This is a genomic window from Streptococcus sp. HF-100, assembly GCF_015594635.1.
In the GTDB taxonomy this organism is placed as follows: Bacteria; Bacillota; Bacilli; order Lactobacillales; family Streptococcaceae; genus Streptococcus; species Streptococcus vaginalis.
Genome location: NZ_JADNQV010000011.1, coordinates 1 through 41,157, shown reverse-complemented (window position 1 = coordinate 41,157; position 41,157 = coordinate 1). Strand labels below are relative to the sequence as shown.

Genomic DNA, 41,157 nt, shown 5'->3' with positions numbered 1-41,157 from the left:
TGTACTGCCCCCAAAAAGTTAGACAAAAAATATTAGTGAAAGGATTTAGTTCTGTACTGCACAGGACTAAGTCCTTTTAGTTTTGTTTTAATCCGTTTATTGTTGTAATAAACAATATAAGTTGCAATAGCTTTCTCCAGCTCATCAAGCGATTGATAACTCTTCTCATAACCGTAGAACATCTCCGATTTGAGGATGCCAAAGAAGGACTCCATCATCCCATTGTCTGGACTATTGCCCTTGCGAGACATAGATGGGACAATTCCTTTCGCTTCTAAGAATTGATGATAAGACTGGTGCTGATACTGCCAGCCTTGGTCACTGTGGAGAATGGTTCCCTTGTAGGTTTCAGCAGGAAAATCCTTGGCTAACATTGTTCTGACCTGGTTCAAGTCAGGTGAACGTGACAAGGTAAAGGCAATGATTTCACTATTATACCCATCTAAAATAGGAGACAGGTAGAGCTTTCCATTGACGTTTGGTAAGGCAAATTCGGTTACATCTGTATAGCACTTTTCGTAAGGCCTAGAGCCTTCAAACTGACGCTGAATGAGATTCTCTGCTTTCTTACCAATCTCTCCTTGGTAGGAAGAATATTTCCGTTGACGGCGAATTCGAGCTTGTAGCCCCATCACTTGCATCAATCGCTGAACTTTCTTGTGATTGATATGAAAACCACGATTTTTCAGTTCAAGATGAATTCGACGATAACCATAGTTTCCCTTGTGCTCATCATAAATCAATTGAATTTCAGCTTTTAACTCTTGATCCTTGTCTGGTTTATCTAGCTGTTTTAGCTGGTAATAGTAAGTTGCACGAGAGAGTTTAGCGGTAGCTAGTAGGAAACTTAAGAATCCTTCCTTGACCATCTCTCTAATTGTCTCTGCTTTTCGCGCTCTAAGGCTTCGTCCCTTAAGCGTAACTCCCTCAACTTTTTTAGATAGGCATTCTCCGTTCTAAGACGCTCGTTCTCTTCTTGAAGTCGCTCTAGTTCCGTCATTTCTTCCCAAGTTTTCTTTTTCTTACGTCCCATCTTTGGTGGTCTCCCTCTTTGTTTCTCAACAATAGTATAGCCGTTTTTCTTATATTGTGCCAGCCAATTTGGGAGAGTCCCCCTGTTAGGAAGGGCAAAATCGAGAGAGACTGACAATTGAGAACGCCCTTCAAGAAGAACTTGATGAAGGATTTTTTGCTTTAGTTCAGGAGAATAATAAGTCTTCTTACCTCTCTTGACAATGTCTACTCCATGCCTATCAATTAGTCGAATCAGATATTCGATCCCTGACTGATTGAGGTTAAACTGTTTTGATAATGACTTGAGAGTTGCGCCGCTTTTTCGCAAGTAATAGATTTGAACCTTGTCTTCATAACTTAATTTCATAAAAATAACATCCCAAAAGTTAGAGTTTTCTTGTCTAACTTTTGGGGTGCAGTTCATCATTCCAGCTTTTTGCTTGCCATTCAATCAGAAAAGCATCTTACTATTATGAAATAGCACTCTACCTATCCAATCCTCCACCTGAATAAATAGAATGCCCTCATTTAAACATAAAATTACCAAAATTCGCGAACAAAATCATTTTCTAAGCGTTCACTATAAAACAATTCTGACAACGATTTGTCATCAAAAATACGTAGCAAATTTTTTAAATCATAAGCCAATTCGAGAGTGTCCAACTCTTCACGTGCCACCCACCTAACTTCACCTTCTTCTGATGAGCGGAGATGTCCTGAAAATTCATTTGTACGATAAAGAAAGACCAGATAACGAATGCCTTCTGCTGTGTACCAATGTTTCATACCAACCAGTTTAGGATGATGGATTGTTAGTCCCGTTTCTTCATAAATTTCACGCACAACTGCTTGGTGGAGGCTCTCCTTTTCTTCTATATGTCCACCAGGTAAAGCTGCTCCTGACCAAGAATACATCTTGGGGTCACGAATCTGCATGACAATGCGATTCTGATCGTCTTCAATCAGACACATATTAGTTAAAATTACTTGAGATTTACGAGCCATATTTTTCTCCTCTAAACTTTGTATCGAATAGATAAGAATTTGGGACAGGTTTCATAGTTGCTATCGCAGCCATCAACCTATCCCAATCCTTTATTTTTTAAGCTGTTTTTTCGACTTTTAGGATTTTTACATCATAACTGCCCACAGGTGTTTCAACTGTAGCAGTATCGCCTGTTTTCTTGCCAATTAGAGCTTGTCCAATAGGACTTTCATTAGAAACCTTTCCAGCAAAAGCATCTGCTCCTGCTGCACCCACAATCATATAGACTTCTTCATCCGTTTCACCAACTTCTTGAATCGTAACGGTCTTACCGATAGCAACTTCATCTTGTGCTACTGCATCACTATCTACAATTTCAGCATAGCGAATCTTGGTTTCCAGACTTGAGATTTGTCCTTCAACAAAAGCCTGTTCATCTTTGGCCGCTTCATATTCACTATTTTCTGATAAGTCACCATAAGAACGAGCAATTTTAATACGTTCTACCACTTCTGGACGGCGAACTAATTTAAGTTCTTCTAATTCTTTTTCAAGTTTTTCCTTTTCTTCAAGGGTCATGGGATAAGTTTTTTCTGCCATTATTTTTTCTTCTTTCTATTTTTAAAATAAAGAGGGAGTGGGACAGAACTTATCTTGAAAATTTTAGTTCCTAGTCTCACCCCCGCAGGATTGCTCAACAGTCTGGGAGACTGTTGAGCAATCAGTAGCTGCGTCGTTGGTTTATTATAACTATATACTTTATACTTTGAAGCTGGAAACTTTCGTCCCAGCTTCTTTTTAATATTCGCTTGCTTTGCAAGGTGCATTCTTCATCTAGTCTAAAATACACTTGTAGCAATCTTTTTAGACTTATACATCATTGCTCAGAAGTAGAACAAAATCAAGTTTTAAAAGTTACAATTTTGTCCCGCTTTTTTAATTTGAACTACTTGATTGTGTCAATTTACTATTAACATGTTCTTGAACATTTTTTTCATGTTCTTCATAGGTATTTGCGAAATAAACATTTCCTGTTTCTGTATTGGCTACGAAGTAAAGATAATCCGTTTTGGCTGGATTAACAGTCGCTTCAATAGCAGAAAGACTAGGATTGTCTACAGGACCAGGCATTAAACCGGTATTTTTATAAACATTGTAAGGCGAATCAATATTAGTATCAATCGCAGCGTCTTCTGCTAAGGTTGTCTTTTGACCAAGCTTTCCTTGAGCATACAAAATTGCAATATTGCTTTGCAAAGGCATGTTTTGATTTAAACGATTGTAAAAGACACTTGCGATGTTTTTTCGGTCTTGATCTGTTGAACCTTCTTTTTCAACCAAGGACGCAATTGTCAAAACATCGTGCACAGTCAAGTTCTTTGAGGCTAAAACATCATAATATTGCGACATGGTTTTATCCATTGCTGCTAACATTTGGTCAATGAGCGTTTCAGCAGTTATGCTGTCGGTCACATTGTAAGTAGCAGGGAAAAGATAGCCTTCTAAGCGATACTTAACACCGCTCTCTTTTTTAGCTAAATTGCCTAATAAGTTTGGATATTTTGTAGCTTCCTGAGTGATAAAATTATCATCTTGCACTTTCTTTAAAAACGTATCCGAAGACAATTTATTTTTCTTCAACTTCGCAATCGCTTTTGCAATTTGGTCAATCGTATATCCTTCTGGAATGGTCAATTTTTCCATTGAGGGATCCTGCGGAGTGTCCGTTCCACCTTGCTGTAGCTTTTTAGCAATCGTATCCAAACTCATGCTCTTTTGCAGATTGTAATAACCCGATTGGAAATCTGCATAGTTTTTAAACTTAGCATAATAGCTAAAAATCTGAGCATTTTTGATCAAACCAGCTTTTTCCAAGACCGTTCCAATTGCTTTGGTGCTCGATCCAGTCGGAATCTTAACCGTCACATACTTTGTATTTTTCGCATCAACTGGTTGTAAAGCTGATGTAACATAGCGATAAGCAAAGAAACCAGTTAAACCAATCCCTAAAAGCAGCAAAATTAAGACCGTTTTGACGATTTTTCCGGCGATTTTGTTTTGACGCTTCTTCGTGTTAATCGTTTGAGCAGTCCTATTTGAACGAGAAAGTTTCTTTGTGTCTTGCTCCGTTCCGTAAACTGCAGGTTGAACTAATTCTTTTGGAACCTTGGTTTCTTCAACAGCCTGATTGGTTGGGTAAGAAACAGGGACTTTCGTCGTATGAGTATTAAACTCTTTTTCTTCTTCCCTAGCTACTGCTTCGGCTTCTATTTGCTCAATGGTTGGAAGGGGACTTTCTAAAGGAGCTGGCTCTGGTTCGCCACTTTCTTCTTTTTGAACTTTTGGTATATCCTTTTCAGAAGCAGTTGCTTTCTCTTCTTCCTGTGCAGAAGGAAGCACAGATTGACCCAAACCTAACTTTTCCTGCAAATCATTAGATTCTTCTACAGGTTTTGGTTGTTCAGTTCCCTTTGCTTTAGCCAAGTCGCGCAGAATCTGCTCTTTAAAACTCAGCCCTTCTTTTTCTTGTGAATCTTCAGCCAAATAGTTGACCTCCTTGTTCAATATCCCTACTATTATATCTTAAAAGGTAAATAAAAGCAATAAGAGAATGCCTTTCTTTCAAGCATTCTACAGAATAATCAATTCTTTTCTCCACTATTTGGGAGTTTTCCAAAGCATATCATACCAAACTTCACCTGCATAGGTAGATTGGGATACGCCCTCGTTGATAAAACCATGTTTTTCATAGTAAGCGACCAAATAATCATGACAAGTTAAGTTGATTCCCAAACGCTGGTCGCGAATAGCAATATCCTTCATTGCATTCAACAAACTGCGACCTAATCCCATATTTTGAGCATTTTTATCAATAGATAAACTGGTCAACGAAATATAATGGTCTGTCAAATGACTATAATCTTCTACCTCAGAAGTAAAGGATTGATCTACTAAATGGCGTTCTGGACGAACAGGCCCTTCAAGGTAGCCTAAAATCTGACCGTCTCGTTCAGCTACTAAGAAACTGGTTGTTAATTTTTGGATATGGGCTTCCAAAATCTCTCGACTCAGAGCTTCTTCTGGTCCAAAGTTTTCCCATTCAATAGTCGTAATAGCATCCAAATCTGCTAAATTTGCCTGTCTAATCTTCATTTTCCCTCCTTAAAATATGGATTATCCCAAACGAATTCATGTAAAATAGCATGGCTATCTCCCCTTTCAGAAATTCCTTCATTTATGAAAGCATTCATTTCGTAGTAAGAAATCAAATCATCTGAACAAACCAGCTGAAGACCTTTCTGATTTTGTGCAACAGCTATTTCTTTGCAAGCAGCTAAAAGCAAAGTTCCCAGTCCCTGCTCTTTAAAATCTGGATGAATGGATAAGCGCTGAATCGTCATAAAATCAGAATCTTGCTGCCACTTTGACGAATTGTCTATCATTTCCTTTGTCAAATGACGTGAAAAAACGGCTGACCCTACAAGGTAGCCAGCTATTTTCTCATTTAATTCCGCTATTAAAAAGTTCGTTTGACCCTGTTCAATCCATTTTTGGATTGTTTCTGCACCAGCTGCTTCTGTGGAAAAATTCGCCTCCTCAATCGCAACGATTGCCTTCCAATCTTCCAAAGAAGCTTCTCGAAGGGTGACTTGTGGTATTAGATTACTGGACATTGCTTGTCAAATTGGATAGCAAACGTTCAAAAGAATATTCATAAGTCTGAATATCCCCAGCTCCCATGAAAACATAAACAGCATTTGGGTGTTCTAACAATGGCGAAACATTGTCAACAGTAATAATTTCTGCCTTTTTGATAATTTTTTCAGCTAAATCTTCTACTTTGACATCTCCGTGATCCACCTCACGCGCAGAACCATAGATTTGCGCCAAATAAACAGCATCGGCTTGGTTCAAGGCTTCGGCAAATTCGTCCAAAAGTGCAATGGTTCTGGTAAAAGTATGTGGTTGGAAAATCGCAACAATTTCTTTACTTGGATATTTCTGGCGAGCTGCATCCAAAGTCGCAATAATTTCAGTTGGATGATGCGCAAAATCATCAATTATTGTTGTCCCATTAACCACTTTTTCAGTAAAACGACGTTTCACACCACCAAAAGTGACTAAATGCTCCCGAACTAAATTTAAGTCAAATCCAGCTGTGTATAAGAGCCCAATGACTGCTGTTGCATTCATGATATTGTGACGACCAAAGCTAGGAATCTTAAATTCTCCTAATTCTTGCCCACGGAAAGAAACTTTAAAGCTAGAGCCTGTCGTAGAACGGAGTAAGTCATGAGCGATAAAGTCATTACCTTCCTTAAAGCCATAGTAATAAATAGGAGCGTTAGCTGTGACCCGGCGCAATTCTTTGTCTTCACCGTAAACAAATAACCCTTTGCTAACTTGCTTAGCATAATCATTAAAAGCATTGAAAACATCTTCTAAGCTGGTGAAATAATCTGGGTGGTCGAAGTCAATATTCGTGATAATTGAATATTCAGGATGATAAGGCATAAAATGACGTTCGTATTCATCTGCTTCAAATGCAAAGTATTTCGCATTTGCAGAGCCGCGCCCCGTCCCGTCACCAATCAGGTAACTGGTATCCGTAATGTTTGACAAAACGTGTGCCAACATACCCGTCGTTGATGTCTTTCCATGTGCCCCTGCCACTCCCATGCTGACAAAATCACGCATGAAAGTTCCCAGAAATTCATGGTAGCGCTTATAAGCAATTCCATTTGCATCAGCATAGGCAATTTCAATATTATTATCCGGACGAAAAGCATTTCCTGCAATGACTTCTACATCTGCTTGAAGGTTTTTTTCGTCAAAAGGCAGGATTTTAATTCCTGCTTGCTCTAAGCCACGTTGTGTAAAATAATATTTCTCCACATCGCTTCCCTGAACGTGATGTCCCATTTGATGCAGCATCAATGCTAAAGCACTCATTCCAGAGCCTTTAATCCCGATAAAATGATAGGTTTTTGTCATAATTTCTCCTTAAATGCTAAGAGCGTTAAATTGGGTGAAACCAAGTTCACACAAAAATATTTGGCTCTTGTCAACGTTCGATTATTTTTCTTCCAGCCGTGTTAAATTTAGCTCTTGCGCTATCCGACGCTCTCTTTGGCTTTGCAATTCTTTTTTGTTGTAAATTTGACTTGTCTTTAAAAAGTCATAATTATTTTTAGCTTTTTGGGGCAATTCATTTGGTTGATGTACAGAAGGCTCCGTCTTGATATCTGCCAAAATATATTGGTCCTGTTTCAAATTCCGACTGTATTTTGCCAATTCACTACCATTTTCCTTTTGGAAAAATGCTGTTGGTTGATGTGAAATAGCTGTGTTACCATTCGTAACAGCAAGATAGGAGCGCTTTTTAGCTGTAAAATCCGATGTCAAATAAGCTGCCGAACGTTTCTTTTTTAAATCCGCTCTGGCTTCTTCTCTAGCCAATTCTGCATAACTTTTTGAAGCAGACTTTTTGGCTTTGACAGATTGAACAGCTGAAGTCGCTTGGTAAGACTTTGCCTGTCCTTCTTTTACTTGACTGTCTGCAATTTTTTTTACAATTGGTTCCCATTCTAAATAATTTTTATCGACATAGTCACCATTTATATTACTGATAAAATCGCTTTCATCGTAAAGATTCATACGCGGCATTTCTGATAGCATGACTTCATCATCAGAAATCAACGGAAAAGTTTTTTCTTTCATGAGCACATTTCCTTTCAACACTTCATTATAACCTATTGGTGCTATTTTTCAAGTGTTTCTGTAGAAATTCCTAGAATTTCTCGTATTTCAGCAACGGTTAGGCTGCTACGGGATTCTGTTCCATCTAGGATAGTTGATACGAGATGACGCTTGCTTTCCTGCAACTCTTGAATTTTTTCTTCAATCGTTCCTCGCGTAATCAATCGATATACTTCTACATTTCTTTCTTGACCCATACGGTGAGCTCGACCAATTGCCTGAGACTCTACTGCTGGGTTCCACCAAAGGTCTACTAAGATAACAGTATCAGCACCAGTTAGATTCAAGCCAACACCACCAGCTTTTAAAGAGATTAAAAAAGCGTCTCCTTCCCCATTATTAAAAGCATTTGTCATTTCTTGCCGCTCTTTTGCTGGTGTAGAACCTGTAATTTTAAATGTCTCCATTTTCATCTTTTTCAATTCTTTTTCGATAATGTCTAGCATTCCTCGGAATTGAGAAAAGATTAACACACGGTGGCTTCCTGTCTGAATCTGCTCTAATAGTTCTAGCAGGCTTTCTAGTTTGCCACTATCTCCATGATAGTCCTCCATAAAGAGCGCAGGAGTATCGCAGATTTGACGTAATCGCATCAAGCCAGATAAGATTTCCATTTTGCTGCGATTAAGTTCTTCCTCTGTAGAAGTAAGCACACGCTCCTGCATTTGTTTTAGTTGCGCTAGGTAGATAGCCTTTTGACTATCTGCAAGCTCATTGCGATAAGAAACTTCGATGAGTTCTGGCAATTCTTGCAAGACATCTTCTTTCTTCCGCCGCATGACAAATGGTTTGATAAAACGAGCAACAGTTTCTGCAGGCAGTTTCAAAAAGTTCTTTTTGCTAGGTAATAATCCTGGTAAAACAATTTGAAAAATAGACCATAATTCTCCAAGATTATTTTCAATCGGTGTTCCAGAAAGAGCAAAGGTATTTTTGACCTCAAAATTTCGTAAATGATGAGCAATCTTGGTCTGTGCATTTTTCATGACCTGCGCTTCATCTAAAAAGAGATAATCGAAGTTCAATTGACTATATTCTTCAACATCTTGACGGAAAGAAGCATAGCTTGTAATCATCACCTGATGACCTTCTGCAATCAAGTTATCTCTGACTGGTTTTAATCCATAAATGACCGCTACATCCATTTCTGGTGCAAATTTCGCAAACTCATCCAGCCAATTGTAAATCAAACTAGATGGAGCCAAAATCAAAACATTGGTCTCTTTTTTTAGCTGACTACTTAAAAAGGCAATGGTTTGAAGGGTTTTTCCCAACCCCATATCATCTGCTAAAATACCACCAAATCCGTAACGATGAAGCATAGACATCCATTTGACACCCGTTTCTTGGTAATCACGCAAAGTTGCTTCCACTTTTAATGTAGGTAGCGCAAACTCCTCTGGATGCGTCAAGTCAAAGGCTAAATGGCGGAACTCCTCTGAAAAGCTAACTTTTTCTTGGTCTTTAAACAATTCAGATAGCTGATAAGCAGCAATCTTCTGCGTTTGGAAAATGCCGTCTTTTCCTTTTTTAGCTCGTAAATCCTGTAAGGTTTTGCTGACTCTTTTTGTTTCTTCGTCAAAAACGAGCACCTTGCCAGAGCGACTAATGAAATAATCATTAGCCGAAAAAAGAGCTTCTAAAGCATCATCCACTTCCACTTGGTCAATACTTGTAAAATCAAACCCGATGTCCAACAAGCCACCATTTGTCTGAACAGAAACTGCCGGTCTTTCCACTTGGTACAAGGCTGTCAGGTTTTCTGCCACAGATACCCTTCCCAAGCGTCTAAAATGAGGCAGAGTCGCCGTGAAAAAGGAGTAGATTTCTTGTGGTTGCAATGGTGGACGAGTGCTTGTGAAATCTGCTTCAAAACCAGCAGACAGAGCTTGTTGAAAAACCCTTTGTTCTAACTGAAAATCGCTGGCAAATGGCAGTTCTTCCAACTTAAAACGAGTATCCACAACACGATTTCCATAATCAAACTGGATTTTGAGATGAATTTCCTGAGTATCCAATAACTCGAAATCAAACAGCGGAGTGAACGTATGAATCACCAGACTTTCCGGTGCGTGAATAGAGCCGACTTTGCCAAATTCTAATAGTCCTGAAGCTAGTTTTGCTTGATCGCTTGTATCAAATTGAAGGCGTTTTTTGCGATCGGTATCCACAGGCAATTCTCGAATCACCTGAATCATCCGCTTTTGTTGCTCCGTCAGTTGATAGAAATGATCCCCATAAAAAATAAAGTCACCACCATACAAGATTTTATAATTTTGCTCTGTAATGGTGAGTTCAAAATAATCCAAATTTTCCTCTACTGTAAAATCATAGATGCCTACTTCAGCATGCAAATCTTGGAAAAAGATTTTGTCATAGTCATAAAGACTGTATTCTAAGCGAAAATGTGGTAAATTCATGAGTCGATTTACGCCTTCTTCAAACAGACTAGACGGAAAATAAAGATGTCTAGCTGCATTTGGAAAGATAAAAGAAGTATCTTGATCTTGCTGATAAGAAACAAGTCCTCGTAAAAACTGGATCACCTCTTGACTAGCTTCATCAAAAGCAGCCAATTGCATTTTTTCATAATAGTGCTTACCGATTTGATAATAATCGCTTTTTTCAACAATCTTTAAAAAAGCACGAATATCTCGAATAACATAGGAGCGTTCATCTGGCAAACGACTGATGCGCAAGGTCCACAAAAATTGTCCTGTATAATCATCTTCTTGCCCAACAGCAGCCAGTTCATAGCGAACGGCTACATCTTCTGTCTGGAGGATTTTATCCAAGAAGAGACTGCCAAATGAGACCTTCGTTTGAGTTTCTTCTGAAGTTGTCTGCTCCTCTTCTAGATTTGCCAAAACGACTTTCCCTTCAGGATCATTTTTTAGAAAATATTCTAAGCCTGCTAGATGAGCACAGTATTTCTTTTTTTGAAAAAAATCACAGGCGCAAAAAATGGCTTCATCATCCAAGCTATATCGCAGATTGTGATTTTCCACTCGGCTGTAAATCATCTGATCTTTCACTTTGAGAATTTCAATTTTCCCTGCTTCGTAAAGAGCAATTCCTTCCGTCCGAATCTTCCCAGGAATCAATTTTGCCATAAGTACCACCTTTATTTTATCTATTCATTATACCATATTTTCAGCATAAAGAAAAAAAGCAAGGTTCTCCTCGCTTTCTTTTAGAAAATGTCCTCGTTGAGCTTTTTATAGCATTTAGTGCGTGCAATCAACACTTTCATAAAACCGACTAGCAATATTGTATTTCCTATTACTAAGAATACTAAAAGGAGCCAAATTCCCAGTAAAAGTATAGAGAATTTTGTTATCATCAACCAAATGACGCCCAATGTTATAGCAGCCAAGAAAAGATGTGCAATTCCTACAACTATCAAACTAAAAAGTGATAACCAATAGCGAAAACCAAACGGTTTGTACTTTCTATCATCATAATGAATATTCACATAAGCTGCACTTGCAATTCCAATGAGCATCACTTTAGCAATATTTATCCAATTCATATTTCTTTCTCACATAAGTACGTTAGACTAGTTATCTTGTACTGTACCACTTCTACTATTTTTATGTTCAGCCTTGTTTAGTTAGTTCCGCCCTACTTCCGCTTTCTGGCAATGAGATGAATTGGTGTTCCTTCAAATACGAAAGCTTTGCGGATTTGGTTTTCTAGGAAGCGCATATAAGAAAAGTGCATGAGCTCTTCTTCATTGACGAAAATAACAAAGGTTGGCGGTTTGGTCGCAACTTGTGTCGCATAGAAGATTTTCAGCCGTTTACCTTTGTCGGTCGGTGTCGGATTAATCGCAATGGCATCCATGATGACGTCGTTGAGAACAGCTGACGGAATGCGAGTATTTTGACTTTGACTAATTCTCTTAATCATGCCTGGCAATTGATGCAAACGTTGCTTAGTCAGAGCTGATACAAAGACAATCGGTGCATAAGAGAGATACTGAAATTGGTCGCGAATATCGGCTTCCCAATTTTGCATGGTCTTGTTATCTTTTTCCAGCGTATCCCACTTGTTAACAACGATAACAATTCCTTTACCTGCTTCATGAGCAAAACCAGCAATCCGCTTATCATACTCGCGAATGCCCTCTTCAGCATTGAGCACCATAAGCACCACATCAGATCGGTCAATCGCTCGCATAGCTCGCATAACAGAATACTTCTCTGTATTTTCATAGACCTTGCCTGACTTGCGCATACCTGCTGTATCAATCATGGTAAATTCTTGTCCCTCATTGTCCGTAAAGACCGTGTCAATCGCATCACGAGTAGTTCCAGCCACAGGACTAGCAATCACACGGTCTTCTCCTAAAATCGCATTGATTAAGCTAGACTTGCCGACATTGGGACGACCGATGAGGCTGAATTTAATCATGTCTGGATTTTCAACGGCTTCTTCATTAGGGAGATTTTCAACAATGGCATCTAAAATATCCCCCGTTCCAATCCCATGAACAGAAGAAACGGGATAAGGGTCACCCAAACCAAGCGCATAAAAATCAAAAATTTCACTACGCATCTCTGGGTTATCTACTTTATTAACCGCTAGAATAATCGGCTTGTGGGTCTTGTAGAGCATACGAGCCACATATTCATCCGCATCTGTAATACCTTCTTTTCCAGACACCACAAAAACGATGACATCCGCTTCCTCCATAGCAATCTCTGCTTGGTGCTTGATTTGCTCCATAAAAGGCGCATCTACATCATCAATCCCGCCTGTATCAATCATGCTAAACTTGCGATTCAGCCACTCAGCCGTTGCATAAATACGGTCTCTGGTCACTCCTTCAACATCCTCAACAATCGAAATCCGCTCCCCGGCAATCCGGTTAAAAAGTGTTGATTTGCCGACATTAGGACGGCCGACAATGGCAATAGTTGGTAGAGCCATAGTGTTCCTCTTTCTGTTCTAAGAAGCTGGGGCAAAAGCGCTCAGCTTCACTTGTTTATGTAGTTATAATTACAGGGCGCAGCGGTTTGGAGAAACTCTATTGACTTTAGGCAATTTAGAATTTCCCATGTACAATTGACTAGGCAATTAGTGCCAATCAAACACTGCTAAGTGGGGTCTAATGCGCTGATAAATCAGCTTTTATATCCCTTTTGACGTCAAGTTTTACTTGACTTTATTTCCAACCTCGGAAGGTTTCCCAAACCTTTCGAGCTGTGCGGGCAAGCCAACAAAATCGAATTGTTTCGAAATGACCGATTTTGTCTCACTCTCTTTATTTTACAATAATTTCTTGTCTTGTAATAGATTTTGACTAGCAAGATTGGGCTTTTGAGCAAATTGCTTCGCTAGTCGCTCGCTCCATGTATCAGTTGCTCGATCTCCAGCATAGTCTGCTTGAATCTGATCATAGTTCTGAATAACAGATGTGTCCTGTTCTTGATAGTTTTCTTCAAAAACGACTGTTTCATACGGCAAACGTGGTTTAACAGCATGGTGCTGATCCGGCTTTCCCAAAGCCATTCCAAAAATAGGATGCGTATAATCTGGTAAGTTAAACAGCTCTGCTATTTCCCTAGAAGCATAGCGAATCAAGCCAATGATGACCCCGCCATATCCCAGACTTTCAGCCGCCAAAAGAGTATTCTGCGCGACCAGACTAGCGTCAACAGAACTAATCAGAAGATTCTCCACTCCTTGTGAGTAAAAGGTATCCGTATGAAGTCGCACACCTTTCTCAGCTCGATTGAGGTCTCCGATAAAAAGAAGAAAAACAGATGACTGACGAATAGCCTCCTGAGGCACCAAATCAAACAAGGCTGCTTTCTTTTCTTGATTGCGAACAACAATAATCGAATAAGATTGGAAATTCTTCCAGCTAGAGGCTGCTCGACCAGCATCAATAATCGCCTTCAAATCCTCATCTGAAATCTGCTCATCTGTAAAACGACGAACAGAAGTATGCTTTTTCATCAAATCAATCGTTTCATTCATCGGCGATTTTCTCCTTCCAGACGAACTTCCTCTGCTAAGAATTTTATTCTTTCCATGACCCGACGAGCCTGCCAAGTTTCATCTCCGTTTTTGGATGTCGCAAAATGCCGTTCCAAATCCGCAAAATTAAAATTCGATGTAAAGAAAGTTGGCAAATTTTCCTGCATCCGGTGCTGTAAAATAACCTGCAAAATCTCATCTCGCATCCACGGACTTGATTGCTCCGCACCGATATCATCCAAAATCAAGACTTGCGCTACTTTTACTTCATCAATCTTTTCCTTAACCAGACCAGAAGAAATAGCATTCTTTACATCCAAAACAAAACTAGGATAATGAAGCAAGGTCGTGGAAACACTGCGTTTTTCCGACAAATCATGTGCTAAGGCTGCCATCATGTAACTTTTTCCCACGCCAAAATCACCATAAAGGTAAATCGCTTTTTTGTAGTTTGGATAATCTGCCACAAAATTCGTCAGCAACTCAAAAGCCTTATAACGACCAACATCGTCCAAATCCACTTTTGCCAAACTAGCTTCCTTGAGACTAGCCGGAAGACTAATTAAATTTAACCGTGCATTGATAGTTGCTTGTTTCTGCGCTTCGACTAGTTCTGGAGTTTCTTCATAAGAAACGTCTGCATACCCCTCATTCTTCACCAATATCGGCTTATAGCCTTTGGCAATATACGCTTTATCACCTAGCAAGAAACGGTTTCGCTCAGAAATATACTGATTAAACTTAGAAATGCTTCGTTTGATTTCAGCAGGTGTCAATCGCTCAGACTGGATAAAAGCCGCCACATCTGGATCGGCAACGATTTGTTTCACCAACTCTTCATAGTCAAATTGACGAGCTTGTTTCCTATGCGCCATCGTTTGTCCAACACTCTCCATCTAGTCACCTCCTTGGTCTAATTTCGCTAAAAGTTTTCTCTTTTGCTCCTCTAGCTCAGCCTGCTTTTCAGCACTTGTTTCATTCTTATAGTCAGGATTGCTCCAGTCGGGAACATTGCTCTTTGAAGTAGCCGTTTGATTTGCTTTTTTGCTTGGTTGTTGATTTCGTTCACGAATCCGCAAAACTGCTTCTTCTGCCGATGACACTTCCTGATATGAAAAGTCATTTGCTACTTTCAAAGCGTATTTTTCATTGAGATTAGCCGAATCCACTTTGTTAAAAGTCAACAGCAAAATCACATTGATCACTTCATCTAACAGTCCCAAATTAGCCAGTTCTTGCAAACACTGACGTTCTCCTCGTGTGATTGTCGCATGCTTGGTTTTTTTGATTTCTGCCAAAAACTGCATGGCTGACTTACTCTTAGCCTCTCGGATAATCGTTTGTTCAGCATTAGAAAATCCGCTTACAGCAGGTTTTTGATTTAATTTTTGTTTCATTCGCTTGGTCGAAATCACATGACCGACAGCCGTTTCCTTAGCCAACAAATAGGTCTCATACCAAGTCCAATTTTGTTGCTCTGAAATAGCAAAGAGTACCAGCAAATCTTCTTTTTCATTTTCAAAACGTAGGTTTTCTCGCGCCATCAATTGTTTGAAGTAATCCAATTCAAAATGATTCTGTTTTGATTGCATCTCTGCCTTTGCATCTTCCACTTGAAAAATCTCTGACAGCTTCACACCTTGCTTCTCACCCTTTGGTTGACTAGGCAACAAAGCCTCTACCGCAGCTTCACCAATCTTCTTTTCTAACAGGCGCTTGTAAACAGGATTGCTTAAAAACTCACCAGACGATAATGTGGGCTGCAAATAGACCTGAAAATGATTCTCTGCATGATAAAGCTCTACTAACTGCATAGCAGACAACATTTCTAAACTTTTTTGCAAGTCATTCATCCCCAGATTGAGATGATTCAAAATGTGCCCAAAAGTATAAGATGATTTTCCATCGTCCCAAAAAGCAAGAAAATATTGATAGATAGAAGTCGCATCAAACCCTAGAATTGGCAAATACAGACGAATCAAATTGGTACTATCCTGACTAATCAGATTATTCTTCACAAAAGAAAATTGATCATTCGGTTTCATCTATTGTTCCTTTTTCTTTTTAGCTGTTTTTGTAATCTGTTTCAAGAGGTTTTCCAGCTCGCTCACATCTTTAAAGCTACGATAAACACTAGCAAAACGAACATAAGTAATTTCATCTAAATCCGCCAACTCTTCCATAACCAAACCACCGATATACTCGCTTGCGATCTCATTTTCATTACTACTGCGCACTTTTTGCTCAATTCGGCTAACAATTGCTTCAATCTCATCACTAGAAACAGGACGTTTTTGCGCCGAACGAATGATTCCATTAAAGATCTTATCTCTTGAAAATTGTTCCCGCGTGCCATCCTTTTTAACGACAACGAGCGTCCGTTCTTCTACACGTTCATAAGTCGTAAAGCGATACTGACATTCATCACACTCACGCCGACGACGGATTGTGTTGCCATCTTCTGCTTGCCGACTGTCAATAACACTTGATTTACTACCACCACACTTAGGACAACGCATCTGCTTCCCTCCTGAATTCTTAATACTTCATTATACCATGTTTTAAGAAATAACAAAAGATAGGAACTTCCTCACGAAAACATATAATAATCCGTTATCCTATTTACTTCTCTCAAGAAATTTTATATAATAATTGTAAACGTTATCACTTTAAGGAGAATTATGATGAAAAGATTTTTTTCTGTTGCCTTTTTTAAAGACAAAAAGAATATTGCTATTCTAGCTTTAATTGTTCTTTTGTTGGTTTCCTTTTTTACCAAAGGAAACCAGCGCGAAAATGGGGAAGAATATAAAGTACAGATTCAAAAATTAACAAAAAGCAAAGAAGGAAAAAGCAGCAGAGGAAAAGAAGAAAAAGGAAGAAGAGGCGAGAAAGAAAGCGGAAAAAGCTAAGCAAGAAAAAGCAGCAAAAGAACAAGAAATAGCTAGACAAGCAGAAGAAAAACGAAAACAAGAAGAAGCTGCGGCTGCTCAAGCGCAGCAACAACAAGAGGCTGCTACAGTACAAGAAGCTCAACAGCAGGAACGAACCGTTTATGTAGCTCGTAATGGAACTGCTGAGGTTTATTGGTACAGTATAGATAATATGCCACGCAATACACGGTTTGACAGAGTAGTCACCATGACTGAAGCCGATGCTATCAATGCTGGAAAACGCCACACCTCTAAAGAATGACAATCAAAAACGGGAAGTTTTATCTTGAACTTCCCGTTTTTGATTGTTAAAATGCAACTTCTGCTTCTAACCCAAAATGGTCACTAACGACAGGTGTTGCTTTGCCGTCAAAAACAACAGCAGATTTTTTAACGTTAAAATCTTTACTCGTAAAGATATAATCAATTTTTAGAGCATCCTTGTTTCCAGCCCAGCCGGCAATATCGCCTTCAACTGTTGCTGTACCAATGACTGTAGCCGCAACAACATGACTGTCTTGCAGAGCAAGCGGACTTTTTAGAATGTGCCGATAACCCTCATAACCGACGGGATTGTTAAAATCTCCCATCAATACTAGAGGCATATCGCGCTGCAACAATTCTTTTTCTACTTGTACCCATTCTTCTTGGAAGCCTTTGTCCCACCAAGAAAGATGACAGGAAGCCACCGTTACAAGCCGTCCATCTACTTCTGTTTCCGCCAAAAGTACTTTTCTAGTGTGATAATCCGTTGGATCGTTGGCATCTGAAACCAATAACTCACTTGGTTTCAACGGCTTTAAGGATAAAATAGCGACTCCCTCATGAAACCGATCAAAACCAATATGATTATAAGCCCAAGACCAATGATAAATAAGACCTTTCTCTATCAATCTCTCCACGAGACAATGCGCAAAGTGGTCTTTATGAATCGCAATGGCGCCATCTACCGCATGATAAAATGGAGCCTGAACAACCTGTTCAGACTCCATTTCTTGATTGACTTCCTGCAGGCAAATGACATCATATTTTTCTTGAAGAATCCGCTCAGCTAGTTGATCTAGCTTTTTTTCTTGCTCATCTTCCATCCAACTATGAGTATTTAAAGTCAGGAATTTTGCCATGATTTCTCTTTTCTATTTACAATCCTACTTTAGCAACCACTGTTTTCGCTGCTACTTTGCCAAATGTTTCAACAGTGACAGATTTAATAGCTTGTGCATTTGTGAAGACAACAACTGTTGAAGTTTCACGACCTGCCGCTTTGATAGCTTCTAAATCAGCTGTCACAAGAAGATCACCTGCTGCAACTTTTTGCCCTTCTGCAACATGCACTTCAAATGGTTTACCTTCAAGACTGACCGTATCAAGTCCGATATGAACAAGCACTTCAAGACCATTATCAGTCAAGAGACCAAGAGCATGTTTTGTAGGGAAAATGCTTGTAATCGTACCTGCTACTGGTGAGTAGATATTTCCATTTTCAGGTTCAACAGCAAATCCGTCACCCATCATTTTTTGTGAAAAGACAGGATCTTTAACATCAGAGATAGCAATAACTTCACCATCAGCAACCGTTTCAATTTCTTCTGTTACACCTTTGTAGCTCACTTCTGCTGCTTGTGAAGCTGTCATTTGACTCGGAAGAGTTTCGGGAATCACTTCACCTGAGTCAAGTAAGTCTTGAATATCAGATTTCAGAACGTCCGCTTTCGGACCATAAATGGCTTGAACACCTTGGCCTTTCATCACCAAGCCCATTGCTCCTTCAGCTTTCCATTGTTCTTCTGTACCAACTTTTTCAGCATCTTTGACAGTCACACGGAGACGTGTCATACAGGCATCTACATCAACGATATTTGCGCGTCCGCCAAGAAGGTTGATAATATTTACTGCTTGAGAAGCTTCAGCTACTTTGCCACCAGCTTGAGCAGATGAATCACCATCTTCTCCATCAGCTGTTTCATAGTTACCATTACGTCCTGGAGTTGCGTAGTTAAATTTCTTAATCATGAAGTTTGCAATGAAGTACATTATCACTGCAAAGAGCACTGTTACCCAAACAAAATTAATAATATCCATACCCAAACCAGCATTGATGGCTAGTGGAGTACGAGTCAGAAATTCGATTGAACCAAATGAGTGCATACGCAAGTGAACAACGTCAGCCATTGCAAAGGCTAACCCTTGCACAACAGCATACACCAAATAAAGAGGTGTTGCAACAAACATAAACATGTATTCAATTGGTTCTGTAACACCTGTTAAGAAAGTTGCAAGTCCTGTTGCAATCATCATCCCTTTGTATTTATGTTTCTTATCATCATCTACATTTCGATAAATTGCAAAGGCAACCCCCATCAAAATACCAAATGAACCAATCATTTGCCCAACTTTAAAACGAGCTGGAGTAATACTATTTAGAAGATGTTGATATTGGTCAGCGTGTGAACCTTTTAAATTAACAAGGTCTGTTACCCAAGCCAACCATAATGGATCTTGACCAAATACAGTCGTTCCTTTAGCAGCCCCTGTCAACACTTCATATGTCCCACCTAATTGAGTATAGTTGATTGGAATTGTCAACATATGGTGAAGTCCAAATGGTAAAAGAAGACGTTCTAAAGTACCAAACAAGAATGGTGCGAGAATTGGAGCTGTCTTTTGAGAGTTAGCAATCCAAATACCAAAATTGTTGATTCCAGTTTGAACAACTGGCCAAAATACTGCAAGAATCAAAGCCACAATTGTAGAACGCAAAATAACAACGAATGGCACAAACCGTTTACCATTAAAGAATGAAAGCGCATCTGGTAATTTACGGTAATTATAATATTTGTTGTAAGCAGTTGCTCCAACAAAACCGGCAATGATACCAACAAACACCCCCATATTAAGAGCAGGAGCTTCAAGTACACTTACAAAATAATCAGCCACCTTAATGGTTCCACCAAAGACAGTTTTTACAGTAGCTCCTTGTTTTGTAAGAAGGTCTGAAGTTACTCCAAAAAAGACCCCTGTAATACGGTTAATTAAAATAAATGAAAGTCCGGCCGCAAATGCACCACCAGCACGTTCCTTTGCCCAGCTACCTCCAATAGCTAATGCAAACAAAATGTGAAGGTTTCCGATAACTCCCCAACCAATTTGCTCAAGAATACCGCCTGTTGTAACAAGAGCAGCTACGTTTGGATTGATCATTGGAATTGACTTACCAATACTGATCATCAAACCAGCCGCGGGCATTACTGCGATAACGACCATCAGAGCTTTTCCGAATTTTTGCCAAAATTCGAAACTGAATATGTTTTTGAATGTCTCTTTCATCATTCATATCTCCTTATAAAATTTTCCGCAAGCGCTTTCCGCAAACGTTTGCATTTATTTGACTCTTTAATTATATCATATATTTCTATTTTGTAAAGCGTTTTTATATAATATTTTAAAAATTTTTCCTATTTCTTGCTTACAAATTGTAATAGACTAGGGAAATACGCCCATTAGAAAAGTGCAGAAAAACGATATTTCCTGCACCTCAGAGTTATTCTTGCATAGCATAACCAACACCACGCACGGTTTTTATATAACTTTTTTGCCCCGCTATATCAATTTTACTACGAAGATAGCGAATATAAACATCGACAACATTTGTTTCAACAGCTCCTTCGTATTTCCACACGCGTTCTAACAACTGTTCACGGCTTAAAGCCTGATGACTTCCCATCAATGTTGCTAATAAATCATACTCTCTTCGAGTCAAAGCAATCACTTCTTCACCTCGATAAACTGTATGATTTTGCACATCAATCCGAAGATTCCGATAAGATGTTGGAACTTTCATCTGACTACAATGCTGGTCAATAAAATCACGCCCACGAAAAATGGCAGAAATTTTTTCAACTAAGTCCGTCACAATGAATGGTTCTACCATGTAAGCAACAGCAAAGCGTTGGATTTCCTCAGTATATTGAAGAATATTATCACGATTATCCAATACAATGATGACCGAAGCAGGCTTTATCACACTTAATTGTACGGCAAATTCTGTTCCTGTCATATCGTCAAGCATAAAATTCAACAGGAATAAATCGTATTGATTAGCTCTCGCAGACGCCAAAGCATCTTTTCCTGTTTCAAAAAGATCAACTCGATAACCTTCTTTTTGTAGCTCTAAGCCAATAAATTGCGCTAATTTTTTTTCTTTCTCAACTAATAAAATCCGCTTCGCCATAGCCTATCCTATTTTTCATCATACCAAGAATAGTGGTAAATTCCTTCTTTGTCCTTGCGCTCATACGTATGCGCACCAAAGTAATCGCGTTGCGCTTGAATTAAATTGGCTGGCAAGTTTTCTGCACGATAGCTATCAAAGTAAGCAATCGCACTAGAGAACGTTGGTACCGGCACACCTGCTTGAACAGCCAACGCCACTACATCACGAACAGCTTGTTGGTATTTGGCAGTGACGTCCATAAAATATTCGTCAAGCAGTAAGTTTGCAAGATTTGCATTGCGACTGTATGCATCTGTAATTTTTTGCAAGAAACGAGCACGAATGATACAACCAGCACGCCAAATAGAAGCAATTTCACCAAACGGAAGATTCCAATCCTGTTCTTTAGATGCTACACGCAATTGTGAGAAACCTTGTGCATAAGACATAATTTTCGAGAAGTAGAGGGCTTGACGAATTTTTTCAATCAATTCAGCCTTGTCTCCTTCAAATTTAAATGCAGCTGGTTTTGGAAGAACCTTGCTTGCAGCCACACGTTCATCTTTATAAGCAGAAATATAGCGTGCAAAGACAGACTCTGTAATGAGCGGAAGCGGCACACCAAAGTCAAGAGCTGATTGGCTCGTCCATTTACCAGTTCCTTTATTTCCAGCCGCATCCAAAATGTAATCGACAATCGGCCCATCTTGACCTTCATCATCTTTACGAGTCAAAATATCAGCAGTGATTTCAATCAGATAGCTATCCAACTCACCTTTATTCCATTCTGTAAAGATGTCAGCCATTTCTGCTGCTGAAAATCCAAGTAAGTGTTGCATTAAATCATAGCTTTCCGCAATCAATTGCATATCACCATATTCAATCCCATTGTGAACCATTTTTACATAATGACCTGCACCGTTTGGACCGATGTAAGTCACACATGGCGCACCGTCTTCTGGTGCTTTCGCTGAAATTTCTTCCAATACATCTGCTACTAATTCATAGGCTTCTTTTTGCCCACCAGGCATGATAGACGGTCCTTCAAGCGCACCTTTTTCACCACCGGATACACCTGTTCCGATGAAATTGATTCCTGAATTTGCCAATTCTTCTGAACGACGAATGGTGTCTTTATAAAAAGTATTTCCACCGTCAATCAAGATATCTCCCTTATCAAGGAAAGGTAAAAGTGCCTGAATCGTTGCATCAGTTCCTGGACCAGCTTTGACCATGAGCATAATCCGACGTGGTTTTTCAATAGAATTTACAAAACTTTCCACATCATAACTTGGAACAAAGTTTTTTTCAGGGTGAGATGCAATCACATCTTCTGTTTTATTCGCTGAACGGTTGTAAATTGCTACTGTATAGCCACGAGATTCAATATTAAGGGCAAGGTTACGACCCATGACGGCCATACCAACAACACCAAAATTCGCTTTTGTCATTTTGTACTCCTCTTTTTAGTTTGTTTTATTTTATCATTTTTATGCGTGAAAATAAAGGATTTGTTGTTTTACATGAAACTATTTGCTAGCATAAATAGAAAAACATATAAGTAAAATAATTCTTAGAACCTGTCCCCGCAAAGATAGTTTTGTCAGACGAAGATTCACTTCTCAGTTAATCTAGATAAAAATTTGCAAGAATACTGAATATATGTCAAAAAACTTTAATAATGGACGAGTGACGGAGAATAGTCTTTTATATATGAAAAAGTTGTCTATAAAATACAAGCCCCTATATTTATATATGTGTGCCAATGAATTTACTAGCTAATTGATAAACCTGTCGCTCTGCTTTATTGGTTCCCCACGTCTTGAGTTCCGATTTTACAAGTTCTGGAAATTTTTTACTAATATCTTTTAAAGCATTCCCTACGGACTTTCTTACGTATTCACTAGAGTCTAATCTTAAGTTCGACAATCTTTTTATCGCTTCCTGAGGATTCTCATTAAAATAAGGTCTGCTAGTCCATATTCGTAAACCTTCTGTTACTGCTCTTCTTGTATTTGGCTGTTCTGCATGTAGCCACTCATCAATTATATCTAGAGATTGCTCATATCCAACTCTTTTGCAATACTCATCAAAGGATTTTGCTAGAATTTCCTGAACTCTCCAATTCTTATCTTTCGACACTTCTTCTTTCATAAAATGCAAAACTGCCTTATCATCAGACAAATATCCGAATAAAAAGACAGCATACATCCGAACTTGATATACCTCTGATTGATAAGCTAATTTAGCTAATGCATACACTTCTTTTTCTTCATAGCTTTCAAAATCTAACTGCGCTCTTTTCTCAAATTCTTTAAAACCATTTTTTATTTCAGAAAAATCATGCTCTAATCTTTTTATGTATTTTTGCATATTCTGCTCCTTTTTCCAATAAAAAATATGGCAAACAAAAATTAGATTTCTCACTCCTCATCAAATAGACCTTGCAGGCTTGCAAAAGGACTGTTCTTCTCTTTTTGCTCTTGTTTACTTTGCTGATACTCTTCTTCGGTCATGACCTGCCAATCATTTCCTGAAGGCATGCTATCACTCGCTTCCTCCTCGGCTGTCAGCACTTTAAGAGGGATATGCAATAAAATATTATCTGCCACACTTTCAGCTAGATTGATTTCTTCATTTTCAATCGGCAACACCAAGTCATCCGCTATCAAATCCTGATCTACTTTTCCACTATGCGCATCAGCAAAAACTTCATTTACCAAGTAGCTCTCTTTTTGCTCTACCGGCTCCATGCTGCGACTTGATGCCAGTGTAATGGTATAAGACAAATCATAATCTAAAAAGTAAAGACCGTCCTCATATTGCACTCTTCCACTTGCAAAAATATCTTGGACATTTAAAATTTCAGGATTGCGCACTTGCAATTCTTGTGTCAAATCAAATCCTTGCTCAAAAGCAAGACCATCTGGATTTTTACGAATTTCTTGAATATGTAACATCATTTCCTCATTTGTATTTAAATTTCTAGATTTATTATACCATTTTTGAGATGAGAAATAGGAGAGAAACCATTATTTTGTTATAATAACAATCAAAAGGAGGATTGTGATGGATAATTTAGGTCGTATATTTAAATCTTTCCTAGAAGCTAGACATATTTCCTTGACAGAAGCAACCGGAGGAGAATTTTCAAAGTCTATGCTGTCACGTTTTGAAAATGGTCAGAGTGAGCTTTCTGCTCAAAAATTATTTACAGCTCTTGAAAATATCCACACAGATGTGAAAGAATTTACTCTAGCAGCTCATGAACATCAAAAAAATTCCGAACAACAACTAATTGATACCCTTCAAGAACAGTCTGATAATCCAGATTTTATCGAAGCTTTTTACTTAGAAAAACAAGCTCTATATCAAAAATTCAGAAAAAAAGAAGATATGATTGAAGCTATTATTGTCAAAGGTTTTCTTTGCGCTCTAAAAGATGGAATTACAGCTTCCACAGAGGAAAGTAACTTTCTTCATAATTATCTCTTTTCTGTGGATATTTGGGGGTTGTACGAACTTAAACTTTTCGCCTTTTGTACGACTATTCTCTCCTCAAAACTTTATACACAATATACAAAAGAAATGGTCAACAGAAAAGATTTTTTAGGCTTATTTGAGAGCAATCGTTATACTATTCATACCATTTTTATAAATGGCTTCTTTCTAGCTATTGAATCAAGACACTTTGCAGAAGCTACTTTCTTCGAAAACTGGATTAAAGCTCATTTTTATAAGGAAAATGAAGCCTATCTACGAATCGTTTTTAAATTTGCTCAAGGAGAGCTCCTATTCCTTCAAGGAAATAAAGAAAACGGATTGAAACAAATGAAGCAAGCTGTCCATATCTTGCAACTATTAGATTGCCAGACTAGTGCCGAATACTATCAAAATGGAATCGAAAAGCTTCTCAAAGAAAATTAACTTTTGTTGAATATGTGCAACGTTTTGCTGACGTTGCCTTTTTTCATTTATACTAAAATATATAAAGTTTGCTTGCAAGTTACTTTTCCATATCGTTCACTTACTTAGGATTTATTCCCACTTGCGAAAAGGCTATTGAATTTACTTTTTTGCTTGTTATAATCATTGCAACACATATAGGAGGTTATCATGAGACTTATTTTGAGAAATAAAGTATTTGCTTTTATTAGTCTGTCACGCATATTCAATATTTTGGGCTCTTCCATTTATAATATTGTTTTTGTAGTCTTTGCATCCAGTTTACCAAATCCTAAATTTGCTGTTGGAATTGCTAATTTTATCGTTCTCGTTCCAGTATTTTTCACTATCTTTGTGGGAATGAAAGCTGATCAAACAACCCATAAAGCTCGTTGGCTCATTCACATGGGCTATCTCCAAGCTCTGCTTTTTGTCTTTGTAGCATTTCTAACTCGCTCAACTTCTTATCTAGCTTTTTCTGTCGTTTGTTTGCTAAATATCGTATCAGATATGATTAGTGATTATCGTAGTGGTCTGCAAATGCCTATTTTGAAAAAGAATCTAGTAGAGGAAGAGATGATGCCGGCTTTCTCCCTTATGCAACTAATTGCTTATCTATGCAATCTAGCCGGACAAGCATTAGGAATTTGGCTCTTGGCTGTCAGCAATCAACATTTTGCGCTGGTCGCCTTCATCAATGCCTTAGCTTTCCTACTTTCTTCCACTACTCTTTATTTTGTTCGTCATAAACTCACCCATGACCCAGTCAAAGAAAATGAAAATCCTCTTCCTCTCAAACAACAATTCCTAGAAATGTATCACAGCTCCAAACTAATTTTTGAACAAAACGGAGACAGCCATTTTTTGACTTTACTCTTTCAGATACTAATACTCAATGCACTCGGCGGCTCTATTATGGCCATTTACAATCTTTATTTATTGGATCATCCTTTATTTGGACTTCCTTTCAGTCAATCTCTTCTTATTTTTGAAACAACGATTATTTTAGGAGTTATCTCTGCCAGCCTGACTCCCAATGATTATTTTAGCAAACTTTCCGTCAATAAAATTGCTTTTTGGGCTACTTTATCCATTGCTCTAATTGGCTTCATAAATCTTCTCCAGCTACCTGTTTTCCTTACTATTTTTGCTGTTTTCTTTATCATGTATCTTTCCGGAAAAGTCAATCCCAAAATCAACAGCATGCTTCTTAGCAAACTTCCCTCAGATATCTTAGCACAGACTTCTAACTTTCTGAGTTTGCTGTTTAGTTTTTCTATCCCATTTGGTACCATGATATTTACCAGTCTCGCTATTTGGAATATGAAAGTCACTTGGATTGTGTTTACAATCTGTAGCGTGCTGTCTCTCTTACTCTCATTCCAAAAACAACATAGATAAAGCTATCGTAACTAAAATTTATATGGTGAAATACAAAAAAAGATTGGGACAGACAGTCATGATTGCGGCACAATCATAGTAGTCTATCTCAACCTTTTTACATTTTTCTTAAGCGCTCCACTCGCTCTGAAATCGGCGGATGAGTGTAAAATAGCTTTTGAAGTCCACCTTCTTTTTTCGGATCATTGATATAGAGAGCTGCACTAGCGTCATCAACTTTGTGGTGCATAGGATCGCTATTTTCTAATTTCAAGAGAGCGTTAATCATCCCTTGTGGATTGCGCGTTAATTCCACACTGGAAGCGTCTGCCAAAAATTCACGTTGACGAGAAATCGCCAACTGAACCAAAGTGGCTGCTAAAGGAGCCAAGATAATCGCAACAAGTGACAAAATCAGCATCAGAATTTCCAAACCACTATCATTATCTCGACTATTACGTCTGCGACTGCCACCTCCAAACCACATCATTCGTCCAGCTAGGCTGGATAGCATGGTCACTGCACTAGCAAGTGCTACCGCAATTGTTGAAATTCGAATATCATAATTACGGATATGGCTCACTTCATGTCCAATAACCGCTTCCAGCTCTTCACGATTCATTAGATTTAACAGACCCGTTGTCGCAGCAACTGCTGCATTTTCGGGGTTTGAACCAGTTGCAAAAGCATTGGGCGATGAATCCTCTACAATATACACCCGTGGCATCGGAACTTGTGCTACCATTGCCATATCCTCTACCACATGATAAAGGTCAGGAGCTTCAGCTTCAGTGACTTGTCGCGCACCATTCATAGACATGACAACCTCAGTAGATTGGAAAATCATGCTAAAAGCATAAATACCACCAATGATAAAGGCAATCATCACTCCGCCGAGAGTTGAATCTAGCCATAAATAGCCGACTGCTGCTCCAATAATCGCTAACAAAGCAAAAAAAGCAATTAAGAGAACCCACGTTCGTCTTTTATTACTAGCAATTTGATCAAAGAGCATATTAGTCACCTAGACCGCTAAAATCAACTTTTGGTACAGATTTTTCTTCTTCTGGGACAGCTAAGAAATCTGCCGGCTTAAAGCTAAACATTCCGGCAATAATATTACTTGGAAATGTTTCCAGCTTCACATTGTAATTGCTTGTTACACTATTATAAAGTTGACGAGAATACGAAATTTTATTTTCAGTATTAGTCAATTCTTCTTGCAATTTTACAAAGTTCGCGCTTGCTTTTAACTCTGGGTAATTTTCTGCAACTGCAAAAATACCAGAAATCTGACGCGTCAAGGCATCACTTGCTTTCATAGCCTCTGCTGGCGTTGTAGCAGCTGCAACTTGACGACGAAGCTCTGTTACCTTTTCAAGCGTTGATGCTTCATATTTAGCATACCCTTTGACCGTTTCAATCAAATTTGGCAGCAAATCATTTCGACGTTTTAACTGAACATCAATTTGACTCCACGCTTCTTTGGTTTGCATCCGACTTTTCACTAGACTGTTGTAACTAGCAATCACAAACAATATCAGTACCACAACAATGGCTAAAATAATTATCCACATAGTCATTCTCCTTTAAATTTATTATAGACATTATACCAGAAAAATGAAAAGAATAAAAATTTAGACTTCTTCAAAAGAGAAATTTTACAGATTCTCTTCTGATTATCTGGTATAATAGAAGCAAGAAGATACAAGTAAGGACAAATGATGATACCCGAAGAATTTTATGAACTCTTAAAACAACAGCAGATTGAACTTACAGACCAACAAAAAATGCAATTTGAACACTATTTCGAACTTCTCGTTGAATGGAATGAAAAAATCAATCTGACAGCTATTACTGACAAAAAAGAAGTCTATCTCAAGCATTTCTATGATTCCATTGCGCCAATTTTGCAGGGACGGATTAAAAACCAAAATATCAAACTATTGGATATTGGAGCTGGAGCAGGTTTTCCGAGTCTTCCGATGAAAATCCTCTATCCAGCATTAGATGTAACGATTATTGACTCTCTAAACAAGCGTATTCTGTTTTTAAATCACTTGGCTGATGAGTTAGGTTTGGAAAACGTTCATTTTTATCATGGTCGGGCAGAAGATTTTGCTCAAGATAAAGACTTCCGCGCCCAGTTTGATATTGTCACTGCACGCGCTGTTGCTCGTATGCAGGTCTTAGCCGAGCTGACCATTCCCTTTCTTAAAGTTGGCGGGCGTCTTTTAGCACTCAAAGCCAGCAATGCTCCTGAGGAATTAACAGAAGCAAAAACCGCGCTTAGCCTTCTTTTCAGCAAAGTCGAAGAAAACAGCAGCTATCAACTTCCCAACGGCGACCCACGCTATATCACTATTATTGATAAGAAAAAAGAAACTCCCAATAAATACCCACGCAAAGCAGGAATTCCTAATAAACGGCCGTTATAAAAAGAAAATCCAACCATTTTAATTGGTTGGTTTCGTTTTTATCTGCCAACTTTTCGGCTGCGATGTTGGTAATGCTTATAAAGCGCGGCATAGCGTCCGTGGTATTCTTTCAGCCAAGGCTTATCTCGACCGCAAAAGTGAAGAAAAACGGTATTCTCAATCACCCAATCCAAGTCCCACTCACCTTTACTCCGAGCATAATACAGCACATTGTAGCGTGCATCGTAGTTATACAATTCATCTGGAATCTGAATTGTCAAATGTCCATACAAAGCATTCAGCACATCTTGATCCGGTAAAAAGAGTTTAAAACTGTTTTGAGCAATGTAATCTAAAATAGCTTCACGCTTCACTTCTTTTCGAATAGCGGTCAAATTCATAAGTAAAACTCCTGAATTATAGTAACTTTCTGCCTCAAAATTCTGTAAACGCATCTTATTGACTAAATCTGTCATATTGGCATCTGATCCATGACTAGCCGCAGCGTATAAGGCATTCCCCATCTCTAGTTTGTAAAGAGGACAAATATCATTCAGACATAAAATATCTGCGTCTAGGTAAAGAATTCTGTCTAAGTTTTTAGGAAGGTATTCATGTGCCAGCAAGCGATAGTAGATTGTTTCTGGATACCGATCAGTGCTGGGGGCGTCCTCAAATGCTTTTTCCCCAATCACGACTGGTTCATAGATGATCCCTAGTGCCTCACAAAATTCCTCAATCTCCACATTCCTTTTTAACAATTTTTTTTGCAAAACAAACAAATGCAGCAAAGCTGACGGTGAATTTAGGTAAACGGAATACAAGGTTGTTTTAAATTGCTCGACATAGCGATCATCGATTGAAAACAAAAGGTTTATTTCTGTCATATTCTCCCCATTCTATCTCATCTATTCTTCTCGAAAAACAGGCTGCGCTCCAAACGTTTGTGAAACAGGCATGATTTCAATCCGGTTAATATTAACATGAGGAGGCTGTCCAACAATCCAAGCAACAGTATTGGCAATATCAACTGGCTGAATAGCATGAGCTCCCTCATACAATTTTCCAGCTCGTTGATCGTCCCCTTTAAATCGAACAGTTGAAAATTCTGTTCCCTCACAAAGACCGGGTTCAATGTTAGTAACACGAATATGATGCCCTGCCAAATCAGCACGTAAATTCAAAGAAAATTGCTTCACGAATGCTTTACTAGCTCCGTAGACGTTGGCACCTGGATAAGGAACCGTTCCAGCAGTCGAACCTAGATTGATAATCAATCCACTATCTCGCTCTACCATTTGCGGTAGGATCTGACGTGTTAGATAAACCAAACCAACAATATTGGTCTGAATCATCGTCAGCCAATCTTGCATATCTGCCTCATAAGCCTTGTCTAAGCCCAATGCCAGACCTGCATTATTGACCAAAATATCAATCGTTCGCCAATCCTCCGGCAAACTTTCTAAAGTCTGATCCACACTTTTTGTATCTGACACATCCATTTGAAGCGGATAAAAATTTTCAAAACCCAACTCCTCTTGAAGTTGTGTCAGCTTTTCCAATCTTCTCGCTGCTCCAATCACTCGGTGACCTTCTGCCACCAAGCGACGACAAATAGCTTCACCAAAACCAGCTGAAGCTCCTGTTACCAATGCAATCATTTTCTTCCTCCTATGTACATTTCAATTTTCGTTTATAGCCAAGGATTGTAAAAGCGACCGTGATTAACAAAAAAGAGTAAAAAACTGAGTAGTAAAAATAAAATAGCCAGCAAAATCACTTCAATATCCAATCTCTGAAAAGCCTGATAAGTGTACCAAGTCCGCTTCTTATTTTTACCAAAACGGCGCAATTCCATGGCTGTCGCAATCGTATCAATCCGCTCCAGCGAGCTAAAAATCAATGGAATAATGATTTGCAGGTTCCCTTTGATACGCTGGCTTAATTTTGCTTTTTTGGACAATTCCAAGCCACGCGCTTCTTGCGACATTCTGATCAGGTAAAATTCCTCCTGCAGGTCAGGAATATAGCGCAGCGTCAAACTGACAGAATAGGCAATTTTATAAGGAATTCCGATTTGATTCAAACTGGATGCAAACTGACTGGGATGAGTGGTCATCAGAAAAATAACCGCCAAAGGAATGGTGCAGAGATATTTTAAGAACAAATTAAACAAATAAAAGATTTCCTGCGCAGTCACGGTATAACTGCCTAATCCGCTGAACCAGACCGTCTGTTGGCCATAAATCTCCACTCCGTACTGAGGAGCAAACAGATAAACCATGATAAGATTCAAAGCGGCAAAAATACCTGCAAAAGCCAAAACAAACGATACATCTTTAAAATGAATGTTCGAAACTCTAAAAAGAAAGAGTGAGCCAATCGCAATGACCAACAGCAAGCGAGTATCGTAACTAATCATCGCTGCAGTTGATACCAAAATGAAAAACAGTAATTTACTCGCTCCAGATAAGCGATGCAAAAAGGTTGTTCCCGCATGGTAACCAATAAGTTTTTGCTGATTAAGCATGGCTTTCCCTCCTTTCTTGCATGTAAAATTCTGTTAAAGCGAGTGGATCAACGTTTAATTTCTCAGCCAAGGAAAAGATAGACGTTTCCTTAAGATTCGCCACATGAATCAAAGTCTTATCTGTCAAAACTTCGGCCGGTGTTTTGTCTGCCAAGATCTTTCCGTCTAACATCACAACCGCACGGTCAGAATAATCCAGCATCAGCTGCATATCATGCGTAATCATGATAATCGTATGCCCTTTTTGGTTCAACTCATCTAAGAAATTCATGATTTCTGTATAATTGCGTTGATCTTGGCCAGCCGTTGGCTCATCTAAAAGGATAATCTCTGGATTTAACACTAAAATCGAAGCAATGGTCACCCGCTTCTTTTGCCCAAAAGACAGAGCAGAAATGGGCCAATGCCGAAATTCATATAAACCACAGGTTTTCAGCACAGCCAATACACGCTCTTTTATCTCATCTTCTGCAATCCCACGCAACTTCAAGCCCAAGGCAACCTCATCAAAAATCATGGTCGTAGAAATCATCTGATTTGGGTTTTGCAAAACGTAACCAATCCGTTCTGCCCGCTCCTTAATGGAATCGCCTTTGATGTCTCTTCCCTGCCAAGTATAGCTTCCTTCTGTTGCGATAAACTGGCAGAGCGCTTTAGCTAACGTGGATTTTCCAGCACCGTTTTTACCAACAATGGCAATTTTTTCTCCTTTAGAGATTGTAAAATCAATATCTTGTAAAACCTTTTTCTCACCGTACGCAAAGTGGACATTTTTCAACTCCAGCAAATCATCCTGGGCTTGTGATTTTTGAATAGAAACTTTTTCACCTGAAAACTGAACAGCGGAGACATCTATCTGAGCTAAATTTGCCAACTGTGCAGAATTTTCTAGCTGAAAACCAAGCTGACGCAAGGTGGTCAGATAAAGCGGCTCTCGAATCCCATTTTCGGCTAATAACTGCGTATGTAGCAGGTCATCAGGACTGCCGTTAAAGAGAATTTGCCCGTCATTAATGAGGACAATCCGATCAATAGACCGATACAGCACATCTTCCAGACGGTGCTCGATAACAATCGTTGTCGTTCCTGCTTCCGCATGGATCTGATCAATCAGCTCAATCGTATCCTGTCCCGACTTCGGATCTAAATTTGCCAAAGGCTCATCAAAGAGCAAAATCGGACTTTCATCAATCAGCACCCCAGCCAAACTGACCCGCTGCTTCTGCCCACCAGATAAGTCTTGAGGACGTTGGTGTAACAGCGATAACAAATCCAATTTCTCTGCCCACAAATGAACCTTTTCTCTCATCGTTGGCAAATTAACCATGTCATTTTCCAAAGCAAAAGCCAAATCTTCCGCGACACTCAGCCCGATAAATTGACCGTCTGTATCTTGCAAGACGGTACTGACAAGGTTGGACAGGTCATAAATACTGCTGCCAAACGCAGACTTCCCTTGAATCCACAGATTCCCAGTCATTTCTCCATGATAAATAGTTGGAATAATGCCGTTTAAGCATTGCCCAAGAGTGGACTTTCCCGAACCAGAAGGGCCGACTATCAAGACCTTTTCGCCCTCATAAATCGTCAAATCAACATTTTTCAAGGTTGGTTCTGTCTGCGCTTGATACTGAAAACTAAAGTTTTCAAATTGAATAATTGGTTTTTTCATAGCATGTTCTCTATAAAGCAAGGGCAATTTGCATTGCCAAGTTAGCCACTTTGTCTTTTTCATCTAGGTCTGCATGATTGGCTAAATTGCGCATATCCCAGGCTTCTTCTGACAAGTGATCCGCCGCATAAAAGAAATGGCAAACGGAAATCTCACGAAAAGCTGCCAAAGCTGCAACTGCTGAACATTCCATGTCTACACAAACAGCACCCATTTCTTTTCGCTTACGGAGTTTCGCAGCCGTTTCCCGATAAATGCCGTCTGTCGTCCAAACTTTTCCAACTGTATGAGAAATTCCTTTAGCAGCTAAAAATGACCGTAAAAAATCCCGCAAACCGACATTTACTTCTATCTCATCAGAAGCCGGCAGGTAATGATAACTGGTCCCTTCATCACGAATAGCCGCATGAGGAACAATGATAGACGTTTCCCTAATCGTTTCATCTAAAACACCACATGTTCCAAAAAGAACCAGCTTCTTCATTCCAAAGGCAATCAAATCTTCCAAAATAGCGATACAGGCAGCCGCCCCTACTGGTGAATTAAACACGGCGATTGCCTTACCTTTTATAACAACCTTGTAAATGGGAATCTCAATATTTGCCATGGAAGTGGAGGTCAATAACTCATGCTGAAAATCAGCCAGCATGCGCTTAAAGGTCTCACGGGCAAAGCAAGACACCACTATTTCTGGAAAATCTGGCAACGCCTCAACCAAATCTTCTGGATTGATAATCGCCTGACGGTTTTCATCAAATTCCTCTAAAATCATCCACTTCTCCTCTTGTACTTACTCATTCTATTGTAGCATAAAAGAAAATAAGATGAAAATCAATTTTGAAGTCCGCGAACACTGTCGCAAAATTAAACCTTGAACGTGAAAAAATCTGACCAAACAAGAAGCGTTCAGCTTCTTGCCGACCCTACACGGTTACTGAGAAAGTGCGGCAATGGTTAAAATAGTCGACCCGGTCGACGGAGTAAACCAAAACTCATTGAAACTATCAACTTGGTCGACGGGACAAACAAGAACTCGTTTCTTCTGTCCGACCCTCGGACGATATGAACCAAAACCAGTTTGCTCCGTCTGAGCCTCGGATGACATGAACCAAAACTAGTTTACCCCGTCTGACCCTCGGACGATATGAACCAAAATCAGTTTGCTCCGTCTGACCCTCGGACGACATGCACCAAAACCAGTTCGCTCCATCTGAGCCTCAGAAAGCTTACCCAGACAATATTTTCCGTATTAGGTGCTTTCTTAAGCCTAAAAGCAAATGAAAAGCTCCATCATAGGGCATTTTGCCATTATAAAGTAAGGCAGGGAGCATATTGTCCCTGCCTCTGTATCCTAATAATGAACTGTTTCTCTCCCAAAGGAGTTCCACCCTCTTTTATTCAGAATCTTCCATTTCCATATCAATCTTATCTCGTCGGTGTTGATTGTATTTATTTAAAAACCAATTGAACACACCCAGCACTAACAGATAGGTTATAAAACTTCCAAATAGAAATAGGATAAAATCACTCGTCGGACGATTTTTATAATGCAATTCACCAAAATGGTAATGATAATACCCACTGAGAATTGTCAGCAAGAATGATTGGAATAATGTCGTCAAAATTCCCAAGCTCTTTTCAACAATTCTTTCTCTCCACAATACAAAGTAACAAATACTCCCAGCAATCAAAACCGCTGCTAATTCATCAACATAACCTTCTATTGGAGAATTCAGAAAGAAAAATTTGATACTGATTGCAATTATCAAAAATACAAGTAAAAATCGAAACGCATAGGCTTCAGCCTTGTATGTCCCTTGCCGAATACGCTCGTCCTTTTCGCCACCAAAATAATCCTTTATTTTGCTCATGATACATCTCCTTTCAGGATTCATCTTCTAAGTCCGCTAAATATTTCTCAAATCGCACCTTCTGCCATTTTCCAACAACTTCTAGTATCAGATTGAACACTATCATAATCGGAAGGTAAATCAGAAACGTAATCGGAATCACAACTAAAAACTTGGCATGTAATGGATTATTCTGATAAATAGCATGATTGACTTGAAAATTCTGCACCAAAATCACAACCGTTACCAAAGCCGTCATTGCCATAACACCCCAAATAGTGAAGGTAAAACTATTGAAATAATTGGCTCCTAGCCGCCGGCAACGCTCTAAAAAGTATAGGAATGCAATGAGACTTGAGAACAGGAATAGCTGTGTATAGACCTTGCCCGAATGGATAAAAATACTTCCAATATAAAAGATAAGATTACTAGTTATCAGAAAACTAAAAGCTTCCATTCCAGCTTTATTGACCAATTGCTCTTCTCGCTCATCTAAAATCTGACGTTTAATGAAGTTCATGATTACTCCTCCCAAAATAATTGATCTAATGTTTTATCCAATCGTTTACAAATTGCAATACAGAGACCGAGACTAGGATTGTATTTCCCCGCTTCAATCAAACCAATCGTTTGTCGCGTGACACCAATCGCATCTGCCAAATCCCCCTGAGTCAAATCATGCTCAACCCGAGCCATTTTTAGTCTAAGATTTTTTGCCATTCTCTTTATCCTCTGAGTCAGAATCATTTTTCTTTGTAGCGTGCAGAATGAAATCATGGGTTAAGCAACTAAAACCGAGACTCCTGAAAATAAAAATCTCTTGCTTTTTGAATCATTTTCATGATCCACTCTCTTTCTTCACTACTATTATACACTATATTATATAAAATGCAATATATAAATTACATTTTGTTTGATATTTTATTAAAATTAAAAATAAAAAAGCTGGAACAAACATCTCCAGCTTCAAAGCATACTGTGCAATAAACCAACAACGCAGTGGTAAGAGTAGGAAGAAACATTTTCAAACCTTCACTCCGTCTCACTCCCGCTTCATGTCACTAATCTTTTTTCAAACTTCCTGATTTGGTTTGCGTGCGGGCATAAGCTAGCAAAAGCACTGTTCCTGCAATAGCAACCGTCAAACCATTAGAAATCGTTGCAACAACGCCCTGTACAAACACCTTGTTTGCAGGCTCATTGTAAATCAAAATATCACCTAGCGGCGCAATGACAATCCACACCACAGCATTGGCCAACAGTTGAATTACATTGAACGATACAATATCTTTTGCTTCAAAAATACCTTGCGTAACACGGAGTCTTTTCCGAAACAGCCCAATAATCAAACCAAACAAACCGCTGGCAATGACCCATGACCACCAAGGATTTCCATATTGCAAAGAGTCTTTTAGGGCATGCCCGATGAAGCCCGTTAAAAATCCAACAACCGGACCAAAAATCACACTAAACAAGGCCTGCAAAGCATACTGCAATTGAATGCTGGTATTTGGCACAGGAGTTGGAATACTAATCATTCCGATAACGACGAAGAGGGCTGCTCCAATCCCCGTTGCGACAACACTTCTTATTGAATTATTTTTCATAATAATCTCCTTTATTATTTATTTTTCAATCCGCTTGATTTCAATACTCCATTGCGCTCCGACTCCTACATTATAGGCCTTCGCAAAAGACCCCTGATTGATAGCCAGACCAACACGATAAAGAGAATTGATATACAAAATCGGCTGACCAATCCGTACATCCGCAAAAGATTTCCCATAAGTCACCTGATTCTGATAGACCAGCATATCGTTATTATAAATCGTGACCTCAAACCGATTACCAAATTCAGGACTAAGAGTATAAAATTCCTCACGTGTAATAGACGTCCATAGCGAACCAAAACGAACATCTAAAATATCAATAGCCCCACTAACAAAATCATTCCCAATTGTCGTTTCCACAACAGGAATTTCTACAATTTCATCTATACTTAATTCTGGGCCCACTTCTTCAAAAGTAATGTGTCCGCTTGCTAACTTCGCACCAGTATAAGCATAAACATCACGACCATGAAACGTATAAGAATGCTCCGTATTTTTTCGGCGATTTTCCACCTCCGAAATCTCACGAATCGCTAGAATTCCCACATGTTTCTTGATAAAAGAAAGTGTCCCGTTATTTGGCGTGACAATATACTGATTTTGTACAGTTTTGGCAACCACGCTTTTCCGCTTCGAACCAACGCCTGGATCCACAACGGAGACAAACGTTGTCCCTTCCGGCCAATAATTCACCGTTTGAAACAAACGATAGCTTCCCTCAAAAATATTATAAGGCGTAATATCATGAGTCAAATGATGTATTTTTAACGTTGGGGATTCCTCTAAGGCCACACCGACCATTGCCGATACAGCCCCATCTACCAAACCAAAATCTGACTGTAATACCAGTAAATTATTCTGCATTTTCTCTCCTTTATTACACCTATATCATAACATAAATTAAATTTCTTATCCATATCTATTTTTTATCACGTTGATAAATACTCTCTATAGCTATTTGCCCATATCCCCCAATAACTAAATACCGAATAGCTACTTTAACAAAAAATGTCATTCTAATTCAAAGTTGGAACAAATCTCTAATATTAAAAAATAACATTAACCCGTGGTGCTAGTTAACCTCAAAACAACAATAAAAAGCCCAAAAGGACTATACTGTAAGTGACGAAACAAACAGGAGGTTATCCAAATGAGCCACTTACAGTATACCGCTAAATCCCATCATTTACAATGGAATATGAAGCAATTATCAAAAATTTGTCATCAGCTTTATCGGGATTATTGCCCTGATTCATTGAAACATCGTCATAATGTCAGCCTGTCAAAAGTTTCGGATGAATCTCTATTAGTCTTACTGCTCTTGCAAGCTGAACTAGGAATCAAATCTCAACGTCATTTTCACCGAATCTGCCAACTATTTCCCTGTGGCCGACTGCTGGAAAGAAGTCGCTTCAATCGTCGTTCAAGGCAGTTGATTTGGTTGCTACAACTCATTCGACAGGCGATGAATAACCAAATCTCCTCCGATACGATTGCCATCGTAGACAGTTTTCCCCTACCACTTTGTCAGTCTGTTCGTAACCATAGAGCAAGTATTTTCGAAGGATTGGCAGACATTGGCTACAATGCGTCAAAACACTTATGGTTCTATGGTTTCAAAGTTCACATACTCGTTACCTTATCTGGTCATATTCTGAACTATATTGTCACGTCAGCTTCTGTTCATGATATCAAAGTGGTGGAGGATTTATTGGAAGGCTGCCAACAATCTGTGATTTTAGCAGATTTAGGGTATCTCAGCCAGGCTCTTAAAGATCGGTTGAAACAGAGAGGGTATCATTTATGGACGCCCTTACGTCAGAATATGGGAAGCGCGAGCCAGCATAACAACTGGAGATTATTGGCTATGCGGCGAACCATTAAAACGCGCTTTTCTGAGTTATGTGCTCTCTTTGATATGGAACACACCTTTGCCAGAGGAGTAGCTGGACTACAGTTGAGGATTGAACAAATCCTATTGACTTATAATTTGAGCTATTTTGAACTTAACTAGCACCACGGGTAACATTACTATTAAAATATAATAATTTCTAACATAATATTTATAAAATTTCAGATCTCTCCAGAATGTAACATATGATTCAAGAAATTGATAACAAATCAGCCAGCGACATTTGAATATAAAAAAGAAAAGCAAATTGTTTCACCTCTATTTCAATATTCGCTGGCATCTCCCCGCTACAATTATATTGAACAAAAAGAAAAATAGCCTGAGACAAAAGTGTTTTAACTTACTCTAACAATCAGAGTTCCGTTCGCTAATAGTCTCTGCTTTTTAGTTTTAAGGGCTTCGTTTGTTATATTTCAGTAGGTTATTGGCCATGAGAACCAAGCCCATGTCAATTTTAACCTGACGTCTGCCTCTGAGATTACATCGTTTGTACCCCAAACAAGCCTTTATCTGACCAAAGACAGGTTCCACATCAACTTTACGTTGGGCAAACATCCGACTGCCTTCGTCAGATAAAAGCGCTTGGCTTTCTTTTCGTTTTAAGACTTGATATCGCTCATTGACGTAAAGTCCCTTTTGCGGAGTCAAGTCAGGTTGTTCTGCCTTATAAACCCTAATTTCCTGCTTGAAACCTGTCGTGGTATGGCTGTGTTTGAGGTGGTCAAATTGGTATACCCAACCCTCTGGATGGGTGTAGGAATCAGCTGTTCCATCGTAAGTCTAGTTAGCCAAATTCCTATCAGATTCTTTGTGTCTTTTCTTCTGTTCCTTGTCAAAAAGACCATATTTAATCAAATGGTCAACGCCCATCCTATCCAAGGTGAGAAGATTCTCCTCGCCGCCGTATCCCGCATCGGCGACAACCCTTTTTAACTCATGTGGATATGTTTCTAAAAAAGGCAAGAGCGTTCTGGTATCTGTTGGATTTGGATAGATGTCATAGTGAAGGACGAACTAATTTTCAGTGGCGATTTGTAGGTTGTAGCCAGGTTTGAGTTGTCCATTTCTCATAGGATCTTCTTTCATTCTCATGAAAGTCGCATCATGATCCGTCTTAGAAAAACTCTTTCGACCTTGGAAGGTCTCTTGATAAATCTCACATTTTTCGGCCCGCACTGAAAAGTCATCCTTGACTTTACGCAGGACTTTCTTGAGCTTGCGGCGTTTGGTCTTACGATCGTCCTTACCTTTAACTGGTGTTTCCTCAATGTCTTGGCTCAGTCCAGCCAATTCTTCTTCAAGAAGTTGAGCGAACTCAGTCAACTGTTCTGAGGAGATGGGCTCTTGTGTATCCAGTTCAATGGCTTGATGGATAAGAGGCGTGATTTCTTCTTGGAAATAGACCTGCATCTGTTCTTGAAGTTTAGCGGAGAATCTCTCTGTCGCTTTCTTCCAAACGAAGCTGTACTTATTGACGTTGGCCTCAATCTTAGTGCCATCAATGTAGAGACCATCAAGTGTTACCAACTTTTCCATTTTCAACTGAAGATTGAGCTCGATAAAGAGTTCTCGCAGCAGATTTTCCATCCCGGCAGCTACACGGAAACGGTTGATGGTCCGGTAGCTGATAACCAACTGCCCTGTCAAGTACTGCATGGCTAGATTTTCTGCTATCATCTTTTCAATCTTACAACCAGAGAAACTTCCTTGGGAATAAGCAAAGAGGAGGGCAGACAGAAGTAACTTTGGGTGATAGGAAGGGCGACCAAAATCATGTAGAAAGACTGAAACTGACCGTCTTCTAGTGCATTGACGACCTTTTCGATAGTGAAGACGATGTGCCCTTGGGGCAAGACACAAGCAAGTTCTAGTGGCAAAGTTGTCTGATTTGTGCTATAGTGAATGTGCATGAGATAGCCTTTCTAATATTTTCTAGACAACTATATTTTACCAAGACTATCGCAACCATGAAAAAAGCAACGGCAAAACCGTTGCTTTTTTTGATAGAATCGAGACATTTTTGTCCCAGGCTCCAGATGTTAAAAACTAACACCTATTTCATCTAATATCAAATAAAATATCGGGAAGACAGGATTCGAACCTGCGACACCTTGGTCCCAAACCAAGTACTCTACCAAGCTGAGCTACTTCCCGTATGGATAGAAAAAATGAAGTCCTAGGAGACTTCTTTTCTATGCACCCTAGAGGAGTCGAACCTCTAACCGCCTGATTCGTAGTCAGGTACTCTATCCAGTTGAGCTAAGGGTGCTCTTTCTCATGCCGAGGACCGGAATCGAACCGGTACGATTGTTTCCAATCGCAGAATTTTAAGTCCTGTGCGTCTGCCAGTTCCGCCACCCCGGCTTCCTCAAGCGAACGACGGGGTTCGAACCCGCGACCCCCACCTTGGCAAGGTGATGTTCTACCACTGAACTACGTTCGCATTCGCTTCTTTCCTTTAATGCCGGCTACATGACTTGAACACGCGACCCTCTGATTACAAATCAGATGCTCTACCAACTGAGCTAAGCCGGCTTATCTCCTATGCGGGTGAAGGGACTTGAACCCCCACGCCGTTAAGCGCCAGATCCTAAATCTGGTGCGTCTGCCAATTCCGCCACACCCGCCTGTGACTATGACCCGTACTGGGCTCGAACCAGTGACCCTTTGATTAAAAGTCAAATGCTCTACCAACTGAGCTAACGAGTCTTTCTAATGTATCTCTATACACTAAAACGGTCCCGACGGGAATCGAACCCGCGATCTTCGCCGTGACAGGGCGACGTGATAACCGCTACACTACGGGACCTATTAAGCCTTTCCGCTTAAAGAAATGGGAGTTAACGGGATCGAACCGCTGACCCTCTGCTTGTAAGGCAGATGCTCTCCCAGCTGAGCTAAACTCCCAAAAAGGAAGTATCTCTACTTCCTATCCTTGCTAAGCGACT

Annotated in this window: 37 protein-coding genes, 9 tRNA genes and 2 pseudogenes; 5 read left to right on the top strand and 43 right to left on the bottom strand. The window is 39.3% G+C overall.

Translation table 11 applies throughout. From position 1 onward, the window contains the following. Window positions 1–32: 32 nt before the first annotated feature. The 15 genes from IYQ23_RS09205 to nrdR form a co-directional block, all read right to left on the bottom strand. Window positions 33–1,381 (bottom strand): IS3 family transposase gene (locus IYQ23_RS09205; protein ID WP_195674710.1). Its coding sequence is split into 2 segments (ribosomal slippage): window positions 33–919 and window positions 919–1,381, totalling 1,350 coding nucleotides; the frame shifts between segments, so codons are not numbered across the junction. Window positions 1,382–1,554: 173 nt separating this feature from the next. Next, window positions 1,555–2,019, bottom strand: coding sequence for an 8-oxo-dGTP diphosphatase (locus IYQ23_RS09200; RefSeq protein ID WP_195673362.1), 465 nt, complete (start codon window positions 2,017–2,019; stop codon window positions 1,555–1,557). A 97-nt stretch (window positions 2,020–2,116) separates the two neighbouring features. After that, window positions 2,117–2,599 (bottom strand): transcription elongation factor GreA, encoded by a 483-nt coding sequence (gene greA, locus IYQ23_RS09195; RefSeq protein WP_003023612.1) that lies wholly within the window; start codon window positions 2,597–2,599, stop codon window positions 2,117–2,119. A 336-nt stretch (window positions 2,600–2,935) separates the two neighbouring features. Then, entirely contained in the window at window positions 2,936–4,543 is a 1,608-nt protein-coding gene (mltG, locus tag IYQ23_RS09190) for an endolytic transglycosylase MltG (protein ID WP_195674709.1), read from the bottom strand. A gap of 114 nt (window positions 4,544–4,657) precedes the next feature. Next, window positions 4,658–5,152, bottom strand: a complete 495-nt coding sequence (locus IYQ23_RS09185) for a GNAT family N-acetyltransferase (protein ID WP_021001970.1) — start codon at window positions 5,150–5,152, stop codon at window positions 4,658–4,660. Beyond that, window positions 5,149–5,673, bottom strand: a complete 525-nt coding sequence (locus IYQ23_RS09180; protein ID WP_126467492.1) for a GNAT family N-acetyltransferase — start codon at window positions 5,671–5,673, stop codon at window positions 5,149–5,151. The genes IYQ23_RS09185 and IYQ23_RS09180 overlap by 4 nt, the downstream gene beginning before the upstream one ends. Then, a complete protein-coding gene (murC, locus tag IYQ23_RS09175; RefSeq protein ID WP_049507859.1) occupies window positions 5,663–6,994 on the bottom strand; it encodes a UDP-N-acetylmuramate--L-alanine ligase in 1,332 nt (443 codons plus the stop codon). Before murC ends, IYQ23_RS09180 begins: the two co-directional genes overlap by 11 nt. Window positions 6,995–7,075: 81 nt before the next feature. Then, window positions 7,076–7,720, bottom strand: coding sequence for a cystathionine gamma-synthase (locus IYQ23_RS09170; protein WP_195674708.1), 645 nt, complete (start codon window positions 7,718–7,720; stop codon window positions 7,076–7,078). 41 nt (window positions 7,721–7,761) lie between these two features. Then, window positions 7,762–10,872, bottom strand: coding sequence for a DEAD/DEAH box helicase (locus tag IYQ23_RS09165; RefSeq protein ID WP_195674707.1), 3,111 nt, complete (start codon window positions 10,870–10,872; stop codon window positions 7,762–7,764). 80 nt (window positions 10,873–10,952) lie between these two features. Further along, window positions 10,953–11,291: a hypothetical protein gene (locus tag IYQ23_RS09160; RefSeq protein WP_195674706.1), complete on the bottom strand. Its 339-nt coding sequence runs from the start codon at window positions 11,289–11,291 to the stop codon at window positions 10,953–10,955. A gap of 92 nt (window positions 11,292–11,383) precedes the next feature. Next, window positions 11,384–12,694 (bottom strand): ribosome biogenesis GTPase Der, encoded by a 1,311-nt coding sequence (gene der / locus IYQ23_RS09155; protein WP_101800964.1) that lies wholly within the window; start codon window positions 12,692–12,694, stop codon window positions 11,384–11,386. A 339-nt stretch (window positions 12,695–13,033) separates the two neighbouring features. Continuing rightward, window positions 13,034–13,747 carry an NADPH-dependent oxidoreductase gene (locus tag IYQ23_RS09150; protein ID WP_195674705.1) on the bottom strand — a complete coding sequence of 238 codons (714 nt, stop codon included), beginning with the start codon at window positions 13,745–13,747 and terminating at the stop codon, window positions 13,034–13,036. Further along, window positions 13,744–14,643, bottom strand: coding sequence for a primosomal protein DnaI (gene dnaI / locus IYQ23_RS09145; protein WP_021001977.1), 900 nt, complete (start codon window positions 14,641–14,643; stop codon window positions 13,744–13,746). Before dnaI ends, IYQ23_RS09150 begins: the two co-directional genes overlap by 4 nt. Continuing rightward, the gene (locus IYQ23_RS09140; RefSeq protein WP_195674704.1) at window positions 14,644–15,792 is read right to left on the bottom strand and encodes a DNA helicase; all 1,149 of its coding nucleotides are present in this window, start codon (window positions 15,790–15,792) and stop codon (window positions 14,644–14,646) included. Continuing rightward, complete coding sequence (nrdR, locus tag IYQ23_RS09135; RefSeq protein WP_022526962.1) at window positions 15,793–16,266, bottom strand: transcriptional regulator NrdR; 474 nt, start codon at window positions 16,264–16,266, stop codon at window positions 15,793–15,795. It lies immediately after the preceding gene. Window positions 16,267–16,431: 165 nt separating this feature from the next. Here nrdR and IYQ23_RS09130 point away from each other — a divergent pair. Then, a pseudogene (locus IYQ23_RS09130) lies at window positions 16,432–16,942 on the top strand (hypothetical protein). 46 nt (window positions 16,943–16,988) lie between these two features. Here IYQ23_RS09130 and IYQ23_RS09125 read toward each other — a convergent pair. The 6 genes from IYQ23_RS09125 to IYQ23_RS09100 form a co-directional block, all read right to left on the bottom strand. After that, window positions 16,989–17,804: an endonuclease/exonuclease/phosphatase family protein gene (locus IYQ23_RS09125; RefSeq protein WP_022526964.1), complete on the bottom strand. Its 816-nt coding sequence runs from the start codon at window positions 17,802–17,804 to the stop codon at window positions 16,989–16,991. A 16-nt stretch (window positions 17,805–17,820) separates the two neighbouring features. Then, window positions 17,821–20,010 carry a PTS transporter subunit IIBC gene (locus IYQ23_RS09120; protein ID WP_037593860.1) on the bottom strand — a complete coding sequence of 730 codons (2,190 nt, stop codon included), beginning with the start codon at window positions 20,008–20,010 and terminating at the stop codon, window positions 17,821–17,823. A 211-nt stretch (window positions 20,011–20,221) separates the two neighbouring features. Continuing rightward, window positions 20,222–20,911 (bottom strand): response regulator transcription factor, encoded by a 690-nt coding sequence (locus IYQ23_RS09115; RefSeq protein WP_195674703.1) that lies wholly within the window; start codon window positions 20,909–20,911, stop codon window positions 20,222–20,224. Window positions 20,912–20,919: 8 nt separating this feature from the next. Further along, on the bottom strand, window positions 20,920–22,344 hold the full coding sequence (gene gndA / locus IYQ23_RS09110; RefSeq protein WP_151379988.1) for an NADP-dependent phosphogluconate dehydrogenase: 1,425 nt from the start codon (window positions 22,342–22,344) through the stop codon (window positions 20,920–20,922). A gap of 298 nt (window positions 22,345–22,642) precedes the next feature. Beyond that, the gene (locus IYQ23_RS09105) at window positions 22,643–23,266 is read right to left on the bottom strand and encodes a DNA alkylation repair protein (RefSeq protein ID WP_195674702.1); all 624 of its coding nucleotides are present in this window, start codon (window positions 23,264–23,266) and stop codon (window positions 22,643–22,645) included. A gap of 50 nt (window positions 23,267–23,316) precedes the next feature. Further along, the gene (locus tag IYQ23_RS09100) at window positions 23,317–23,853 is read right to left on the bottom strand and encodes a DUF177 domain-containing protein (RefSeq protein WP_195674712.1); all 537 of its coding nucleotides are present in this window, start codon (window positions 23,851–23,853) and stop codon (window positions 23,317–23,319) included. Window positions 23,854–23,962: 109 nt separating this feature from the next. On the opposite strand from IYQ23_RS09100, the gene IYQ23_RS09095 reads away from it, so the two are divergent. Together IYQ23_RS09095 and IYQ23_RS09090 are read left to right on the top strand one after the other, a co-directional pair. Beyond that, window positions 23,963–24,820 (top strand): Rgg/GadR/MutR family transcriptional regulator, encoded by an 858-nt coding sequence (locus IYQ23_RS09095; RefSeq protein ID WP_195674701.1) that lies wholly within the window; start codon window positions 23,963–23,965, stop codon window positions 24,818–24,820. A 189-nt stretch (window positions 24,821–25,009) separates the two neighbouring features. Next, window positions 25,010–26,239, top strand: coding sequence for a transporter (locus IYQ23_RS09090; protein ID WP_195674700.1), 1,230 nt, complete (start codon window positions 25,010–25,012; stop codon window positions 26,237–26,239). A 97-nt stretch (window positions 26,240–26,336) separates the two neighbouring features. On the opposite strand, the gene htpX is transcribed toward IYQ23_RS09090, so the two are convergent. Both htpX and IYQ23_RS09080 read right to left on the bottom strand, forming a co-directional pair. Then, window positions 26,337–27,233, bottom strand: a complete 897-nt coding sequence (gene htpX / locus IYQ23_RS09085) for a zinc metalloprotease HtpX (RefSeq protein ID WP_195674699.1) — start codon at window positions 27,231–27,233, stop codon at window positions 26,337–26,339. A 1-nt stretch (window position 27,234) separates the two neighbouring features. Continuing rightward, complete coding sequence (locus tag IYQ23_RS09080) at window positions 27,235–27,795, bottom strand: LemA family protein (protein ID WP_195674698.1); 561 nt, start codon at window positions 27,793–27,795, stop codon at window positions 27,235–27,237. A 147-nt stretch (window positions 27,796–27,942) separates the two neighbouring features. Between IYQ23_RS09080 and rsmG the strand changes: the two genes are divergently transcribed. Beyond that, window positions 27,943–28,656, top strand: a complete 714-nt coding sequence (gene rsmG, locus IYQ23_RS09075; protein WP_195674711.1) for a 16S rRNA (guanine(527)-N(7))-methyltransferase RsmG — start codon at window positions 27,943–27,945, stop codon at window positions 28,654–28,656. A gap of 38 nt (window positions 28,657–28,694) precedes the next feature. Here rsmG and IYQ23_RS09070 read toward each other — a convergent pair whose 3' ends face one another. From IYQ23_RS09070 to IYQ23_RS09025, 10 genes are all read right to left on the bottom strand, one after another. After that, window positions 28,695–29,522, bottom strand: a complete 828-nt coding sequence (locus tag IYQ23_RS09070; protein WP_195674697.1) for a glycosyltransferase family 8 protein — start codon at window positions 29,520–29,522, stop codon at window positions 28,695–28,697. A 21-nt stretch (window positions 29,523–29,543) separates the two neighbouring features. Continuing rightward, complete coding sequence (locus IYQ23_RS09065; protein ID WP_195674696.1) at window positions 29,544–30,296, bottom strand: SDR family oxidoreductase; 753 nt, start codon at window positions 30,294–30,296, stop codon at window positions 29,544–29,546. 32 nt (window positions 30,297–30,328) lie between these two features. After that, window positions 30,329–31,165: an energy-coupling factor transporter transmembrane component T family protein gene (locus tag IYQ23_RS09060; RefSeq protein ID WP_106083241.1), complete on the bottom strand. Its 837-nt coding sequence runs from the start codon at window positions 31,163–31,165 to the stop codon at window positions 30,329–30,331. Then, complete coding sequence (locus tag IYQ23_RS09055) at window positions 31,158–32,837, bottom strand: ABC transporter ATP-binding protein (protein WP_195674695.1); 1,680 nt, start codon at window positions 32,835–32,837, stop codon at window positions 31,158–31,160. Before IYQ23_RS09055 ends, IYQ23_RS09060 begins: the two co-directional genes overlap by 8 nt. Before the next feature lie 10 nt (window positions 32,838–32,847). Then, the gene (locus IYQ23_RS09050) at window positions 32,848–33,609 is read right to left on the bottom strand and encodes a nucleoside phosphorylase (RefSeq protein ID WP_117644209.1); all 762 of its coding nucleotides are present in this window, start codon (window positions 33,607–33,609) and stop codon (window positions 32,848–32,850) included. 622 nt (window positions 33,610–34,231) lie between these two features. Next, window positions 34,232–34,708, bottom strand: a complete 477-nt coding sequence (locus IYQ23_RS09045) for a DUF6773 family protein (RefSeq protein ID WP_003038531.1) — start codon at window positions 34,706–34,708, stop codon at window positions 34,232–34,234. A 13-nt stretch (window positions 34,709–34,721) separates the two neighbouring features. Beyond that, complete coding sequence (locus tag IYQ23_RS09040; protein WP_195673345.1) at window positions 34,722–35,207, bottom strand: DUF6773 family protein; 486 nt, start codon at window positions 35,205–35,207, stop codon at window positions 34,722–34,724. A gap of 2 nt (window positions 35,208–35,209) precedes the next feature. Next, complete coding sequence (locus tag IYQ23_RS09035) at window positions 35,210–35,407, bottom strand: helix-turn-helix transcriptional regulator (protein WP_106079407.1); 198 nt, start codon at window positions 35,405–35,407, stop codon at window positions 35,210–35,212. Window positions 35,408–35,748: 341 nt separating this feature from the next. After that, window positions 35,749–36,297, bottom strand: a complete 549-nt coding sequence (locus IYQ23_RS09030; RefSeq protein ID WP_324253126.1) for an ECF-type riboflavin transporter substrate-binding protein — start codon at window positions 36,295–36,297, stop codon at window positions 35,749–35,751. A gap of 15 nt (window positions 36,298–36,312) precedes the next feature. Then, entirely contained in the window at window positions 36,313–37,161 is an 849-nt protein-coding gene (locus IYQ23_RS09025; protein ID WP_021001990.1) for an SAM hydrolase/SAM-dependent halogenase family protein, read from the bottom strand. A 286-nt stretch (window positions 37,162–37,447) separates the two neighbouring features. Between IYQ23_RS09025 and IYQ23_RS09020 the strand changes: the two genes are divergently transcribed. Continuing rightward, window positions 37,448–38,311, top strand: coding sequence for an IS982 family transposase (locus IYQ23_RS09020; protein WP_195674694.1), 864 nt, complete (start codon window positions 37,448–37,450; stop codon window positions 38,309–38,311). Between the two features lie 288 nt (window positions 38,312–38,599). On the opposite strand, the pseudogene IYQ23_RS09755 reads toward IYQ23_RS09020, so the two are convergent. From IYQ23_RS09755 to IYQ23_RS08970, 10 genes and pseudogenes are all read right to left on the bottom strand, one after another. Beyond that, window positions 38,600–40,119: pseudogene (locus tag IYQ23_RS09755) on the bottom strand (IS1182 family transposase). 170 nt (window positions 40,120–40,289) lie between these two features. Further along, window positions 40,290–40,363 (bottom strand) — tRNA-Pro (locus IYQ23_RS09010). A 41-nt stretch (window positions 40,364–40,404) separates the two neighbouring features. Then, window positions 40,405–40,478, bottom strand: a tRNA-Arg gene (locus IYQ23_RS09005). Window positions 40,479–40,487: 9 nt separating this feature from the next. Further along, a tRNA-Leu gene (locus IYQ23_RS09000) sits at window positions 40,488–40,573 on the bottom strand. Between the two features lie 7 nt (window positions 40,574–40,580). Continuing rightward, window positions 40,581–40,652: transfer RNA gene (locus IYQ23_RS08995), tRNA-Gly, on the bottom strand. 19 nt (window positions 40,653–40,671) lie between these two features. Next, a tRNA-Thr gene (locus IYQ23_RS08990) sits at window positions 40,672–40,744 on the bottom strand. A 10-nt stretch (window positions 40,745–40,754) separates the two neighbouring features. Continuing rightward, a tRNA-Leu gene (locus IYQ23_RS08985) sits at window positions 40,755–40,836 on the bottom strand. Window positions 40,837–40,845: 9 nt separating this feature from the next. After that, window positions 40,846–40,918 (bottom strand) — tRNA-Lys (locus IYQ23_RS08980). Window positions 40,919–40,945: 27 nt separating this feature from the next. Continuing rightward, window positions 40,946–41,018: transfer RNA gene (locus tag IYQ23_RS08975), tRNA-Asp, on the bottom strand. A 25-nt stretch (window positions 41,019–41,043) separates the two neighbouring features. Continuing rightward, a tRNA-Val gene (locus IYQ23_RS08970) sits at window positions 41,044–41,116 on the bottom strand. Window positions 41,117–41,157 lie beyond the last annotated feature (41 nt).

What these genes read in the sequence shown, in the direction of transcription:
- IYQ23_RS09200 (WP_195673362.1), bottom strand. Translation starts at nt 2,019, where the DNA reads ATGGCTCGTAAATCTCAAGTAATTTTAACTAATATGTGTCTGATTGAA.
- greA (WP_003023612.1), bottom strand. Translation starts at nt 2,599, where the DNA reads ATGGCAGAAAAAACTTATCCCATGACCCTTGAAGAAAAGGAAAAACTT.
- IYQ23_RS09185 (WP_021001970.1), bottom strand. Translation starts at nt 5,152, where the DNA reads ATGAAGATTAGACAGGCAAATTTAGCAGATTTGGATGCTATTACGACT.
- IYQ23_RS09180 (WP_126467492.1), bottom strand. Translation starts at nt 5,673, where the DNA reads ATGTCCAGTAATCTAATACCACAAGTCACCCTTCGAGAAGCTTCTTTG.
- murC (WP_049507859.1), bottom strand. Translation starts at nt 6,994, where the DNA reads ATGACAAAAACCTATCATTTTATCGGGATTAAAGGCTCTGGAATGAGT.
- IYQ23_RS09170 (WP_195674708.1), bottom strand. Translation starts at nt 7,720, where the DNA reads ATGAAAGAAAAAACTTTTCCGTTGATTTCTGATGATGAAGTCATGCTA.
- IYQ23_RS09165 (WP_195674707.1), bottom strand. Translation starts at nt 10,872, where the DNA reads ATGGCAAAATTGATTCCTGGGAAGATTCGGACGGAAGGAATTGCTCTT.
- IYQ23_RS09160 (WP_195674706.1), bottom strand. Translation starts at nt 11,291, where the DNA reads ATGAATTGGATAAATATTGCTAAAGTGATGCTCATTGGAATTGCAAGT.
- der (WP_101800964.1), bottom strand. Translation starts at nt 12,694, where the DNA reads ATGGCTCTACCAACTATTGCCATTGTCGGCCGTCCTAATGTCGGCAAA.
- IYQ23_RS09150 (WP_195674705.1), bottom strand. Translation starts at nt 13,747, where the DNA reads ATGAATGAAACGATTGATTTGATGAAAAAGCATACTTCTGTTCGTCGT.
- dnaI (WP_021001977.1), bottom strand. Translation starts at nt 14,643, where the DNA reads ATGGAGAGTGTTGGACAAACGATGGCGCATAGGAAACAAGCTCGTCAA.
- IYQ23_RS09140 (WP_195674704.1), bottom strand. Translation starts at nt 15,792, where the DNA reads ATGAAACCGAATGATCAATTTTCTTTTGTGAAGAATAATCTGATTAGT.
- nrdR (WP_022526962.1), bottom strand. Translation starts at nt 16,266, where the DNA reads ATGCGTTGTCCTAAGTGTGGTGGTAGTAAATCAAGTGTTATTGACAGT.
- IYQ23_RS09125 (WP_022526964.1), bottom strand. Translation starts at nt 17,804, where the DNA reads ATGGCAAAATTCCTGACTTTAAATACTCATAGTTGGATGGAAGATGAG.
- IYQ23_RS09120 (WP_037593860.1), bottom strand. Translation starts at nt 20,010, where the DNA reads ATGATGAAAGAGACATTCAAAAACATATTCAGTTTCGAATTTTGGCAA.
- IYQ23_RS09115 (WP_195674703.1), bottom strand. Translation starts at nt 20,911, where the DNA reads ATGGCGAAGCGGATTTTATTAGTTGAGAAAGAAAAAAAATTAGCGCAA.
- gndA (WP_151379988.1), bottom strand. Translation starts at nt 22,344, where the DNA reads ATGACAAAAGCGAATTTTGGTGTTGTTGGTATGGCCGTCATGGGTCGT.
- IYQ23_RS09105 (WP_195674702.1), bottom strand. Translation starts at nt 23,266, where the DNA reads ATGCAAAAATACATAAAAAGATTAGAGCATGATTTTTCTGAAATAAAA.
- IYQ23_RS09100 (WP_195674712.1), bottom strand. Translation starts at nt 23,853, where the DNA reads ATGTTACATATTCAAGAAATTCGTAAAAATCCAGATGGTCTTGCTTTT.
- IYQ23_RS09095 (WP_195674701.1), top strand. Translation starts at nt 23,963, where the DNA reads ATGGATAATTTAGGTCGTATATTTAAATCTTTCCTAGAAGCTAGACAT.
- IYQ23_RS09090 (WP_195674700.1), top strand. Translation starts at nt 25,010, where the DNA reads ATGAGACTTATTTTGAGAAATAAAGTATTTGCTTTTATTAGTCTGTCA.
- htpX (WP_195674699.1), bottom strand. Translation starts at nt 27,233, where the DNA reads ATGCTCTTTGATCAAATTGCTAGTAATAAAAGACGAACGTGGGTTCTC.
- IYQ23_RS09080 (WP_195674698.1), bottom strand. Translation starts at nt 27,795, where the DNA reads ATGTGGATAATTATTTTAGCCATTGTTGTGGTACTGATATTGTTTGTG.
- rsmG (WP_195674711.1), top strand. Translation starts at nt 27,943, where the DNA reads ATGATACCCGAAGAATTTTATGAACTCTTAAAACAACAGCAGATTGAA.
- IYQ23_RS09070 (WP_195674697.1), bottom strand. Translation starts at nt 29,522, where the DNA reads ATGACAGAAATAAACCTTTTGTTTTCAATCGATGATCGCTATGTCGAG.
- IYQ23_RS09065 (WP_195674696.1), bottom strand. Translation starts at nt 30,296, where the DNA reads ATGATTGCATTGGTAACAGGAGCTTCAGCTGGTTTTGGTGAAGCTATT.
- IYQ23_RS09060 (WP_106083241.1), bottom strand. Translation starts at nt 31,165, where the DNA reads ATGCTTAATCAGCAAAAACTTATTGGTTACCATGCGGGAACAACCTTT.
- IYQ23_RS09055 (WP_195674695.1), bottom strand. Translation starts at nt 32,837, where the DNA reads ATGAAAAAACCAATTATTCAATTTGAAAACTTTAGTTTTCAGTATCAA.
- IYQ23_RS09050 (WP_117644209.1), bottom strand. Translation starts at nt 33,609, where the DNA reads ATGATTTTAGAGGAATTTGATGAAAACCGTCAGGCGATTATCAATCCA.
- IYQ23_RS09045 (WP_003038531.1), bottom strand. Translation starts at nt 34,708, where the DNA reads ATGAGCAAAATAAAGGATTATTTTGGTGGCGAAAAGGACGAGCGTATT.
- IYQ23_RS09040 (WP_195673345.1), bottom strand. Translation starts at nt 35,207, where the DNA reads ATGAACTTCATTAAACGTCAGATTTTAGATGAGCGAGAAGAGCAATTG.
- IYQ23_RS09035 (WP_106079407.1), bottom strand. Translation starts at nt 35,407, where the DNA reads ATGGCAAAAAATCTTAGACTAAAAATGGCTCGGGTTGAGCATGATTTG.
- IYQ23_RS09025 (WP_021001990.1), bottom strand. Translation starts at nt 37,161, where the DNA reads ATGCAGAATAATTTACTGGTATTACAGTCAGATTTTGGTTTGGTAGAT.
- IYQ23_RS09020 (WP_195674694.1), top strand. Translation starts at nt 37,448, where the DNA reads ATGAGCCACTTACAGTATACCGCTAAATCCCATCATTTACAATGGAAT.